General features: G+C 67.8%; 55 protein-coding genes (1 of these 55 only partly in view). 30 read left to right on the plus strand and 25 right to left on the minus strand.

What is annotated here, in order from left to right; all coding sequences use genetic code 11:
- Positions 1 to 1061, minus strand: partial view of a DUF389 domain-containing protein gene (locus TS85_RS10680; RefSeq protein ID WP_227698755.1) — the 5' portion only. 445 nt of this gene lie to the left of the window's left edge; the window shows 1061 of its 1506 coding nt (coding positions 1–1061); the start codon lies at positions 1059 to 1061; the stop codon falls past the left edge of the window.
- A 69-nt stretch (positions 1062 to 1130) separates the two neighbouring features.
- Positions 1131 to 2266, minus strand: a protein-coding gene (locus TS85_RS10685; protein WP_407082111.1) for an IS3 family transposase whose coding sequence is annotated in 2 segments (ribosomal slippage) — positions 1131 to 1999 and positions 1999 to 2266 — 1137 coding nt in all. Because the reading frame shifts where the segments join, the coding sequence is not laid out codon by codon here.
- Positions 2267 to 2554: 288 nt separating this feature from the next.
- Here TS85_RS10685 and TS85_RS10695 point away from each other — a divergent pair.
- From TS85_RS10695 to TS85_RS10705, 3 genes are read left to right on the plus strand one after another with little or no spacing between them, the layout of a single operon-like run.
- Positions 2555 to 3163 carry an SRPBCC family protein gene (locus TS85_RS10695; RefSeq protein ID WP_044332099.1) on the plus strand — a complete coding sequence of 203 codons (609 nt, stop codon included), beginning with the start codon at positions 2555 to 2557 and terminating at the stop codon, positions 3161 to 3163.
- Entirely contained in the window at positions 3163 to 4353 is a 1191-nt protein-coding gene (locus tag TS85_RS10700) for a zinc-dependent alcohol dehydrogenase (RefSeq protein WP_044332100.1), read from the plus strand. Before TS85_RS10695 ends, TS85_RS10700 begins: the two co-directional genes overlap by 1 nt.
- 4 nt (positions 4354 to 4357) lie before the next feature.
- Positions 4358 to 5143 carry an SDR family NAD(P)-dependent oxidoreductase gene (locus TS85_RS10705; RefSeq protein WP_044332102.1) on the plus strand — a complete coding sequence of 262 codons (786 nt, stop codon included), beginning with the start codon at positions 4358 to 4360 and terminating at the stop codon, positions 5141 to 5143.
- A 69-nt stretch (positions 5144 to 5212) separates the two neighbouring features.
- On the opposite strand, the gene TS85_RS10710 is transcribed toward TS85_RS10705, so the two are convergent.
- The 5 genes from TS85_RS10710 to TS85_RS10730 form a co-directional block, all read right to left on the minus strand.
- Positions 5213 to 7720, minus strand: coding sequence for an ABC transporter permease (locus tag TS85_RS10710; RefSeq protein WP_044332103.1), 2508 nt, complete (start codon positions 7718 to 7720; stop codon positions 5213 to 5215).
- A gap of 10 nt (positions 7721 to 7730) precedes the next feature.
- Positions 7731 to 10187, minus strand: a complete 2457-nt coding sequence (locus tag TS85_RS10715; protein WP_044332104.1) for an ABC transporter permease — start codon at positions 10185 to 10187, stop codon at positions 7731 to 7733.
- Positions 10188 to 10238: 51 nt separating this feature from the next.
- Positions 10239 to 10919, minus strand: coding sequence for an ABC transporter ATP-binding protein (locus tag TS85_RS10720; protein WP_044332105.1), 681 nt, complete (start codon positions 10917 to 10919; stop codon positions 10239 to 10241).
- Between the two features lie 20 nt (positions 10920 to 10939).
- Positions 10940 to 12232, minus strand: a complete 1293-nt coding sequence (locus TS85_RS10725) for an efflux RND transporter periplasmic adaptor subunit (RefSeq protein ID WP_227698756.1) — start codon at positions 12230 to 12232, stop codon at positions 10940 to 10942.
- A gap of 72 nt (positions 12233 to 12304) precedes the next feature.
- A complete protein-coding gene (locus TS85_RS10730; RefSeq protein ID WP_044332107.1) occupies positions 12305 to 12568 on the minus strand; it encodes a hypothetical protein in 264 nt (87 codons plus the stop codon).
- A gap of 78 nt (positions 12569 to 12646) precedes the next feature.
- Here TS85_RS10730 and TS85_RS10735 point away from each other — a divergent pair, with 78 nt between their 5' ends.
- Positions 12647 to 14020, plus strand: a complete 1374-nt coding sequence (locus TS85_RS10735) for a sigma-54-dependent transcriptional regulator (RefSeq protein WP_044332108.1) — start codon at positions 12647 to 12649, stop codon at positions 14018 to 14020.
- Positions 14010 to 15332: a sensor histidine kinase gene (locus TS85_RS10740; protein WP_044332109.1), complete on the plus strand. Its 1323-nt coding sequence runs from the start codon at positions 14010 to 14012 to the stop codon at positions 15330 to 15332. The genes TS85_RS10735 and TS85_RS10740 overlap by 11 nt, the downstream gene beginning before the upstream one ends.
- Here the strand turns inward: TS85_RS10740 and TS85_RS10745 are convergent, their stop codons facing one another.
- The 3 genes from TS85_RS10745 to TS85_RS10755 are packed head-to-tail and all read right to left on the minus strand — an operon-like array spanning position 15333 to position 17790.
- Positions 15333 to 16211, minus strand: a complete 879-nt coding sequence (locus TS85_RS10745) for a type II secretion system minor pseudopilin (RefSeq protein ID WP_044332110.1) — start codon at positions 16209 to 16211, stop codon at positions 15333 to 15335.
- The gene (locus TS85_RS10750; protein ID WP_227698757.1) at positions 16208 to 16753 is read right to left on the minus strand and encodes a PulJ/GspJ family protein; all 546 of its coding nucleotides are present in this window, start codon (positions 16751 to 16753) and stop codon (positions 16208 to 16210) included. The genes TS85_RS10745 and TS85_RS10750 overlap by 4 nt, the downstream gene beginning before the upstream one ends.
- Positions 16750 to 17790: an ABC transporter substrate-binding protein gene (locus TS85_RS10755; RefSeq protein WP_044332111.1), complete on the minus strand. Its 1041-nt coding sequence runs from the start codon at positions 17788 to 17790 to the stop codon at positions 16750 to 16752. The genes TS85_RS10750 and TS85_RS10755 overlap by 4 nt, the downstream gene beginning before the upstream one ends.
- Positions 17791 to 17834: 44 nt before the next feature.
- Between TS85_RS10755 and TS85_RS10760 the strand changes: the two genes are divergently transcribed.
- Complete coding sequence (locus TS85_RS10760; protein WP_227698758.1) at positions 17835 to 18512, plus strand: type II secretion system protein N; 678 nt, start codon at positions 17835 to 17837, stop codon at positions 18510 to 18512.
- A gap of 34 nt (positions 18513 to 18546) precedes the next feature.
- Here TS85_RS10760 and TS85_RS24085 read toward each other — a convergent pair whose 3' ends face one another.
- The 6 genes from TS85_RS24085 to gspL form a co-directional block, all read right to left on the minus strand.
- Positions 18547 to 19380, minus strand: a complete 834-nt coding sequence (locus TS85_RS24085; RefSeq protein ID WP_052507849.1) for a hypothetical protein — start codon at positions 19378 to 19380, stop codon at positions 18547 to 18549.
- A gap of 124 nt (positions 19381 to 19504) precedes the next feature.
- Positions 19505 to 20728, minus strand: a complete 1224-nt coding sequence (locus tag TS85_RS10770; protein WP_044332112.1) for a type II secretion system F family protein — start codon at positions 20726 to 20728, stop codon at positions 19505 to 19507.
- Between the two features lie 18 nt (positions 20729 to 20746).
- Entirely contained in the window at positions 20747 to 21097 is a 351-nt protein-coding gene (locus TS85_RS10775; protein ID WP_155006374.1) for a hypothetical protein, read from the minus strand.
- The gene (gene gspE / locus TS85_RS10780; RefSeq protein WP_044332114.1) at positions 21075 to 22547 is read right to left on the minus strand and encodes a type II secretion system ATPase GspE; all 1473 of its coding nucleotides are present in this window, start codon (positions 22545 to 22547) and stop codon (positions 21075 to 21077) included. Before gspE ends, TS85_RS10775 begins: the two co-directional genes overlap by 23 nt.
- Positions 22544 to 23008, minus strand: a complete 465-nt coding sequence (gene gspM, locus TS85_RS10785; RefSeq protein WP_044332115.1) for a type II secretion system protein GspM — start codon at positions 23006 to 23008, stop codon at positions 22544 to 22546. Before gspM ends, gspE begins: the two co-directional genes overlap by 4 nt.
- A gap of 5 nt (positions 23009 to 23013) precedes the next feature.
- Positions 23014 to 24132: a type II secretion system protein GspL gene (gene gspL, locus TS85_RS10790; RefSeq protein ID WP_227698759.1), complete on the minus strand. Its 1119-nt coding sequence runs from the start codon at positions 24130 to 24132 to the stop codon at positions 23014 to 23016.
- Between the two features lie 129 nt (positions 24133 to 24261).
- On the opposite strand from gspL, the gene gspG reads away from it, so the two are divergent.
- The 5 genes from gspG to gspD are packed head-to-tail and all read left to right on the plus strand — an operon-like array spanning position 24262 to position 28403.
- Positions 24262 to 24678, plus strand: a complete 417-nt coding sequence (gene gspG, locus TS85_RS10795; RefSeq protein WP_044332116.1) for a type II secretion system major pseudopilin GspG — start codon at positions 24262 to 24264, stop codon at positions 24676 to 24678.
- A complete protein-coding gene (locus TS85_RS10800; RefSeq protein WP_044332117.1) occupies positions 24678 to 25166 on the plus strand; it encodes a prepilin-type N-terminal cleavage/methylation domain-containing protein in 489 nt (162 codons plus the stop codon). Before gspG ends, TS85_RS10800 begins: the two co-directional genes overlap by 1 nt.
- The gene (gspI, locus tag TS85_RS10805) at positions 25163 to 25516 is read left to right on the plus strand and encodes a type II secretion system minor pseudopilin GspI (protein WP_044332119.1); all 354 of its coding nucleotides are present in this window, start codon (positions 25163 to 25165) and stop codon (positions 25514 to 25516) included. Before TS85_RS10800 ends, gspI begins: the two co-directional genes overlap by 4 nt.
- Positions 25513 to 26337 carry a type II secretion system protein N gene (locus TS85_RS10810; protein WP_052507850.1) on the plus strand — a complete coding sequence of 275 codons (825 nt, stop codon included), beginning with the start codon at positions 25513 to 25515 and terminating at the stop codon, positions 26335 to 26337. Before gspI ends, TS85_RS10810 begins: the two co-directional genes overlap by 4 nt.
- A gap of 11 nt (positions 26338 to 26348) precedes the next feature.
- Entirely contained in the window at positions 26349 to 28403 is a 2055-nt protein-coding gene (gene gspD / locus TS85_RS10815) for a type II secretion system secretin GspD (RefSeq protein ID WP_227698760.1), read from the plus strand.
- Here the strand turns inward: gspD and TS85_RS10820 are convergent.
- From TS85_RS10820 to TS85_RS10830, 3 genes are read right to left on the minus strand one after another with little or no spacing between them, the layout of a single operon-like run.
- A complete protein-coding gene (locus TS85_RS10820) occupies positions 28397 to 28831 on the minus strand; it encodes a hypothetical protein (protein ID WP_155006375.1) in 435 nt (144 codons plus the stop codon). The two genes, gspD and TS85_RS10820, sit on opposite strands and share 7 nt — an antisense overlap.
- Entirely contained in the window at positions 28822 to 29277 is a 456-nt protein-coding gene (locus tag TS85_RS10825) for a hypothetical protein (protein WP_044332120.1), read from the minus strand. The genes TS85_RS10820 and TS85_RS10825 overlap by 10 nt, the downstream gene beginning before the upstream one ends.
- Positions 29274 to 29807 (minus strand): hypothetical protein, encoded by a 534-nt coding sequence (locus TS85_RS10830; protein ID WP_044332121.1) that lies wholly within the window; start codon positions 29805 to 29807, stop codon positions 29274 to 29276. Before TS85_RS10830 ends, TS85_RS10825 begins: the two co-directional genes overlap by 4 nt.
- A 161-nt stretch (positions 29808 to 29968) precedes the next feature.
- Here TS85_RS10830 and TS85_RS10835 point away from each other — a divergent pair, with 161 nt between their 5' ends.
- Both TS85_RS10835 and TS85_RS10840 read left to right on the plus strand, forming a co-directional pair.
- Positions 29969 to 32443 carry a PhoX family protein gene (locus tag TS85_RS10835; protein WP_044332122.1) on the plus strand — a complete coding sequence of 825 codons (2475 nt, stop codon included), beginning with the start codon at positions 29969 to 29971 and terminating at the stop codon, positions 32441 to 32443.
- A gap of 101 nt (positions 32444 to 32544) precedes the next feature.
- Positions 32545 to 33162 carry a DJ-1/PfpI family protein gene (locus TS85_RS10840; RefSeq protein WP_044332123.1) on the plus strand — a complete coding sequence of 206 codons (618 nt, stop codon included), beginning with the start codon at positions 32545 to 32547 and terminating at the stop codon, positions 33160 to 33162.
- Positions 33163 to 33193: 31 nt separating this feature from the next.
- Here the strand turns inward: TS85_RS10840 and TS85_RS10845 are convergent, their stop codons facing one another.
- The 3 genes from TS85_RS10845 to TS85_RS10855 all read right to left on the minus strand — a co-directional run bounded on the left by TS85_RS10845 (position 33194) and on the right by TS85_RS10855 (position 36380).
- Positions 33194 to 33583, minus strand: coding sequence for a hypothetical protein (locus TS85_RS10845; protein WP_044332124.1), 390 nt, complete (start codon positions 33581 to 33583; stop codon positions 33194 to 33196).
- A gap of 95 nt (positions 33584 to 33678) precedes the next feature.
- On the minus strand, positions 33679 to 34986 hold the full coding sequence (locus TS85_RS10850) for an amidohydrolase family protein (RefSeq protein WP_044336161.1): 1308 nt from the start codon (positions 34984 to 34986) through the stop codon (positions 33679 to 33681).
- Complete coding sequence (locus TS85_RS10855) at positions 34986 to 36380, minus strand: amidohydrolase (RefSeq protein ID WP_044336162.1); 1395 nt, start codon at positions 36378 to 36380, stop codon at positions 34986 to 34988. Before TS85_RS10855 ends, TS85_RS10850 begins: the two co-directional genes overlap by 1 nt.
- Positions 36381 to 36674: 294 nt before the next feature.
- Here TS85_RS10855 and TS85_RS10860 point away from each other — a divergent pair, with 294 nt between their 5' ends.
- Both TS85_RS10860 and TS85_RS10865 read left to right on the plus strand, forming a co-directional pair.
- A complete protein-coding gene (locus tag TS85_RS10860; RefSeq protein WP_044332125.1) occupies positions 36675 to 39344 on the plus strand; it encodes a PAS domain-containing sensor histidine kinase in 2670 nt (889 codons plus the stop codon).
- A complete protein-coding gene (locus TS85_RS10865; protein ID WP_044332126.1) occupies positions 39341 to 39955 on the plus strand; it encodes a response regulator transcription factor in 615 nt (204 codons plus the stop codon). Before TS85_RS10860 ends, TS85_RS10865 begins: the two co-directional genes overlap by 4 nt.
- Before the next feature lie 57 nt (positions 39956 to 40012).
- On the opposite strand, the gene TS85_RS24090 is transcribed toward TS85_RS10865, so the two are convergent.
- Both TS85_RS24090 and TS85_RS10875 read right to left on the minus strand, forming a co-directional pair.
- The gene (locus tag TS85_RS24090) at positions 40013 to 40369 is read right to left on the minus strand and encodes a hypothetical protein (RefSeq protein ID WP_052507851.1); all 357 of its coding nucleotides are present in this window, start codon (positions 40367 to 40369) and stop codon (positions 40013 to 40015) included.
- A 353-nt stretch (positions 40370 to 40722) separates the two neighbouring features.
- Complete coding sequence (locus tag TS85_RS10875) at positions 40723 to 41892, minus strand: carbohydrate porin (protein WP_044332127.1); 1170 nt, start codon at positions 41890 to 41892, stop codon at positions 40723 to 40725.
- 205 nt (positions 41893 to 42097) lie between these two features.
- Between TS85_RS10875 and TS85_RS10880 the strand changes: the two genes are divergently transcribed.
- Positions 42098 to 43912, plus strand: coding sequence for a methyl-accepting chemotaxis protein (locus tag TS85_RS10880; protein WP_044332128.1), 1815 nt, complete (start codon positions 42098 to 42100; stop codon positions 43910 to 43912).
- A gap of 317 nt (positions 43913 to 44229) precedes the next feature.
- Here the strand turns inward: TS85_RS10880 and flaF are convergent, their stop codons facing one another.
- Entirely contained in the window at positions 44230 to 44589 is a 360-nt protein-coding gene (gene flaF / locus TS85_RS10885; protein WP_044332129.1) for a flagellar biosynthesis regulator FlaF, read from the minus strand.
- A 113-nt stretch (positions 44590 to 44702) separates the two neighbouring features.
- Here flaF and TS85_RS10890 point away from each other — a divergent pair, with 113 nt between their 5' ends.
- The 14 genes from TS85_RS10890 (at position 44703) to TS85_RS10955 (ending at position 56788) form a co-directional block, all read left to right on the plus strand.
- Positions 44703 to 47111, plus strand: coding sequence for an HAD family hydrolase (locus TS85_RS10890; RefSeq protein WP_044332130.1), 2409 nt, complete (start codon positions 44703 to 44705; stop codon positions 47109 to 47111).
- Positions 47108 to 47923: a class I SAM-dependent methyltransferase gene (locus tag TS85_RS10895; protein WP_044332131.1), complete on the plus strand. Its 816-nt coding sequence runs from the start codon at positions 47108 to 47110 to the stop codon at positions 47921 to 47923. The genes TS85_RS10890 and TS85_RS10895 overlap by 4 nt, the downstream gene beginning before the upstream one ends.
- Before the next feature lie 84 nt (positions 47924 to 48007).
- Positions 48008 to 48892, plus strand: coding sequence for a flagellar motor stator protein MotA (gene motA / locus TS85_RS10900; RefSeq protein ID WP_044332132.1), 885 nt, complete (start codon positions 48008 to 48010; stop codon positions 48890 to 48892).
- A gap of 16 nt (positions 48893 to 48908) precedes the next feature.
- Positions 48909 to 49187 carry an STAS domain-containing protein gene (locus tag TS85_RS10905; RefSeq protein ID WP_227698761.1) on the plus strand — a complete coding sequence of 93 codons (279 nt, stop codon included), beginning with the start codon at positions 48909 to 48911 and terminating at the stop codon, positions 49185 to 49187.
- Positions 49184 to 49549, plus strand: coding sequence for a response regulator (locus TS85_RS10910; RefSeq protein WP_044332135.1), 366 nt, complete (start codon positions 49184 to 49186; stop codon positions 49547 to 49549). The genes TS85_RS10905 and TS85_RS10910 overlap by 4 nt, the downstream gene beginning before the upstream one ends.
- A gap of 8 nt (positions 49550 to 49557) precedes the next feature.
- On the plus strand, positions 49558 to 51825 hold the full coding sequence (locus tag TS85_RS10915) for a chemotaxis protein CheA (protein ID WP_407082123.1): 2268 nt from the start codon (positions 49558 to 49560) through the stop codon (positions 51823 to 51825).
- Complete coding sequence (locus tag TS85_RS10920; RefSeq protein WP_044332137.1) at positions 51822 to 52307, plus strand: chemotaxis protein CheW; 486 nt, start codon at positions 51822 to 51824, stop codon at positions 52305 to 52307. Before TS85_RS10915 ends, TS85_RS10920 begins: the two co-directional genes overlap by 4 nt.
- Positions 52304 to 53188, plus strand: a complete 885-nt coding sequence (locus tag TS85_RS10925; protein WP_052507852.1) for a CheR family methyltransferase — start codon at positions 52304 to 52306, stop codon at positions 53186 to 53188. Before TS85_RS10920 ends, TS85_RS10925 begins: the two co-directional genes overlap by 4 nt.
- Entirely contained in the window at positions 53185 to 54231 is a 1047-nt protein-coding gene (locus TS85_RS10930; protein WP_044332139.1) for a protein-glutamate methylesterase/protein-glutamine glutaminase, read from the plus strand. Before TS85_RS10925 ends, TS85_RS10930 begins: the two co-directional genes overlap by 4 nt.
- Positions 54231 to 54620 (plus strand): response regulator, encoded by a 390-nt coding sequence (locus TS85_RS10935; RefSeq protein WP_044332140.1) that lies wholly within the window; start codon positions 54231 to 54233, stop codon positions 54618 to 54620. The genes TS85_RS10930 and TS85_RS10935 overlap by 1 nt, the downstream gene beginning before the upstream one ends.
- Positions 54620 to 55144 carry a chemotaxis protein CheD gene (locus TS85_RS10940; protein WP_044332142.1) on the plus strand — a complete coding sequence of 175 codons (525 nt, stop codon included), beginning with the start codon at positions 54620 to 54622 and terminating at the stop codon, positions 55142 to 55144. The genes TS85_RS10935 and TS85_RS10940 overlap by 1 nt, the downstream gene beginning before the upstream one ends.
- Positions 55144 to 55476, plus strand: a complete 333-nt coding sequence (locus TS85_RS10945; RefSeq protein WP_044332143.1) for a hypothetical protein — start codon at positions 55144 to 55146, stop codon at positions 55474 to 55476. The genes TS85_RS10940 and TS85_RS10945 overlap by 1 nt, the downstream gene beginning before the upstream one ends.
- A 3-nt stretch (positions 55477 to 55479) precedes the next feature.
- Positions 55480 to 56331 carry a flagellar motor protein MotB gene (locus TS85_RS10950; RefSeq protein WP_044332145.1) on the plus strand — a complete coding sequence of 284 codons (852 nt, stop codon included), beginning with the start codon at positions 55480 to 55482 and terminating at the stop codon, positions 56329 to 56331.
- Between the two features lie 13 nt (positions 56332 to 56344).
- Complete coding sequence (locus TS85_RS10955) at positions 56345 to 56788, plus strand: hypothetical protein (protein ID WP_044332147.1); 444 nt, start codon at positions 56345 to 56347, stop codon at positions 56786 to 56788.
- The last annotated feature ends 32 nt before the right edge of the window (positions 56789 to 56820 follow it).

Raw genomic sequence — 56820 nt, forward strand, 5'->3', positions numbered from 1 at the left:
CCGACGACATGCGCGATCTGTGCTCCCGTCGCGAGCGGCGTGCTCGATCCTTGCGTCTCGCGGAGCCCCGCCCGCTGCGCCCCGATCGTCGCATCGGGATCGAGCAACACCTGATCGATGTGCAGGTCGAGCGGGCGCCCCAGCCGCTTTTCCATCGCCTCGCGCAACGCCCTTTCGGGGACACCGCGCGAAAGCGGCGCGATCACGACCGATCGCACGGTCCAGGGCGCACGATCGAAATCGACGTCGAGCTGCGTCACCCGCGCATCTGCCCCGAACCGCTCGGCCAGCGCGGCGCGAATCTGGCCGACGGCGACCGCCTCCGACGCGATCCGCCCCAGCGAGAACGCCAGCGGCACCGCCATCGCGACGAAGACGAACAGGAGCAGCAGCGTCTGCGTCCAGGATTGCTGGCTCGATAGCCCGTGGCCAAAGCCATAGAAGCGCGCGAGCACCGCCGCTGCCAAGGCGATCGTCACGAAATTGGTGACGAACAGCGCGAACGAGCCGCCCAGCACCGGCATGTTCCAGGTCGCGAGGCCATAGCCGACGACCGCGAGCGGCGGCATCAGCGCTGTGGCGATTGCCACCCCGACGATCGTCTCCCCGCGCCCGCGAATGATCGCAAAGGTTCCCGCCAGCGCCGCGAAAAGCGCGACCAGCAGGTCGAACAAATTGGGCCGGGTACGCGCCAATATCTCCGCGGTGGGCGCCTTCAGGGGCGACGCCACTACGATCAGCGCAGTAAACGCCACGGCCGCAATCGACCCAAAGGCAAGCGCGGCGACCGACCGCCGCATCTCGGCGAAATCGAACATCGCGATCGAAAAGCCAAACCCCAGGATCGGCCCCATCAGCGGCGATATCAGCATCGCGCCGATCACCACCGCCGGCGACGACAGGAGCAGTCCCAGCACGGCAATCCCCGCCGACATCAGCGTCATGAAGATATAGCGCGGGGTCCAGCCGCTATCCTCTACGATGCGATCAACGGTAGCGATGTGATCGACGCTGCCCACGATCGAGCGGCGCCACCAAAGCGCCAGGGGTATCGTCCGCACGCGTGCAGAGAGATGGCTCGGTTCATTTGAACAGCTCGGCGCGATTGCTAAGTGGAGCGTTTGCCGGTTTCATGCCGCTGCGAGAAGCGGCCGGTCGAAATAAACCTGATCGGGTGTCCTGCGGTCAAGCGACGAGTGCGGGCGTCGTCCATTGTAGAATGCCAGATAACGGCCGATCGAGCCGCGGGCCTCGCTGACCGAGCCATATGCCCGCAGGTAGACCTCCTCGTATTTCACAGAACGCCATAGCCGCTCTACGAACACGTTGTCGCGCCAGGCGCCGCGACCGTCCATGCTGATCGCGATTCTCTCGCGCTGCAGGACGGCGATGAACGCCATGCTGGTAAATTGGCTGCCCTGATCGGTGTTGAAGATTTCCGGCGCCCCGAAGCGCGTAAGCGCTTCCTCCAAAGCCTCGATGCAAAAATCGGTCTCTAGCGTGATCGACAGCCTCCAGCTGAGCACCCGCCGGCTGAACCAGTCGACGATGGCGATAAGGTAGACGAAGCCGCGCGCCATCGGGATGTACGTGATGTCGGTCGCCCAGACTTGATTGGGCCGCGTTACCGCCACCTTGCGAAGCAGATACGGATAGATCTTGTGCCCCGGTGCCGGCTTCGAGGTGTTTGGCCGCCGATAGATTGCCTCGATCGCCATCTTCTTCATCAGCGTCGATACGTGCAGCCGGCCGACCTTTATGCCTTCGGCGGCAAGCAGGTCGCGCAGCATCCGGCTACCCGCGAATGGGAAATCCATGTGCAATGCGTCGATCCGCCGCATGAGGGCAAGGTCGGCAGCCGAGGTCGGCCTTGGCAGATAATAGACGCTGCCGCGGCTGATCCCCAACTCGCGCACTTGCCGCGTCACTGGCAACGCGTGCGAACGGTCGATCATCGTTTTGCGCTCGGCAACAGTCCTGCTTTGCCGAGCGCCCCGGACAAAAAATCGTTCACCAGCGTCAACTCGCCGATCTTGGCGTGAAGCGTCTTCACGTCGATCGCAGGCTCGGCCGGCTCGCTATGGCCCTCCGATCCGAAAACTCCCGCCGCCCCTTCCAGCAACTGGCCGCGCCACGTCGTGATCTGGTTCGGGTGAACGTCAAACTGCTGCGCCAACTCGGCCAGCGTCTTCTCGCCCTTCACAGCAGCCAAGGCCACCTTCGCCTTGAAGGCCGGGCTGTGGTTCCGGCGTGTTCGTTTCGTCATCTGATCTCCTGTTCGACGCCATGCTGGCCGCCTTCAGGCAGAAACTCCACTTAACAGCCTGTGCAAATTTGCCGAGCCACCTCTCAGACCCGTTTGCAATCCGATTATCCGTCAATCGCCGTCCGTCCCTGAGATCGCGCGGTTCTGCGCGTGACAGCAACGCCGCAACCGGCGGCGGGTTCATCGCGCAGCCGCTGGCCGCGCTGCCCAACCGAGCGGATCGCAGGTTCAATCGAGCGGAACGGACGGACTAGCCCTTTGTTATATCGGGGAAATCGGAGGCATATCATGGCAGACACACTCGACACGCCGCCGCTCGACGACGGCCCCCTCGCTACGTCAAAACATCGAAGCGCCGCAGTCGACGCCACGACAGAGACGCTGGTGGAGGCACCTGCGGATGGCAATGCCGATACGCTGATCGGGCGCAGTGTCACGATCAACCGCCCGCGACAGGAGCTGTTCGCCTATTGGCGCGATTTCGCCAACCTGTCGACCTTCATGGAGAATGTCGAGCAGGTCGAGAGTCTCGATGCGCGGCGCTCGCGCTGGGTGGTCAAGGCGCCGGCGGGCAAGACCGTCGAATGGATTGCGACAATCACCGAGGAAAGCGACGGCGCCTTCATCGCCTGGGCATCCGAAGCCGGCGCGGATGTGCCCAATAGCGGGCGTGTCGACTTTCGCGATGCGCAGGGTGAGCGCGGGACGATCGTCACCGCGACCATCCTCTACGATCCGCCGGGCGGCACGATCGGCAAGATCGTCGCCAAGCTGTTCCAGCGCGAACCCGCGATTCAGGCGCGTCGCGACCTGCGCCGCTTCAAACAGCTTATGGAAACCGGCGAGATCGCCACGGGCGCGCGCAGCCGCCGCCTCCAGGAAGAAGGAAAGAACTGATGCGCGCTCTGGCATGGCACGGGAAGCACGATGTCCGCGTCGACACCGTCGACGACCCCGAAATTCTCAATCCGCGCGATGCGATCATCAAGATCACGTCGACGGCGATCTGCGGCTCGGACCTGCATCTGTACGACGGTTATATCCCGTCGATGATGGCGGGCGACATCCTCGGCCATGAATTCATGGGCGAAGTGGTCGAAACCGGCCCCAAATCGACGCTTAAAAAGGGGCAGCGCGTCGTGGTGCCGTTCACCATCTCGTGCGGGTCCTGCTACCATTGCGGCAAGCACCAATATTCCGCATGCGACAACGGCCTGCCGGCCGATAATCAGGATATCGCGATGGCCGCTTATGGCCAGCCGATGTCGGGGCTGTTCGGCTATAGCCACATGACCGGCGGCTATTCGGGCGGCCAGGCGGAATATGTCCGCGTGCCCTTCAGCGACGTCGGCCCGCTCGTCGTTCCCGATGGGATTGACGACGACAAGGTGCTGTTCCTCTCGGACATCCTCCCCACCGGATGGATGGCGGCGGAGAATGCCGAGATCGAGCCCGGCGACACGGTCGCGGTATGGGGTTGCGGCCCGGTGGGGCTGTTCGCGGTGCAATCGGCCTTCCTGATGGGCGCCGAGCGCGTGATCGCGATCGATCATTTCCCGCGCCGGCTCGAACTGGCGCGCCAGTTCGGCGCGGAGACGATCAATTTCGAAGAGACCAAGACCTATGAGGCGCTGATCGAAATGACCGGCGGGATCGGTCCCGACGCCGTGATCGACGCCGTCGGACTGGAAGCGCACGGCGCGTTTGTCGACAACATCATCGATCAGATCAAGGCCTCGACCTTCCTCGGCACCGATCGCATCCACTCGATCCGCCAGGCGATCCACGCCTGTCGCAAGGGCGGGCGCGTCTCGATGCCTGCCGTCTATGGCGGCTTCGTCGACAAATTCCCGCTCGGTGCGTTCATGGAAAAGGGGCTGACGCTCAAGACCGGCCAGACGCATGTCCAGCACTACATGCCCGCGCTGCTCAACGCGATCATGGAAGGCAAGATCGATACGACCTTCCTGATCAGCCACATCCTCCCGCTCGAGCAGGCGCCCAAGGGCTATAAGATGTTCCACGACAACCAGAATGAAGTGACCAAGGTCGTGCTGAAGCCCGGCCTCTCGCTGGCAGCGGAGTAGGATCGTGGCAGACAAGCTCGCAATCGTCACCGGCGCCTCGACCGGGATCGGCTTTGAACTCGCTACCCTGGCGGCGCAGCAGGGGTACGACCTGATCGTGGTCGCCGACGAAGCGCTGATCGACGCCGCCGCGCGCGATTTCGGCCAGTTCGGGACGCAGGTCCAGTCGGTCCAGGTCGATCTGGCGACGATCGACGGCGTCGACGCGCTGCTGGCGGCGGCGGGTGGGCGGCAGATCGACTTGCTCTGCGCCAACGCCGGCACCGCGACGGGCGGGGCGTTCCTCGATATCGAAGTGGCCAAATGGCGCCATTCGGTCGACACCAACGTCACCGGCACGGTCTATCTGCTCCAGAAGGTGCTGGCGGCGATGGTCGCACGCAACGACGGCAAGATCCTCGTCACCGGATCGATCGCCGGCTATGTCCCCGGCAGCTTCAACGCGATCTACAATGCGACCAAGGCCTTCATCGACAATTTCACCGAGGCCCTGCGCAACGAAATCAAGGACGTGGACGGGGTCACGCTCACCACGCTGATGCCCGGGCCTACCGACACTGAATTCTTCGCGCGTGCCGACATGCTGGACACGTCGGTGGGCCAGGACGAGCACAAGGCCGATCCGGCCAAAGTGGCGAAGGACGGCTTCGACGCGCTGTTCGCCGGCAAGGGGCATGTCGTCTCCGGGCTGTCGAACAAGATACAGGTGCTGGGATCGGGCGTGGTGCCGCAATCAGTGCTTGCCGAGGCGCACCGCAAGATGGCCGAGCCCGGCAGCGGCGAGGAATAGCCGAACCGACGCGGGGCGGACGGGGCGACACAACCCCGCCCGCCCCGGCCATCCCCTGTGCTGACGCGCCTACTCGTAGCGCAGGGCATGGACCGGATTGGTGCGGGCGACACGGAAGGCATGCCCCCCGATCGTCACCACTGCGATCGCCAGGGCCAGCAGCCCGGCGGCGACGAAGGGCAGCGGGCCGAGTGCCATTCGCGCATCGAACTGGTTGAGCCAGTCGCGCATCACCCACCACGCGATCGGCCAGGCGATTACGTTCGCGACCACCACCGGCCGCGCGAACTGCCAGATCAACAGCCGGACGATGTTCCCCGTCCGCGCGCCCAGCACCTTGCGGATGCCGATTTCCTTGGTGCGACGCTCGGCGGTGAACGCGGCGAGGCCGAAAAGCCCCAGGCAGCCGACGATGATCGCCAGCAGCGCGAAGAGCGCGAACATCTGCCCCCGCGCCTCCATGCGACGATAGCCACGCTCGAGGATTTGGTCGGCAAAGCGCGCACCGAACGCCACGTCGGGCGCCATGCTCCGCCATATCCGCTCGATGTCTGCGCTGACCTTGGCCGGATCGCCCTTGAACCGCGCTACCAGCCAATGCGCGCTGTTGTCGTTCCAGTAGAACAGGATCGGCTCGATCGGCGTGTTGATCGGGCGGAAGCGCGAATCCGCCACCACGCCGATGATCGTGAGCAGCATCGAGCCGCCATATTCGTCCTTGGTGCCATAGCGCAGCGTCTTGCCCAGCGCCGCCTGCGGGCTCGCAAAGCCCAGGCGCTTCACCCCGGCTTCGTTGATCACGACATTGGCGCCGCGCGCCGCCAATGCCTTTTCGGCGGCGGGCACTTCGGGAAAGGGCGTCGTCATGTCGTCCGCGGGACGATTGCGATCGAAGGTCCGCCCGACGAGGGTGCGGATGCCCATGGTGGGGAAATAGCCCGGGTCGGCGGAATAGATGCCGATATCGACCGGATCGCTCCGGCCGGTGACCCGCACCGTCGTGCTGGACGTATTGTCGGTATTGACCGCGATGCCGGTGCGCCCGGCATTTTCGACACCCGGCAGCGCCTTAACTGAGCGGATCAGCGCCTCTTGCCGCCCCTCGAACGCTTCGGAACTGATGCCGCTGACCTGGACCAGCCCTTCGCGATCATAGCCCGGATCGAGATTACGGGCGTAGAGCGTCTGGCCATAGACCACCGCGGTACAGATCATCAGCCCGATCGACACCGCGAATTGCAGGATCACCAGCCCGCTGCGCAGCCGCCCGGAGCCTTCCGCCTCCGATGCCGACTTGTTTGCCTTCAGCACCCGCGCCGGCTCGAACCGCGACAGGTACAGCGCGGGATAAATCCCGCCCGCCGCGCCGACCAGCACGATGAGCGCGAGGACCGGCACCAGCATGCCGTCGCGGCCCAGATAGTGGAGTTCCAGATCGGCATCGAGGAACTGCGCGAACCAGGGTAGCGCGACCTCCGTAAAGGCGAGCGCAGCGAGCATCGACAACGCGGCAAGCAGCATCGATTCGCCCAGAAACTGCGTAACCAATTGCCGCCGCGTCGCGCCCAGCACCTTGCGCAACGCGACTTCGCGGGCGCGCTGGCTGGCGCGGGCGGTGGCGAGGTTGGTGAAATTCATGCACGCCATTGCCAGGATCAGCAGCGCCACGATCGCGAACGTGGCGATCGTCGCCGAGTCATTGCCCGTCGTCATCGCCGCGCGCTGTGCCTTGCCCAGATGGACGTCGCGGACATTGACCAGCGCATAATCGCGCTCGTCGCCGATATTCTGAGGCTTTCCTTCATCATAAGTATCTGGAATATTGCGCTTTTCCCATGCGGTCATCTGGGTATTGAGCGCCGCCACATCCACGCCGGGGCGCAGTTTCACATACACCCATCCGCCGGTCCAACCCCATTGGGTGAGGAACTCGGCATTGTGCCCCTGCGCATAGAGGCTCGGGAAATCGGCGCGGATCAGCGTATCGATCGCAAGGTGCGAGTTCTTGGGCAGATCCTTGAACACAGCGGTGATCCGGTAATCCGCCTTCACCCCCATCGCCATCGCGGTGAGCGTGCGCCCGATAATGTCGGTGGTGCCGAACAGCTTGGTCGCCTGGCTCTCGCTCAGTGCCACGGTGCCGGGCTGGACCAGTGCCTGATGATCGCCCCGCGCCATCGGGAGCGGCAGCACGTCGAAGAACGGGCTGTCGGTCAGCCCGGCATCGTCGGTGGTATAGGCGCGCCCGTCCTTCAGCAGCGTCACGCGCACCCCGCCACCGAAATAGGTGGCATGTTCGATTTGCGGGAAGTCCTTCAGCAGCGCCGCCTTGGTCACGTACGGTGCGCCCTGATTCTCGAAATGGTCCGACGTCGTCTTGCTCTGATAGGTCGACTGGAACTGATAGATCCGATCGTTGCCGGGCAGCCATTCGTCATAGCTGCGCTCGTAGCGGACATAGAGCAGGATCAGCAGGCACGCCGCCAGCCCGATCGCGAGCCCCAGAATGTTGACGACGGCATAGACCTTGTTCTTCGACAGGGCCCGCAGACCGACGGTCAGGTAATTGCGCCACATGGCTCTGCTCCTATTCGTAGCGAAGGGCGTGGATGGGGTTGGCCCGGGCGACGCGCAGCGCGTGGCCCGACACGGTGGCCAGCGCGATGCCCAGCGCCAGCAGGCCCGCCAGCGCGAACGGTGTGGGCGTCAGCGCGATGCGCACGTCGAAGGTGTTGAGCCAGTCGCGCATCGCCCACCATGCCGCGGGCCAGGCGACGAGGTTGGCGAGCACCACCGGCTTGGAGAATTGCCAGGCGAGCAACCGGACGATGTCGTGCACCTTGGCGCCCAGCACCTTGCGAATGCCGATCTCCCTGGTCCGCCGCTCGGTGCTGAACGACGCGAGGCTGTAGAGCCCGAGGCACGCGATCAGCACCGCCAGCAGCGAGAAGGATGCGAACAATGCGGTGCGCGCGCGATCGGCGGCGTAGAGCTCGCTGACGATATCGTCGGCGAAGCGCGCCTCGAACGGGATTTCGGGCTCGAACCGTCGCCAGACCTTGCCCAGCGCCGCCATCACTTCGCCCGGCCGGGCGTTCGCGTAGCGGACGAGGACCTGATTGGTGCGCGTCGCATCATAGCAATAGACGATCGGCTCGAGCGCATCGCGCGCAGTGCGAAACCGCGTATCCTCGACAACACCGACGATCGTGGCGGGCGCCAACCCAAAGCCGCCAAATCCGATCCGCACCGTGTGGCCGACCGCCGCGCGCGGATCGCGATAGCCGAACTTGGCGGCGGCGGCGCGATTGACCACGACATTGGCGCCGCGTGCCACCAGATCGGCTTCGGGCATTTCGGCTACGCGATCGGCCGCAAAGCGGTCCCCCAGCGCGCGCCCGGCAAGGAGCTTGATCTCCATCATCTGGAGGAAGTCGGCATCTACGCCGTAAAGCCCCATCGACAGGTAGTCGCTGGCCCCCGCCGCCTGCATGAGCGCGATCGACTTGTCGGTCGCGGCCAGCCCGAGCCCGGTGCGGCCGACGGCCGTGACGCCGGGGATCGCCAGGATGGCGGTGCGTCCGGCTTCGTATTCGGCGCCCTGGGTAAAGCGCCAGGCATTGGCGATCTGGACCAGGCCGTTGCGGCGATAGCCGGGATCGACCGTCTCGACATACAGCGTCTGCGACCAGATCACCCAGGTAGAGGCGATCAGCCCGATCGCGATCGCGAACTGGAAGACGACCAGCGCCATGCGGAACCGGCCGTTGCCCGGCGTCTCGACTGTCGATTTGTTGGCGCGGAGCACTTCGGCGGGACGAAAGCGGCTGAGATAGAATGCGGGGTACAGCCCGCCGAGCAATCCGGTCGCGGCGAACAGCCCCAGCGCCGGCCACAGCATGCCGCCCTCGCCCAGATAAGCGAGGTGGAGATCGGCCCCGATCCACGCCCCAAGACGGGGCGTCGCCAACTCGACGATCGCGAGCGCCAGCAGCATCGCCGCCGCCGCCATCACCAGGCTTTCGCCCAGGAACTGGACGATCAGTTGCCCGCGCGACGCGCCGAGCACTTTGCGCAGCGCCACCTCGCGCGCGCGCTGGGTGGCGCGCGCGGTCGACAGGTTGACGAAGTTCATCACCGCCATGCCGAGCGTCAACACCGCGACCACTGCGAAGGTGGCGAGCGCGCGCGAGTCTCCCGCCGGCGTCAGCGCCCCCTCCCGTGCGGTGCCCAGGTGGACGCCGGTCAACGGCATCAGCGCGAAATCGAACAGGTCGGACATCGTCGCCGGCTTGCCGTCGATCACTTCGCTCGGGATGACGCGCTTCTCCCAGGCCGGCAGCGCGGCGTCGATCGCCGCGGCGCTCACGCCGGGGCGCAGCTTGACGTAATGCTGCTGATTGAGATTGCCCCAGCCCTTATAGGGGCTCTGCACGGGGTCGCGGACGCGGATGAGGCCCAGCTTCAGGCTGGTGTTGCGCGGCAAATCGCGCAGCACGCCCGTGACGCGGAAGTCGCGCTTGCCATCCCCTGCGCCGAGAGTGAGGACCTTGCCGAGTGCGTTGGCCGTGCCGAACTGGCGGATCGCCTCGCTTTCGGTGAGCACGAGCGCATCCGCATCGCGCAGCGCGTCCGCCGCCGAACCCTGCGCGAAGGGCAGATCGAAGACCTTGAAGAAATCGCGGTCGACGCCGGCCCAGTCGATGAACATCGGCTGGCCGTCATGCTCCGTAACGGTCTTGCCCGAAGCGAGCGCGGTCACTGCCTCGAGCTGGGGAAAGTCCGCAGCGAGCCGCTCGCCGAGCGGATAGGAACTGGCCTGCGTGAACACGACCGGCTGGCTCGGCGGATGGATTGTCGCCTGAACCTGATAGACGCGACCGCTGTCCGGCAACCAGCCATCGTAGCTGCGCTCATAGCGGATATAGCCGAGGATCAGCAGGCAGCCGGCAAGGCCCAGCGCGAGCCCGCCGATGCTGATCGCCGCATAGACGCGGCTCTGCGCCAGCAGCCGCAGCGCGATCACCAGATAGTTTCGCCACATCGCCGATCCCCCCTTTTCCGCTCCCCCTCCGCTGAAGGAGGAGCGAGATTCTCAAGCCGCGCGGCGCTGTTCCTGCAGGATGCGGCCGTCGAGCATGTTGACGATGCGCCCGGCATAATCGGCATGCGCGGGCGAGTGCGTCACCATCACGATCGTCGATCCCTCGCGGTTCAGCGTCTGGAGCATCCGCATCACTTCCTCGCCATGGTGCGTGTCGAGGTTGCCGGTGGGTTCGTCGGCAAGGATCAGATGGGGACGCGCCACCAGCGCGCGGGCGACGGCGACGCGCTGTTGCTGGCCGCCCGACAGCTGGCTGGGCCGGTGCTTCGCGCGGTGGGCGATGCCGACCTTGTCCATCACTTCGTCCACTCGCGCGCGGCGCTCGCCCGCGGAAACCGAATGATAGAGCAGCGCCAGTTCGATATTGTCGCGCACGCTCAGTTCGTCGACCAGGTTGAAGCTCTGGAAAATAAAGCCGATGCTGCGCTTGCGGACGTCGGCCAGCTTGGCTTCGGACAGCCCGGCGACTTCCTGCCCGTTGAACACATAGCTGCCGCTCGACGGGCTATCGAGCATCCCGATCATGTTGAGCAGCGTCGATTTGCCGCATCCCGACGGCCCCATGATCGCCACGAACTCGCCATCGGCAATGTCGAGGTCGATTGCATCCAGCGCCGTGGTCTGCACCGTGTCGGTGCGGTACACCTTTGAAAGCGCGTGCATCGTCAGCATGGGATTCCCTTTCTTCGCAATCATTTGGAGAGGTCCAGGCGCGTCTTGTCGGTAAAGCCGGTATAGGGGGAGGTGACGACCTTCTCGCCGATATCGAGCCCTTCGAGAACCTCGACGAACTCGGCGTTGCGGCGGCCCATCCGCACGCTGCGCTTGACCGCGCTGCGCCCGTCCGGGGTCACCACGAAAATCCAGCTGCCGCCGGTATCGTTGTAAAAGGCGCCGTTGGGCACGAGCAGCGCCGGCGCCGGATCGCCCAGCGTCAGCCGCGCCGCAAGCGTCTGGCCGCGCTGGATATTGGCGGGCTCGGCACCGATGAACTGGAAGTCGATCTGGAACTGGCCGTTCTGGACCTGCGGATAGATTTTGGTGACGCGCGCCGCATAGCGCCGCCCCCCCGATTCGATCGCCGCGCGCTGCTGGAGCTGGACGCGACCGAGGTAGAATTCATCGACTCCGGCGATCAGCTTGTTGCGGCCCGGGCTGTCGATCTGCCCCACGCGCTCGCCGCGCTGGAGCGACTGGCCGACCTGTACCGAAAAGCCCGAAAGCTGCCCGGCCACCGGTGCGCGAAGCTGGAGCGCGTCCAGATTGGCGCGCGCGATCGACAGCCCCGACTGCATCGATTGCGCCGCCGCCTGTTGCTGTGCGAGCTGGCTGCCCTGGAGCCGCGCGTCGGTCGCCTGGCTGCGCTTGAGCGCTTCGTAGTTGCGCTGGCGGTACGCATAGTCGTCGCTAGTGTCCGAAAACTGCTTGGCAGTGACGAAGCCGCGCCCCGCGAGCGGCTTTTCGCGCTCGAACTGCCGCCGCGCCTTTTGCAGCGCAAGGCCGGCCTCGAGCAGCGCGCGCTCGTTCGCAAGCCGGGTCTGCGCCAGCGCCAGTTCCTGGCTGCGCATATTGTTGATCTGCTGCTCGACTTCGGTCTGCCGCGCGAGGGTGGAAAGCTGGAGTTCGGCGTTGGAGAGCAGCGCGATCGGCTGGCCCGCCGCGACGGTGGCGCCGTCCTCGACCAGCATCTTCTCGACCCGCCCGCCCTCGACCGCGTCGATATAGACCGTCAGCAGCGGCGTGACGCGCGCGCGCACCGGGATGAAATCGTCGAACGTGCCGCGCGCCACGGTGGAGATGGTGACGTGATCGGCGGTCACCGTCTGGCTCGTCCCGCTCGGCGCGAACCACCAGAAGGCCAGCGCCGCCGCCACGGCCAGCGCGCCGCCGATGGCGATTTTCCACCCCGTCGCCAGGCGGCGGACCGCGACCTGCTGGTCCATCCCGCTGCCGGTGACGGGGCCGGTTCCCTGATCTTTCTGCATCCGAACGACACCCATGCCCCTATCCTAGCAACCCGCGTGCCAAGCCCTGCGCGACGACGGCGGCGGCCCGCATCACCGCGCAGCGCCCGCGCAACCGTCCGATTCCGGGCAGTAGTGTCCGGAATCGAACGCTATCGCGATCGAGGCGAAGCCAATCCGCAGCCGGGCATCGACCGCATGCGCCTGCACGCCGATCTCGAGCGCAGCGGGCGCCACGGGCCGCGCCAGCGCCACCACGAGCAGCGCCGCCAGCACGATTCCCAACCCTGTCCGCCTGTCCCGCCACCGCACGCCCGCTTCCTCCTGATCGCTCGGGAACAGCAGGACGCGTGCCAACCGGGCCACCGCAACCCGTGTGAAATGGCACGCAAATTGATTACCGATGGCATAGTGGCGGCTGTAGGGGAGTGACGCATGGGGACTGCGCCGGAGTTCGAGTTCTGCGTCGTGATCGACGACGACGACGATATCCTGATGGCGTCGCGGCTGTTGCTGCGCCGGCTGTTCCGCGACGTCGCAATCGCTAACACCCCCGACGAGGCGCTGCCGCTGATTGCGGCCCGCACGCCCGATGTCGTGCTGCTCGACGCCAATTTCGCGCGCGGTGCGACCGACGCGACCGAGGGGCTGGCGTGGCTCGACCGGCTGCTGGCGATCGACCCCGAAATGGTGGTGGTGATGATCACCGCGCATGCCGGGGTGCAGGTTGCCGTCACTGCGATGAAGCGCGGGGCGACCGATTTCGTGTCGAAGCCCTGGTCGAACGACCGGCTGCTCGCCACCGTGCGCACCGCCGCGTCGCTCCGCCGCTCGCGCAGCGCGACCAATGCCCCCGCCCCGATCGCCGGCGGATCGCCGCTGCTCGGCGCCTCCCCCGCCATGGCCCGCGTCCATTCGCTGATCGCCCGCGCCGCGCCGACCGACGCCAATGTGCTGGTGCTGGGCGAGAACGGCACCGGCAAGGAACTGGTCGCGCGCGAACTCCACCGCCAGTCGCTGCGCGCGGACAAGGTGATGCTGACGGTCGATCTGGGCGCCGTGAGCGAGGATTTGATCGACAGCGAGCTGTTCGGCCATGTGAAGGGCGCTTTCACCGACGCGCGCACCGATCGCGTCGGGCGCATCCAGGCCGCCGATGGCGGCACGCTGTTCCTCGACGAGATCGGGAACCTGCCGCTGCGGCTCCAGCCGAAGCTGCTGACCGTGCTCGAGCAGCGCCGCGTGACTCCGGTCGGCGCGAACAAGCCCGTGCCGGTCAACATCCGCGTCGTCGCGGCGACCAATTTGCCGCCCGAGAAGCTCCGCGACGAAGCGCATTTTCGCCAGGACCTGCTGTTCCGGCTCAACACCGTCGAGATCGACTTGCCGCCGCTGCGCGAGCGGCCCGAGGACGTGCCCGAGTTGATCGACCATTATCTGGAGCATTATGCCCGGCGCTATGCCCGCCCGGTGCCCGCGCTGAGCCCGGCGGCCCGCCGCGCGCTGCTGACGCATCACTGGCCGGGCAATGTCCGCGCGCTCCGCCATGCGCTGGAGCGCGCGGTGATACTCGCGCGCGACGTGCCGCTGGAGCCCGACGATTTCGCGCTGGTCCCGGCGGCGGCGCGGGTCGTGGCGGCGGCACCGGCCCCGCCCCCCGCGCCCGACGATTTCAACCTCGAGCGCGTCGAGCGGCGGCTGGTCGAGGAGGCGTTGAAGAAGCATGGCTACAACATCTCGCTCGCCGCCGCCGAACTGGGGCTGTCGCGCGCCGCGCTGTATCGCCGGATGGAAAAGCATGGGCTTTGACACCCGCTTCACGCTCGGGCTGATCGGCTGGGTCGCGGCACTGGCGGTCGCGCTGCTCGGTTGCGTCGCGGCCATCGCCACGCCGGGGCTCGCCGCGGCGCGGATCATCGCCTTGTGCCTCGTCGTAGCGGCGCTGGCGGGGCTGTGGCAGCATGTCACGCGGACCAACCGCACCCTCGCGCGCTTTGTCGAGGGGGTGCGGTTCGGCGACACCGCGCTCCGCTTCGAAAGCGGCGGGGGCGCCAGCTTCGGGCGGCTGGGCGCCGCGATCAACGACGCGCTCGACCGGCTCCGCCAGGCGCAGGACCGCAGCGCGGGCGAGTTGCGCTATCTCGACGCGCTGGTCGACGATCTCCCGGTCGCGCTGCTGACCGTTGACGAGGCGGGACAGGTCGCGCTTGCCAATCGCGCTGCGCGGCGGCTGTTCACGGCAGCCCATGGCCGCCGTACCGAGGACTTCGCGGTCTATGGCGCCACCTTCGCGCGGCGGCTGGCGGCGGCGAGCGCGGGCGAGGAGCTGCTGATCCTCAATCTCGACGGGCGCAGCCAGCGGGTGCTGGTGCGATCGGCGCTGCTCGAACGGCTCGGGCGGCGGACCCGCGCCGTGAGCGTCCAGCCGATCCAGGGGACGCTGGACGCCGTCGAGATGGCGGCGCAGACCGATCTGGTGCGCGTCCTGACGCATGAAATCCTGAACTCGCTCACCCCGGTCACGTCGCTCGCCGACACTGCGTCGGACCTGCTCGCGGAGCCCGATCTGCCGCCCGACCCGCGGATTGCCGACGCCCGATCGGCGGTCGCGACGCTGGCGCGGCGCGCGCGCGGGCTGGGGCATTTCATCGAGGCATATCGCGCCGTCGCGCAGACGCCCGAAATCCGGCGCCAGCGCTTTGCGGCGGCGCCCTGGGCCGATGAGCTTGCCCGGCTGTTCGCCGCCGAATTCCCCGAAATCCCGCTGGCGCGCGACGTGGTGCCGGCGGGGCTGGCGCTGGACGCCGATCCGGACCTTCTGGCGCAGGTGCTGATCAACCTGCTGCGCAATGCGGCCCAGGCCGTCGCCGGGCATCCCGCGCCGCGCCTCGCGCTGCGGATCGCCGCCGAGCGCAGCGGAGCATCGATCGAAGTCGAGGACAACGGCCCCGGCATCCCGCCCGCGCTGCGGCAGGAGGTGTTCCTGCCCTTCTTCACGACACGCGCGTCCGGCACCGGCGTCGGGCTCAACCTCGCCCGCCAGATCGTCGTCGCGCATGGCGGCGCAATCGAAGTGGGCGACGCGCCCGGCGGCGGCGCGCGGTTTCGGATCCTGCTGTAGCTACGACCGCGCAGGCAGCGGTGGTACGCCCGGCGGGACCGCGGCGCCGCGCCAGCGCTCGACCGGCACCACTTCCAACACCCCCTCGGGCGAGCGCCGCCGCTGGATCAGCGTTGCGGCCTGCTGGCTGGTCTCGCCGATCGTCGCGCGGGTGCGGACCCAGAAGGTGTTCGAGCGGAACGACGCGCCCCAGGGCATCGTGACATTCTGGTCGGTCAAGTCCTTGAGCGTCAGATAGCCCTGCCGGGCGCGTACCGCCGCCAGCCGCGACGCCACCACCGGATCGCGGAACAGGATGCGCAGCATTTCCTCGTCCGCGGCATTGAGGTTGAGCGCCGTCCTGCCGGGCAGCGCCGTCACCAGCCGTTCGAGGCGGTCGGCCTTGGCCGGCTCGATGCCGGCCAGCCGCAGCGGGCGCAGGTCGGTGACGGGGCCTTGCAGCCGGACATATTCGACTGCCATGACGATCTGCTCGGGGGTCAGCCCGGCTTCGTTGCCGATCGTCTGGAACAGCACCAGCGACCCCGCCTCGCCGCTGCGCACTGCGTTGATGTTGAACCGCCCCTCGGCATCGGCGATCGCCAGGTCGAACGTCCCGCCATCGATCGGCGCGCCACTCTCCGACACCCGTGCCCAGGGCTCGCCCGCATGGTCGACATCGCCCGCGAGTTCGGCATCGCGGCGCAGCGCGGTGAGCGCCGACAATTCGCCGCCGCGCACCACCGCCAGCGCGCGCGACGACTCGCGCGTGCGCAGCCCCCGGTCGAGCGCCAGTTCCTCGCGGTTGATCATCAGCAGCACCAGCCCGCTCGCAATCGCGACGAACATCAGCACGTTGATCAGGATCATGCCCTGTTCGTCGTCGCGCACCGGCTTCATTGCGGCGGCTCCTGCGGGCGCGCGGGCAGCGCGATCACCCGGCGCAGCGATCCCGGCGCCCCGCCCGGCCCCTGGACCTGCATCTCCAGCGCGACCGCGCGCGGCCAGCGATCCTTGTCCTTGTCGCTGTCGCCAACGGGCCAGCGATCGACCCAGGCGCCGTCCCAGAAGCGCCAGCGCGCGGCGGCGACTCCCGCCAGCACCGGCTGCGGCGCCGGACCCGCGCTTCGCACCAGCGCGCCGCCCGCGACAACGTAGCGCAGCGGCACCGCCGCCCCGCCCATCCCCGGCGCGGCGCGGGTGAAAGACAGCGCGCCGCCACTCCCCTCGATCCGTCCCCCGGCAATCTGGTCGAGGTCGCTCGACACCACGAACATCGTGCGTTGGAGATCGGCCAGCCGGTCCAGCCGCTGCCCGGTGCGCCCCTGCACCTTGATGATCCCTTCGACCAGCGCGAGCCCCGCGACGGCGATCAGCGCGAACAGCCCCATCGAGATCATCAGCTCGATAAGCGTGAAGCCCTCTTCGCCCTGCGGTTTCACGACCCCGAGCTTATCGCGACGGTTTCATAGCCGCTTCCCGTTGCCGCGAGCACCGCGAAGTCGCGCGCCACCGAGCCATCGGTGCGAAACCGAACCGGACCGGTGACGCAGTGGAATCCCTTGCTGTCGAGCAGCCCCTCCGGCCCCAGCATCCCGGCGCCGCGCAGCGTGTTGGCGATTCCCGCAGCGTCATAGGCGAGCGCGGCGATCGCGCCGGGATCGCCGCCGTTGCGCGCGGCATATTCGCTGGCAAAAATACCGAACGCCGCCGGATCGGGGCTGGCGATCCACGCCCCCGCCAGCGTTTCCAGCGCCTCGGGCCGATAGTCGAGCCCCTGCATCGTGCCGAGCAACTGGATGCCGCTCGCCTTCAGGTTGCGCGCCGCCGCGAGCACGGGCTCGCCGCTGCCGGCGATCAGCACTGCGTCGGGCGCATCGCCGGCATCGGGAGTCGGCTGGCCGGGGCGCACTTCGAGCACGCGGATGCGCAGCCCCAGCTCACGCTCGGCCTGCCCCGCCGCCACAGACGCCGCCGCGCTCCAGGCCGAACCGTCGTCGATCACTGCCACCGACCGGACGCCGCGCGACCGGGCATAGCGCAGGATCGCACTCGTCACCTGCCCCGCGGTGATCCCGAAAATATAGGTGCCGGGGCTGCGCAGCACGCTGTCGTTGCTGAACGCGATGATCGGCACGCGCCCGGCGATCGTGCTGGACACCGCAGGCACCTCCGGCGCGCCCAGCGGTCCCAGGATCAGTGCGGGCCTGATCTTCAATGCCTCGGCAGCCGCGGCGGCGGCGCCCGGCGCGGTCCCCGCAGTGTCGAAAACGCGCACGAACGCACTGTTTTCCGCGAGCAACGCCGCCTGCCGCATGCTAAGGCCAAGCTGCGCTCGCGGCCCCGTGAGCGGCACCAGCAGCGCGACCGGACGCTTGTCCTTCTTGTCGGCTGCGAGCGCGAACGAGGGAAGCACGACCGATGCCGCTGACGCGACCAGTCCCGATTGCAGCAATGTCAGCAGCGACCGCCGGTCCATTGCCGACTCCGGATTTTGGGGGTGTGGCACGCCGGCCTATTATCGTGTTCGCAGCGCTCGGCATAGGGGCGTATCTGCTCGCGATGGTCGTGACGATGCCGGCCAGCGTGCTCTTCCGCAACGCCGCCTGGCGGTCGGGCGTGGCGGGCACAATATGGCGCGGCGAAGTCGGGCTGGCGGGGGGAAGCCGCTTCGAATGGCGGATGGCGCCGCTGCGCTCGCTGCTGTCGCTGGGCTTCGCTGCAGACTGGAAGGCGGTGGGTCCGAACACCGATCTGGGCGGCCGGATGCTCGCACGGCCCGGCGGTCGGATGGTGCTCGATCATGTCAGCGGACGCGCCGACGGCGCGCTGCTCGCGGCGCGCCAGCCGAACCTGCCCTTCACCTGCGACCTGACCATGCAGGTCGAGATGGAGCGCATCGTGGTGGGCGGCGGATCGGGCCGCGTGGTCGAAGGGAAAGCGATGAGCGATCCGGGAAGCTGCCGCGCCAAGACCGGCGGCGGCGCGGCGAGCGCGGTTCCGGCGCTGATCCTCACGGCCGACCATATCGGCGACAAGACGACGCTCCGCATCGCGCCTGCGACGCAGCGGCGGCGGGTGCTGGTGGACGCGGTGCTGGAGGAGGACGGGACACTCGACCTGGGCGTGACGCCGGAGGGCGCGGCTGCGCTGCCATTCCTGGGGATTCCGGGGGGGAGCCGGATCAAGGGGGCGATGTAGGGGAAAGCGGTGGGCGATCCATAGGCCCCGCGTATCAGTTTTTACCGTTCTCTTGCGGCTGCTTACCAGATGATTTCGATGAGATTTCCCCGTTTGCCGGCAGCGCCGCTGTCGTGGGAATGCCCAGTTCGTACGTGCCATCCCATTGCCGCTCGGCAGATGTGGAATAGGTGATGCCCGGCACCGCGCTGCGAAGATCGCCATTTTCCTGTGCGTGACATCCGTCGCCTTGGCAGTTCCACGCCATGCCACCGTTCCCCACCACGTTGATCGTCACGGTACGATCGGCGGGCAGTATCGCACCCGCAGGGACAATCGTGCGGGTGCCGAAGGTCAGCGGCTTACGCATGGCGTGAATGTTCCCGACCAGCGACAGGATGATGGCATTGTCCGGCGCATCTATCGCCGCCCAGCGCTGCGCCATCGCCGCATTGCGGTCTTGTCCCCTTAGGGTCGAGCGCCCGACATCAGATGCAACCACGCCGGTAATCTGTCCTGCTTGCTTCATGGCCCGCAACCGTTCGAACAGCCGCAGAAAGGCGGTGCTGCCACGGCCATCCTGCACCCCGGAGGTGAACAGAGACACCTTCAGCAGCGCGCTTCGAGCGGCAGCGCCTCCATCGGAGGCAAGGAAACTGTCGATCGCGCTCTGGTCATCGGATGGATATTCCAGAGCGACTTTCACCGGACGTCCGGTCAGGCTGGCGAGGCAGACCAGATTGGCAAAGGCGTCAGGGGTCTCGTTCGTCCCATGCATCTCGCCAACAATCACCCATCGGATGCTGGGCTGCCACAGCGCTGCGGCCCCCGGTACCGGCGAACAGACGGGTGCCATGGCCCCAAACAGCGCGGCGATTGCGGCCATCATACTGGACTCTCCCCTCGATATTGGGTCGAGTTTCGCACTGCTCGCGAACGGTCGCAATCAGGATCGCTAGGCAGGCTTCTGCGTCTCAATCCTCCCCCTGGCGGGTGAGGATAGAATGCCCCCCCTAAATCGTCACCAGATTGTTCAAATTGATGATCGGCAGCAGGATCGCCAGCACCATCATCAGCACCAGCCCGCCCATCACCAGCAGCACCAGCGGCTCGACCAGCGCCACCAGCGTCGCGACCAGCGCGTCCAGTTCGCGCTCCAGTTCGGTCGCCGCCCGACCCAACGCGGGGGCCAGCCGTCCGCTGCTTTCGCCCGAGGCGACGATCGCGACCAGCATCGTGGGGAACACCCCTGCCTCCTGCATCGCCGCGCGCAGCGAGATGCCCTCGCGCACCCGCTGCGCCACGCCGACCGCCTTTTCGCGCACCCAGCGGTTCGGCGTCACCGCCGCCGCCGCGTGGAGCGCATCGACCAGCGGCACTGCGCTCCCCACCAGCGTCGCGAGGCTCCCGGCGAAGCGCGCCGCGCTCAACTGGCGGCTGAAGCGGCGGAACGGGCGGCGTTCGCTGAACATGCGGTCCATCCGCAGCCGGTTCGCGGGCACCCGCACCCAGCGGCCCCACAGCATGAACCCCACCGCCACGCCCAGGATCAGATACAGCCCGAAATTCTGGAGGAACCAGCTCACCCCGATCAGCAGCCGGGTCAGCAGCGGCAAATCGGCCCCGCGCGACACGAACACGCGGACGATGTCGGGCACGACATAGACCATCAGCAGCGCCATCATCCCGAACGAGACGACCGCAAGCAGCGCCGGATAGAGCAACGCCAGTTGCAGCTTCTGCCCGTTCGCCTGCCGGTTCTCGACGAACTCGGCGAGGTGGTTGAGCACGTCGGGCAGCTTGCCCGAAGCCTCTCCCGCAGACACCGATGCCCGGTAAAACTCCGGGAAGGCCTTGGGATGCGCCGCCAGCGCGGTGGCAAAGCTGCGCCCGTCGAGGATCGCGCCGCGCACGTCGAGCAGCAGCGAACTGACCTTGGGTTGTTCGGATTGCGTCGCGACCAGCCGCAGCGATTCCTCGATCGCGATGTCCGATCCGACCAAAGTCGCGATCTGGCGGGTGATCGTCGCCAGCGCCTTGGGCGAGATCGTGTCGCGGTTGAGACGCGGCAGGCGGATGCCGCCCAGCACCGCCCCCGCGCCCGCCGGCTCGACCGACAGCGGCAGCAGCGCCCGTTCGCGGAGCAATGCGCGGGCGGCGGCGGGGCTCGACGCCTCGATCACGCCGCGCTTTGCCGCACCGCTGCGGTCGGCCGCGCGATAGGCATAGGCAGTCATGGGCGGCCTCCCGCCGGGTCAGAGCGCGACATGGAGCACCTTGCGTTTGCGCGCATCGACATCGGGGGCAAAGGTCACCTGCGCCCCCTCCACCGCTAGCAGCCGCATATAGCGCCGCGACCGGCTGACCACGCGCGCCGCCCGCGTCTCGGGATCGACATAGGCCAGCGCATAGCGTTGCCCCAGCCACCCGCCGCGCTTGATCGGGATCAGATAGCCGTCGCCATATTCCAGCGGCGAGGGGTCGAACCGCCCCCGGATCGCCCGCCCGCCAAGCTGGACACTGCACACCAGCGTCCCGCCCGGCCCGACCCGGTTGCAGTCATAGAAGGTCAGCGCCACCGCCTCAGGCCTCGTCGCGGACGACACGGGCGACTTCCTCGACGGTGGTCACACCGCTGCGCACCTTCTCCACGCCATCGTCGAGCAGGCTGGGATTGTCGATCCGCGCGTGCGCCTCCAACTCGGCTTCGGAGGCGCCGTCATGGATCAGCTTCTGGAACTTGTCGTCCACCGCCACGACTTCGTACAGCCCGGCACGCCCGCGATACCCCTCGCCATGGCATTCGTCGCAACCGACCGCGCGCCACAGCTTCTTGCCCGGCTTGATCGCCCCGCCCAGCAACAGCGAATCCGCCTCGGTCGCACGGTCCTCACGGCGACAAGTGGGGCACAGCCGCCGCACCAACCGCTGCGCCGCCAGCCCGACGACCATCGGCGCGAGCAGATAGCGCTCGACACCCATGTCGATCAGCCGCGTCACCGATCCCACCGCGCTGTTGGTGTGGAGCGTCGAGAGCACGAAATGCCCGGTCATCGACGATCGCACCGCGACCTGCGCGGTTTCCTGGTCGCGGATTTCGCCGACCATGATCACGTCAGGGTCCTGCCGCAGGATCGCGCGCAGCCCGCGCGCAAAGGTCAGGTCGGTGCGCGGGTTGACCTGGGTCTGGCCGATGCCGGCCAGTTCATATTCGATGGGGTCTTCCACCGTCATGATGTTGCGCTTGCGATCGTTCAGCCGGTTGAGCCCGGCATAGAGCGTCGTCGTCTTGCCCGAACCCGTCGGGCCAGTGACGAGCAGCATCCCGTGCGGGCGTTCGAGCAGCCGGTTGAACACCGCGCGATCGCGGTCGCTCATACCCAGCACTTCCATGTCGAGCCGCAGCGATCCCTTTTCGAGCAGGCGGAGCACCACGCGCTCGCCATGCTGGGTCGGGATGGTGGAGACGCGCGCGTCGACGTCGTGCCCGCCGATGCGCAGGGTGACGCGCCCGTCCTGCGGAATGCGCCGCTCGGCGATGTCGAGCTTTGCCATCACCTTGATCCGGCTGACCAGCAAAGGCGCGAGCGCGCGCGGCGGCTCGATCACGTCGCGCAGCACGCCGTCGACGCGGAAGCGCACGACGAGCCGCTTTTCCTGCGTCTCGATATGCACGTCCGACGCGCCTTCCTTGATCGCCTCCAGCAGCAGCGCGTTGATCAGGCGGATGACGGGGGCGTCGTCGCGCGTATCCAGCAGGTCGTCGATCGCGGCGGCGCTGTCGGCCAGCGCGGCGAGGTCCATGCCGCCCAGATCGATGTCCGCCGCCGCCCCCGCGCCGCTATAGGCCGTGCCCAGCGCGGCGTCGAAGGCATCGTCCGCAACGCGCACGAACCGCGCGCCGGGCACCAGCCGTTGCACCTCCAGCAGCCCGTCCAGACCCGCGCTTGCCCGGTGGACGCATTCGGTCGTGCCATCGGCACCGGGGCGCAGCAGCACGCCGTGGCGACGCGCGAAGCTGTAGGGCAGCGTCGCGACAGGGTCGGCAAGGATCATGCGCCCAACTCCACGCTGGCGGAGACGCGGCCCGTAGCGGGGCGGCGCTGGATCGTCAGGCTGCGAACGCGCAGGTCGCTGGTCGCCGCAAGGTCGGCGATCCAGGCGAGCAGCGTCTCATAGGTCGCGTCGGCGATCGCGACGCGCACCCCGCCCGGCACCGCTTCCGGCGTTACCACCAGCCCCAGCCCGGCGGCGGCATCGCCCGCGACCTTTGCGGGAGCCCCCTCGCGACGCGGCGCCTTCGTGGCGGTCAGCGTGCCCGCGGCGCGGATGCGCGCGCTCAGCGTCTCATAGGTGCGGATGTCGGCCAGCGCCTGCGCGCGCGCCGCCTGGAGCGGCTTGACCACCCCGAACACCAGCGTCGCGCCCACGAGCAAGGCGCCGAGCACCGCCACCAGCACGCGCTCGCGCTGGCTGAGCCCGCGCCACCAGTCACCGAAGCGCGCGAGGACGGGCATGTGCGTCACGATCCTTGTCCTGCGTTGCGCGCCGTGATGCGCAGCCCGCCATCGGGCGTCTGCGTCACCCGGCCCGAAATCCGCGCCGATCGCAGTGCGGCGTCGATCCGCGCCGATAGCGAGGGGTCGGTGCCATCGACGTCCATCGTCAGCGTGTTCGCCTGAAACCCGATGCTGCGCACCGCGAACCCGCCCAGCGGCGCCAGCGCGCCCGACAGCCGCGTCAGCAGCGGCAGGAACGCATCGGGTGGGGCGCTGCTGCCGCGCGGCAGCAGGTCGGCGACGCTCGCGGCCAGATCCTCGCCCAGATTGGCGCCGGGCGCGGCGATGGCGGCCAGCGCGCGGGTATCCGCGGCGCGGCTATCGGCGATGCGCCGGAGCATCAGCGTGTCCGCCCCCGCGATCACGATATGCGCCGCAGCGCCGATCGCGACGATCCATCCGAGACGCCGCCACAGCGCAGGCGTCGCCGCGCGGCGCCGGGCATAGCGCCCCTGCCGCAGGTCGAGCGCGGGGACGTGCAGCCGCGCCGCCATCGCGCCCGGACTCACAATCGCGGTATCGGCGGCCATCTCGGCGGGAAGCGGCTCGCCACAGCTATGGACCCGCGGTCGCCCGGCCGATTCCCATGCCGGCACCAACAGCGCGGCGGGAACGGCAAAGCCGATGCCGGCGCCCGATCGCACCAGCGCCCGCTCGCCCGCGCGCTCGACCGACCATTCGCCTTCGGGCGGCAGCGGCAGGGCCAGCGCGTCGGGCACGATCGCGGCATCGCCGAGCCCCGCCGACTCGGCAATCTCGACCCAGCGTGCCATCACCTCGTGCGCGACGATACCGACCAGATATCTTTTGGGGCTGGTTTCGGCGCCCAATGCCAGGTGAACCGACTCGACCGGCTCCGCCACCATGTCCTCGATCGCGAAGGGCAGCGCCTCGAGCCGTTTCGCGCGGCTGGGCAGCGGCAGGTCGACATCGATCAGCCGCACCTGCTCGGTCGGCACCAGCATGGTTGCGGGTCCGCCCGGCTCGGCTATGATCAGCCGTCCGCCCGCCAGCGTCCATATACCCGGCGTGTGCGGTTCGCCCGCGTCTGGCGCGCCGATGGCGCTGGGAGTGGTTGTCACATTAGCTTCATGGGCAGGACGCATGGGGCGGGGATGCGCATAGAATTGAAACAGTTTAGTGACATCGCACCGCGGGACGCGACAAGCAAGCATCGCGCGGCGCCGCAATCGGGCCCCGCGCCACTTTCGGTGCCCGATTCCGAAGCCGGGCTGACGCTGGTCGAAATGATCGTGGTGCTCGCGATCATCGCGCTCGTCGCGGCGCTGATCGTGCCCAATGTGATCGGGCGCCCGGATCAGGCGCGGGTGACGACGGCGACGACCGACCTGTCGACGATCGCCAGCCAGCTCACCACCTATCGCCTCGACAATGGCGCCTATCCCACCACCGAACAGGGGCTGAAGGCGCTGGTCGAAAAGACCACGACTCCGCCGCTGCCCGCGACTTTCCCCGATGGCGGCTATCTCTCGACGATGCCGCAGGACCCGTGGGGCAAGCCCTATGTCTATGAATCGACCGGCGGCAGCTATCTGATCAAATCGCTGGGCCGCGACGGCAAGCCCGGCGGCGAAGGCGTCGACGCGGATATCGAGCGAAAGCACTGATGCCCGTGGGGGGGGCCGGCATCATCAGGCGCCCGCGCGATGGCGAAACCGGCATGACGCTGGTCGAAATGCTCGTCGTTCTCGCGATCATCGGGGTGATGGCCGGGGCGGTGTCGATCGGTATCGGCAGCGTCACCCGCGCCCCCAGCGTCGAGACCGAGGCGCGCCGACTCGCCACCCGGCTCCAGGCGGCGGCCGATGACGCGATGCTGGGCGACCGGCTGATCGCCTTCACTGTCGAGAAGCATGGCTATGGCTTCGCGACGATGACCCCCGATGGCCAGATGATCGCGCGCACCGACGATGCACTCGGCTTTCACAAGCTCCCCACCGGCATGACCGTGACGCTGACCGTCAAGCCGCCGGTGATCCTGGGCGTCGACGGATCGGGCCGCCCGATGGCCGCGACGGTCGAGAGCGGCAGCCAGCGCTGGCTCGTCACCTATGACGGCATGACCGCAACCGCCGTGAAGGCGCCAGCGGCATGAAAAATGAAGACGGCTTCTCGCTGATCGAGGCGCTGGTGGCGCTGGCGGTGCTCGCCATCGCCACGGTCGGGCTGATGCGCACCGTCGAATCGCATATCGATTCGATCCGCGGCGTGGAGCGCCGCACCACCGCGATGTGGGTCGCCGAAAATCGCCTCGCCGAACTGGAGGCACGCGCGCCCGCAACCGCGGAGCAGGTCGAGATGCTGGGCCAGCAATGGCAGGTCAAAGTCCTCCGGCGCACCACCGACGATCCCGATATCGAGCGCGTCCGGATCGAAGTTACGCCTGCAAACGAAACCGCGCCCCTTGCATCGCTCGACGGGTTCGTGGACGGGCGCAAGGGATGATCGCGCTCCCCGCCCGCCCCGCCCTGTCGCCGCGCCAGACGCGCACCCTGCTGGACCTGCTGACGGGCGCCGTCATTGTGTCGGTCGCGATCGCGCTGGCGGGGCTGACTTGGCGGATCGCCGGCCATGCCGGGACCGGCGCGATTACCGTGCCACCGATGCGCAGCGGCCCCGCCGCGGCGCCCGATATCGCACCGGCGCTGGCGCTGGCGCCGTTCGGCAGGCAGGCGGCGGGCGACGCGACCCAGCGGACGGCATTGCCGCTGGAGCTGAAGGGTGTGGTCGCCGCGGTTCCGGCTTCACTGTCGACGGCGTTCATCGCGGAGGGCGGGCAGCCCGCCAAGCCCTTCCATGTCGGCGAAATCGTCGGCGGCGCGACGATCCAGTCGATCCTGCGCGACCGGGTGATCCTGGCGGTGGGCGGGCAGAACCAGTTCCTCGCCTTCCCCGATCCGACGCTGTCGCCCGAACAGCGGCAGGCGGCGGCACAGGCGCAGAGCCAGAGCCAGCCCCCGGTGCAGCCGCAGGGCGCAGTGCCCGGCCCCGGCCAGCCGCCCTCGCCCGCCGCACCTCCCGTGGCGAACAGCGCGGCGGTGCTCCAGCGGCTCGACGCCGCGCCGGTGAGCGGCGGCTATCGCATCGGCGAGAACGGCCCGCCGGGGATGGTCGCGGGCGACGTCGTCCAATCGGTCAACGGCACCCCGCTCAGCGATCCGCAAGCCGCCAATGCCGCCTTCGCCGCCGCCCAGGCGAGCGGCTCCGCCCAACTCCAGGTCATGCGCGACGGCAAACGCCTCACGCTGACCGTCCCGCTTCGCTAATGAGAGCTATTGTGCCCCAGATTCGCTCCACGCTCGCCGCCCTGGCTCTCGCCGGCATCTCGCTGGATGCGGTGGCCGCACCTGCGCAGACCATCCCCGCCGCCGAACAGGGCGCCGATGTCGTCATCAACATGCGCGGGGTCGAGATCGCCGATGTCGCCGACCAGATTTCGCGCATCACCGGGCGCACGCTGATCCTCGATCCGGCAGTGAAGGGCATCGTCACCGTCACGTCGGCCACACCGCTGACTCCGGCGGGGGTGTGGGAGCTGTTCCAGTCGGTCCTGCGCGCCAATGGCTTTTCCGCGGTGCGGTCGGGGCGGGCGTGGCGCGTGGTCCCCGCCGCCAATGCGGTGCGCGACGGCGGCGCGCCCAGCCGCGGGGTGGCCGGGCAGGAACTGGTGACGCGGATGATCCGGCTGTCGAACGTGCCCTCGGCGGATGTCGCGCGCGTGGTCCGCCCGCTGGTCGCGACGTTCGGCAGCGTCGAGCCGCTGACCGCGCCCAATGCGATCGTCGTCACCGATTACGCCGACAATGTCCGCCGCGTCGAGGCCATCGCCCGCCAGCTCGACGGCGGCAGCGGCGCGACCTTCACGACCATCGTCCTGCGCAACGGCAACGCCGCCGACGTCGCCCAGTCGATCCAGACCGTGCTCGGCGATGGCGGCGCGCGCGTCGCCGCCGATTCCCGCAGCAACACCGTGATCGTCCGCGGCACCCCCGCCGCGGTCCAGGAAGCACGCAAGATCGCAGTGTCGCTCGACAATCCCGGCGGCGCCACGCCGATCACGCGGATGTTCCGGCTCAACTATGCCGATGCGGAGACCGTCACCGACGTTCTGCGCGGTATCCTCGGCCAGGGCGAGAGTGCCGACAATGCCGTGGCCCGCAGCCTTTCGAGCACCAGCTCGAGCAACCCCTTCGCCCGCCTCGCCAGCAATTCGTCGGCATCGACCGGCGCTACGGGGTCCAGCACCGCGATCACGAGCGCCACCGGCGGCGGCACTGCGCCGAGTGCTGCGCAGATGACATCGGCCAGCGGCACCAAGGCGCAGGGTTTCAGCACCCCCGAACTGACCGTGCAGCCTGCCCCCGAACTCAACGCGGTCGTCGTTCGCGGCACGCCGCAGGCGATCGCGTCGATCGAGCCGCTGATCACCGATCTCGACGTGCGCCGGCCCCAGGTCATCATCGAAGCCGCCATCGCCGAAATCGTCGGCGACGATGCCGAGGCGCTGGCGGTCCAGCTCGGCACCAGCGCCGCCGCGCTCAGCTCGGTCGAGGGGGCCGGCACCTCGTTCAGCTCTGCTGGGACGTCGCTCGGGACGATCCTTTCTGCGCTGGGCGTATCCGCGGGGTCGCTGCTGACCGGTGGCCTGACCGGCAATGTCGCGATCGGGGACAATTTCTCGATCCTGGTCCAGGCGCTCGGCACCTCGACACGCTCGAACCTGCTCTCCACGCCGCAGATCACCGTGCTGGACAACGACGTCGGCGAACTGGTCGTGGGGCAGAATGTGCCGTTCGTCACCGGATCGATCCTGACCGATTCCAGCTCGGCCAATCCCTATACGACGATCGAGCGCAAGGATGTCGGCATCACGCTCCGTATCCTGCCGCGCGTCAATGCCGGCGACACGATCCGGCTCCAGGTAAACCAGGAAGCATCCTCGATCGCTACGACGACGGTGTCCGGCGCGTCGGATATCGTGACCAATCGCCGCGCGATCAACACCACGGTGCTCGCCGACAATGGCGCGACGATCGTCCTGGGCGGACTGATCAGCGACGATTACCAGGATGTGCGGCAACAGGTGCCGATTCTCGGCGACATTCCGATCGTCGGGGAATTGTTCAAGGGCCGCAAGGAAACGCGCCAGAAGCGCACGCTGTTCGTGTTCCTGAAGCCGACGATCCTGCGCACGCCGGAGGATGCCGCCGCCGCCGCCAAGGACAAATATGCCCGCATCCGCGCCGACGAAATCCAGAACACCAAGCGCAGCAGCCTGTTGCTGGCGCCGCCGACGCCGCGGCTGAAGGTGGAGATCGACGGGATCTACTGACCCGGATCGCCCGCGGGCAGCGGCACGCGAACGCGTTCGGCGCCGCGCGTGAAGAATGCGGCGTCGATCGCGAGGCTCGCCAATTGCCAGCCGTCGACGGCCTCGCCGATCCGCAACGTCCGCGTCCCGCCTTCGGGCGTGCGAACCAGCGCCACGGCATCGGCGCCCAGCCGACCGACCACCCCGACCAGCTGCGGCGCGTCTGCGGGAATCTCCGCCTCCTGCGCGTCCTGGGGGGCACCGAACAAACTTCGCTCATAGGCGGCGGCCAGCGGCGGCACCGCGGACGCGCCAAGCGGCGGGGGAGCCTGCGCAGCCTTCCCCGCAGTCCCGCCATCACCACCGGACAGCAGCGCCGCGGGCATCGCCAGCGCAACCGTTGCGGCGAGCCCCAGCGCTATCGCATCGCGGCGCGCAATCACTGCCATGCCGACACCGCCTCGCCGGTCAGCCGCACGCCGCCCGCAATCGGCTCGACGCGCCAGCGGCGCAGCCGGACGAGCGGGCGACCGCGCTCGAGCGCGTCGGCGAAGGCCAGCACCGCCTTTTCCGCGCCGGAGACGCGCAGCCGCAGCGCGGCGATGCGCGCGGGCGCAGCGACCGGCGCACTCTCTTCGATCAGCACGCCCCCCGCCTTGGCCAGCGTCTGGACGCGCGCCGCCATCGTCGCGCGCCCCGCCGAGGCGTCGCGCGCGCCCAGCCCGAGCCCCGTGGCCAGCAACGGCGCAATCGCTTCCGGGTTCGCGGCCTCGGCGGCCAGCCGATCGCGCTCGGCCCGCGCACGCGCCAGCGTGCCCAGCGCACCGCCGGTTGCCGGCGCGAGCACGAGCATCGCTGCAAGCCCCGCCAGCGTCCCGATCGCCAATGCCTTCATTCGCCGACGCTCCGGAACGATGCGATCATCGCGCCATCGCCCCGGCGCTGGCTGACGTCGCGCAGCCCCGCCAGTGCCGGTTCGCGGCGGAGCGCAGCGCGCAGCCGATCGGGGTCGGGCGCCGACGCGTCGATTTCGAGGGCGCCCTGTGCGGTCCGCTCGACCCGAACCAGTTGCGCGTCTGCGGGCATCCCGCGTGCAAGCACCTCGATCGTGGTGCCCAGCGTCGGACGGTCGAGCACGGGGGCAAGCGCTGCGCGGGCCTCGGCGCGCGCCTGCACTTCCGCCGCATGCGGCGCCGCGGATGCGCGCAAGCGTGTCGCCTCCGCCAGCGCATCTGCGCGCAACCACGCCGCGCCACCGATCGTGAGCGCAGGCCCCAACGCCAGCAACGCCGCCACCGCCACGCCAAGCCGCCAGTCGCCCATGGGCGCCGCGGCGATCCGCGCACGCCCGGCATGCGTCGCGCGCTGCACCAGGCTGGGCTGCGGCTGCGGCGGGATCGGGTCGTCGGGCTGGCCGGTCGTCATGCGATCCGCGCCTTACCCCGGCGGCGGAGCAACGCAAAGCGTCACATTAGCGACCCCCAACCGTCATCGCCACGCCTCCGACCTGGCATCACCGCGTAAGACGCCCTCGCCAAGGCGAAGTGCAACCGGGTCGCAAGTGACTCGGACTCTTGGGGGAATCCATGACCGACCAACTGCAGATCGGCTTCGGCTATACCGACGGCGACGTCGACACCAACCACAGCGAGACGGTGACGCTCAACGAGCTCGCCGAGCGCCGCCTGTCGCGTCGCCAGACGCTGCGCGGCGGATCGGCGATCGTCGCCGCGACGCTGGGCGGCTCCGCGCTCGCCGCCTGCGACAGCAAGGTCGAGAATGATCCGTCGCCGACCGTCAGCGCCGGCACCGCCGCGACGACTTCGTCGGGCCGCGTCGTCACGCTCACCGGCACCGCGACCGACAACGGCACCGTCGGTGCAGTGTCGTGGACGCAGACCGGCGGCACCGCCGTCACGCTCAACGGCGCGACCGGCAACACCGTCACCTTCATGGCGCCCAGCGTCTCGGCTGCGACCACGCTGACCTTCCAGTTCTCTGCCTCGGACGGCAAGAGCGTCTCCAGCGCGACGACCACCGTCACCGTCAACCCCGCCACGCTGGGCTTCACGGCAGTCGCGAAGAACAAGCTCGACGTCGTCACCGTCCCCGCCGGCTACACCGTGCAGGTCATCAATCGCCTGGGCGATCCGATTGCATCGGGCGTCGCTGCGTACAAGAACGACGGCACCGACACCAATTTCGCCCAGCGCATCGGCGACCATGGCGACGCGCTCTACTGGTACGGCCTCAGCAGCGCCGGCGCGCGCGACGACAATAGCAGCACGCGCGGCCTGCTCGTCCAGAACCATGAGAACATCAACCAGCAATATCTCCACACCGCCGGTGCCACCAGCTCGGCCGGCGTTCGTCCCGAGAGCGAGGCGCTCAAGGAAATCGAATGCCACGGCGTCAGCGTTACCGATGCGTCGGTAAACGCGACGGGCGTGTGGAGCGTCAACCAGGCGAGCAGCTTAAACCGCCGCATCACGCCGAGCACGCCGATGGTGTTCAACGGCCCGGCAAAGGGTTCGGACCTGCTCAAGACCGTGTTCTCGCCCACCGGCGTCGCGGGTCGCGGCACGATCAACAACTGTGCAAACGGCACGACCCCCTGGGGCACCGCGCTGACCTGCGAAGAGAATTGGGCGGGCTATTTCCGCCGCAGCGGCGACACCGCGGCGCGCACCGCCAAGGAAGTCACCGCGTTGGCCCGCTATGGCGTGACGAGCAGCACCGGCAGCTATGGCTGGTCGACCGTGGTTGCTTCGGACAGCGCGAACACGCTGTTCCGCCGTTGGGATGCGCGCGCGACCGCCGGTGCCGCCGCGACCACCGATTTCCGCAACGAACCCAACCAGTTCGGTTGGGTCGTCGAGATCGATCCGTACAGCCCCACCTCCACCCCGCGCAAGCGCACCGCGCTGGGCCGCATGGGACATGAAGGCTGCTGGCCCGGCCTGTTCGTCGTCGGCAAGAAGCCGGCCTGGTACATGGGCGACGATTCGCGCCGTGAGTATCTGTACAAGTTCGTGTCGAACACCGCCTGGGTCGCCGCCGATGCGACGGCCACCGATCGTCTCGCCATCGGCGACAAGTACATGGACGCCGGCACGCTCTACGTCGCCAAGTTCGCGGCGGACGGCACCGGCACCTGGCTGCCGCTGGTGTTCGGCCAGAACGGCATCACCGCTTCGGCGGCCAACTATGCCTTTGCCGATCAGGCCGACGTCCTCGTCAACGCCCGCCTCGCCGCGGACACGGTCGGGGCGACGCCGATGGATCGTCCGGAATGGACCGCGGTCAACCCGGCGAACGGCCAGGTCTATCTGACGCTGACCAACAACAACGCGGCGGGCCGTCCGCTCGCAGGCACCGACGCGGCCAACCCGCGCCACTATAACGACCCCAACGGCACCGCCCAGACCGCGAACTATGGCAATCCCAACGGCCATATCATCCGCCTGCGCGAAACCGGCGACACCACCGAAGCGACGACGTTCACCTGGGACATCTATCTGTTCGGCGCCGGCGCCGATCTGGATGCGGCGAACATCAACATCTCGGGCCTCACCGGCGACCAGGACTTCTCGTCGCCCGACGGCCTGTGGTTCAGCCGGACGACCAACGCAGCGGGTCTCGTCAAGCCGGTGCTGTGGGTCCAGACCGACGACGGCGCCTATACCGACGTCACCAACTGCATGATGCTGGCGGCACAGCCGGGCAGCGTCGCCGATGGCGGCGCGCGCACGATCACCAACACCGGCACCGGTGGCGCGACTGCCACCCAGGCGACCCGCGTGGGCGCGGCTCCGACCGCGGCGACGCTCAAGCGCTTCCTGGTCGGCCCGGTCGAGTGCGAGATCACCGGCGTGGACACGACGCCCGATGGCCGCACGCTGTTCGTCGGCATCCAGCACCCCGGCGAAGGCGGCACCCCCGCGGCGCCCAGCAGCCACTGGCCCGACAGCCAGGCCACCGGCACCGCCGGCGCCACGGTCCGCCCGCGCTCGGCGGTGGCGGTCATCACCAAGACCGATGGCGGCGTGATCGCGCTGTAAGCCAAATTTCGGCACGACTGACGGGGAGGTCCCTTGCGGGGCCTCCCCCTTTTTATGCGCGCGCGCTATAACCGTCGCGGGTCGCGACACAGGGGGCGCCGGTGCAGGTTGCAGTACTGACGTTCGAGGGGTTCAACGAACTCGATTCGTTCATTGCGGCCGCGATTCTCAACCGGATGAAGCCCCGCGGCTGGGCGGCCTATATCACTGCCCCCACCGAATGGGTGACGTCGGGCAACGGCGTCACGGTACAACGCCAGCGCCCGCTGGAATTCGCCGCGGAGGCCGACGCGGTGCTGATCGGCAGCGGCTGGCGCACCCGCGAGGTCGCCGCCGACCCGGTCATGCTGGCGCGGATCGCGCTCGACCCTGCGCGCCAGTTGATCGGCGCGCAATGCTCGGGGACGCTGCTGCTCGCCCGGCTGGGGCTGATCGGCGGCCTGCCCGCCTGCACCGATGTGACCACGAAGCCCTGGGTGATCGAGGCGGGGGTCGAGGTTATCGACGCACCCTTTGTCGCGCACGGCAATGTCGCGACGGCAGGAGGCTGCCTTGCCTCGCAATATCTGGCCGCATGGACGATCGCGCGGGGCGCGTCGGTGCAGGATGCCGCCGCCGCGCTCGACTATGTCGCACCAGTGGGAGAGAAACGCCGCACGGTCGACCACGCAATGGGCGTGATTGCACCGTTCCTCCCCGCCGAAGCGCGCGTCGCCTGAACTCGGGCGACGTGGCGATGGCGTGCGACCGCTAGCGGTCGTCCGAGCGGCTGATGATGTTCGCGGTGCCATCCGGCGTGATGCTGATCATATGGCTCTTGCCGCCATCGCAGTCGGCGCGCCACAGCGGCTGGCCATCCTGATCGGGGAGCCGCGTCGACGCCTTTACTTCCTGGCACGGCAGCCCCGCGTCGAGGATCGCGCGGATGAACACCACGTTGCGCTGGCGGTCGGACATTCCCAGCACGGTGGCCAGAACATTGCCCGTTTCCGCATCGTTACCGATCGCGTTCGCTTCGAGGTCGTCCGAATTGCCGGGCTCCACCGTGACGTTGGGCGTCGAACCCTTTTCGTCAGCCGCGGGCTGGCACGCCGCCACCGCAAGGCCGGCGACTGCAATCAGCAAAAGGCGTTTGCGCATTCGATTCTCTCCACTCATGCCGTTCGGACACGCCGCCTCCCCGCCCGCCTGCAATGCAAGCCGCTACAGGAAGGTTCCGGCGCGCCTGCCGCGTCCTATCGTTGATAGGCCTTGGGCAGGGCGCCTTCCTTGGGCTCCCAATAGCGGTCGCGCAAGCGCGTCTGGCGGCTGACCAGCGGCTGTTCGACGCCGTCGATATACACCGCCTGCGCGGTGCTGCCGATCTCCAGCGGGTCGCCGTCCCATACGACGACATCGCCGTGACGACCGGGCCGCAGCGATCCGAACGCATCGCCCATGCCCAGGGCTTCGGCGGGGCGCGAACTGATCGTCGCGAACGCCTCGCCCCAGCTTAGCCCGGATGCGCCGGGCACGCTGGCGATCGCGACCAGATTGCCGGCATATTGCTTTTCCCAGCGCGCCTGCCGCGCCTCGTCCTGGTTGATCGTGCCCATGCCGACCAGCACCCCCGCCGCCTTCATCCGCCCGATATTCGATTGCGTCGCGGCCAGCGCCTCGAAGCTCTCGGGCAGGTCGGCGACCGGCGATGCGATCACCGCGACCCCCGCCGCCGCAATCTCCCGTGCCACCGTCCAACCCTCGGTCGCGCCCACCAGCACGAGGTGCAGCGAAGGCACGTCCTTCTTGAGCTGGAGCACGACGAGAATGTCCGACGCGCGCTCGACATGGACGAGCAACGGCATCTTGCCCTGCACCACCGGCACCAGCGCCACGGCGTCGGCGCGGGTCAGCATCGCGTCCTTGCTGTTGCTCTCGAACGCCGCCGGGCTGCGCACATAGTCGCGCACGAGCAGCAGCGCATTACGCAGCATCGCATAGGCGGCAGGGCGGCTGCCCCCGGCGGCGCGTGCGCCCGCCTCGCCATATTCCATGAACTGGAACGCGCGGGGGCGCGAAACCGCGTCCATGTCCGCGCCCAGATCGATCACCGCGCCCTGCCCGGCAAAGATCGATCCGCGGCTATTGTCGGGCGCGACCACCGCGCGGGTGACGCCCTCGACGCGGTTGATCGCGATCGGGCTGCTCTTGGGATTTACCGCAGGCGCCACGTCGAGCGCGGCGTTGAACGGCGATCCGCTCGCGGCGGTGTCGTTGGTGCCCTCGACGGCATCTACTTCGACGATCCCCATCCGGGTGAAGCCGGCGAAGATCCCCGGCGAGACCCAGCGCCCGCCGGCGTCGACGACACGAACCCCCGCAGGGACCGCGACGCCCGCGCCCGCCGCAACGACCTTGCCGTCGCGGATGACAACCGTACCGCCGTCCACCGGACCGGCGCCGTCGCCGATGACGAGCTTTGCATTGGTAATGGCGACGGTCTGTGCCGCAGCGGGGCTGGCGAACGCTGCGGCGGCGGCGGCGCCGAGAAGCAGAGACTTCATCACTTCACGTCCCCCTCGCCGGGCTGGCCCAGCTCGAAATCGGATACCGGGCGCAGCTTCGGATTGGCGGCATCGTAGAGCAGCGCGCCGTCGACCCACACCATCTGGGGCCGGGTATAGACGCTGAACGGATTGCCGTTCCACAGCACGACATCCGCCATCTTGCCGGGCTTCAGGCTGCCGGTCCTGTCGGCGATGCCCAGCGCCTTGGCCGGGTTGATCGCCAGCCATTTCCACGCCGTCGCCTCCGAAATGTCGAAGCCCGATTTGATCCCCGACGCCCGCGCCTTGGCGACTTCCTGGTTCAGCCGCTGGATGCCGTTGGCGTCGTCCGAATGGATCAACCCGCACGCGCCTTCCTTTTCCAGGATGGCGAGATTCTCGTTCACCGCGTCATAGGCTTCCATCTTGAAGCCGTACCAATCGGCCCACACCGCGGCGCAGGTGCTGTTGGCCTTGAGCAGGTCGGCAATCTTGTACGCCTCTACGGCGTGGTGGAACGCGGTGACCTTGTACCCGAACTCCTTCGCCATATCCATGACGATGGCCATTTCGTCGGCGCGGTAGCAATGGTTCTGGACGAGGATCTCGCCGTCCAGCACGCCGCGCAGCGTGTCCATCGCGATGTCGCGCGCGGGCGGTTCGCCGCCCTTTTCCTCATATTTGTCCCAACGGCGCTTATACTCGGCGGCGCGCGCCCAGGTCTGGCGGTCATAGGCGACATTGCCCATCCGCGTGGCGGGCGCCCGGCCCTTGCCGCCATAGACGCGCTTGGGATTCTCGCCGCACGCCATCTTCAGGCCATAGGGCGCGCCTGGGAACTTCATGCCCTGCACGGTGCGGGCATAGACATTCTTGAGCACCACCGATCGCCCGCCGAACAGATTGGCCGATCCGGGCAGGATCTGGAGCGTGGTGACGCCGCCATTGGTCAGCGCACGCGCAAAGCCGGGGTCCTGCGGCCATACGCTGTGCTCGGCCCATACCTCGGGCGTGGCGGGCGAGGTCGCCTCGTTGCCGTCGGACAGCGCCTCGACGCCCGGCGACGGATAATCGCCGAGGTGGCTGTGGATGTCGATCACGCCCGGGGTGACATATTTGCCCCGCCCGTCGATCACCGTCGTCCCGGCATCGGCGGTCAGCCCCTGCCCCACCGCGACGATCTTGCCCTCGCGGAACAGCACCGAACCGCCATCGATCCGCCCGCCTTCGCCATCCAGCACGGTGACGTTGGTCACCAGTGTCGGCGCGCCTGGATAGACGCGATAGGTGGAGGGATAGGGATCATGGGAATAGCCCTTGCCCTTGCCCGGGCCGGCGCCTGTCGACGCCGCGGGTGTGCCCGCGCCTGCGCTCCGTGCGCCACCGCCATTGGTGGCACAGGCCGCAAGCATGCTTGCGGCGCCCAGAATCAGAATGGATCGGATCAACCCCCAGCCCCTTTGACGATGCGGTGCGCGCCGGCCGCGCTTGACGGGGTGATCGCCGGGTTCGGCGCGCTTTGCAAGGGCGGCGCGCGCGTGAAGTCGCCGCAAATCATCGGTAGAATAATTGCGCGCCCCCGTGGATGTACGTAGCTGTTCGTAATAGAGTAGGTAGTGGTACCGAGTGTGGGGCCCTCGCGATCCTGTGCAGGGGCAGGTGATTTGCGTTTGAGTAGATTTCTCTACGGACCGAGTAATGGCGATATGCCCAAAACCACGTTGATCGCGGCGGGTTTTGTCGCGATCGCAAGCGTGTCGAGCATGTCTGCTCTGCTCGGCTGGATATTCGACGTCCCCAGCCTGCGCGAATACGGCTTCGACGGTCGCCCGATCTGGCCCTGGACCGCGATCGGCTACTCCACGCTTGCCCTCGCCTTCCTCGCCGCGATCCTGCGGCGCCAGATCCTGGCCACCATGCTCTGGTCGATCCCGCTGTCGTTGGGAATTCTCTCGGCGATCCAGACGCTGGGCGGGATCGATCTGGGGATCGACCAATGGCTGTTCGGGGATATGGTACGCGCCTATCCAGTGCCGCATCCGGGGCGACCGGGCACGAACCCCACGACGATCCTGCTGCTCCTGTCGCTGGCGGGATTCGCCGCGATGACGCGCCAGCCCCGCGATTCGGACGTGCGCGGGCTGGTCGCCACGGCCACGTTGGGACTGGCGGGGACGGTCGCGCTGTTGCTGCTGTTCTCGCTTCGCACCTATGGCGCCGCCGAACATCATCCGCCGGCCCCCTCCTCGTTCGTCACGATCTTTGCGCTGGCGAGCGCGTTTATCGTGATCAACAGCGATTTCAGCTGGGTCGGGTTGCTCTCGCTCGGGCACAAGGACCGGCGCATGCTGCGCATCATGCTGCCCGCAGTACTGCTGATGCCGGTCGTCCCGTCGCTGATCGAGGCGCTGCTGATGCGCGCGGAGTTGATGGACGAGGTCTCCCGCGAACTGGTGGTGGCGGTGCTGAACGTCCTGATCGTGGGCATGGTACTGTATTGGGCGGTAACGCGGATCGCCAAGGGGCAGTCGGCGCTGATCGAGCTGAGCGAGGCGATGGAACATGCCACCGTCGCGATGACCACCACCGATGGCCGGATCACCCATTGGTCGCGCGGCTGCGAGGCGCTCTACGGCTGGTCGAGCGAAGAAGCGCTGGGCCGAAACAAATATGCGCTGCTCAACGCCCGGTGCGAGGACGTTCAGCACGGACTCCCGAAACGGCCCATCGCCGGGCCGCTCCAGCTCGTCGAGCGGCGCCGCGACGGGCGCGAAATCTGGGTCATCGAGCACTCCCATGTCGTGAGCACCCCCGATCGCGCGCCCGCGATCGTGCTCAGCATCAATGACGTCACGCAACGCGTCGCCGCGGTCCGCGCGCTGTCGGAGAGCGAGGAACGGCTGGCGATGGCGGTCGCCGCGCACCAGCTCGGCATTTTCGAATGGGAAGTCACCAGCGGCCGGCTGGAATGGTCGCCGGGAACCGAACAGCGTCTGGGGCTCGAGCCCGGATCGATCAACAGCTTCGAGACATGGCGCGCGCAGGTCGAGCCCGAGGATGTCCAGAGCCTGCTCGAGACCGTGGCGCGCGCCGTCCAGAACCGCGCCGACAGCTTCAGCTGGCGCTATCGCTTCACCCAGTCGCGCACCGGGGTGCGCACCGTCGAGGGCTCGTCGCGCGCCTTCTACGACATCGACGGCAATCTGATCCGCACCGTCGGCATCATCCTCGACGTGACCGAGCAGCACGAACGCGAAGCGGCGCTCCGGCGGCGCGAGGCGCAGTTGCGCTCGATCCTCCAGACGGTGCCCGACGCGATGATCGTGGTCGACGAACAGGCGACGATCCTGCAATTCAGCACTGCGGCCGAGGCGGTCTGGGGCTATCGCGCGCCCGACGTGCTCGGCCAGCGCGCGACGATGCTGATCCCGGCCGAAGAGCGCGAGACGCGCCTCGTCGAGTTCAACACGTTCCTGGCACGCGGCGATTCGACGGTCGGCGACCTGATCACCGCCACCGCCGAAGCGGCGAACGGGCACCGGTTCCCGGTCGAGATGCGCACCGGCGTGGCCCGCGTCGACGGCAAGCTGCTCATCACGATCTTTGTCCGCGACCTCTCGCAACAGCTCGCCACCGAAGAGCGGCTGAGCGAACTCAGCGCCGAAATCGCGCATGTCTCGCGCCAGAGCGCGATGAGCGAGCTTGCCGCCGATCTCGCGCACGAACTCAACCAGCCGCTCAGCGCGACGTCGAACTTCCTCGCCGCGGCCCGCATCCTGCTGGAGCGCGGCGAAGCGGTCGAGCGCGTCACCGACTTGTTGCGGATGGGGTCCGAACAGACCCAGCGCGCTGGCGAGATCATCCGCCGCATGCGCGCGTTCATGGCGCGCGGCGAAGTCGAGATCCGCGCCGAATCGCTCGAACGCACCGTCCGCGACGCCGTCGAGCTGGTCATGGTCGGGACGGGCCAGCTCCAGATCCGCGTCGCCTATACGTTCGATCCCGACATCCGCCACGTCTTTGCCGATCGCATCCAGGTCCAGCAGGTGCTGGTCAACCTGATGCGCAATTCGATGGAGGCGCTGCGCCACGCCCCCCGCGCCGAACGCCTCATCACGATCGCCACCCGAAAACTCGACGACGCGCTGGCCGAGGTCGAAGTGTCGGACAACGGACCCGGAATTCCCGCAAAAGTCCTGGACCAGCTTTTCTCAAGGTTTACGACGACTAAAGGACCTTCTGGCGGAATGGGTATTGGGCTTTCGATCAGTAAGCGTATCATCGAGGCCCATGGTGGCACATTGAGTGCCGAAAACCGGCCCGAGGGTGGCGCTAGTTTCCGCTTCACCTTGCCGCTTGTTGAGGAGGACGAATGACGAGGACGATCTATATCGTGGACGACGACGACGCGGTGCGTGCGTCGCTGCATAGTCTGTTGTCGGTTCGCCCGGACCTGGTCGTGCGCGGCTATCGTTCCGGCGACGCGTTCCTGCAGGAAGTGGGCGAGCTCGATCCCGGCGTCCTGTTGCTCGACTTCCACATGCCCGGCGCGACCGGGCTCGACGTACTGGTCGCGCTGGACAATAGCGGCCGGTTCGTGCCGATCGTGCTCACCGGCCAGGGCAATGTCACGCTCGCGGTGCAGGCGATGAAGGCGGGTGCGCTCGATTTCATCGAGAAGCCCTATGAAGCAGAGGTGCTGATGCAGGTCATCGACACCGCCTTCTCGCGGCTGGAGGAGGATAGCGAGGCGGCCTCGCGGGTCGGCGCCGCCGAAGCGAAAATCGCCAGGCTGTCACCGCGCGAGACCGATGTGCTGAAGGGGCTGATCGAGGGCCGGTCGAACAAGATCATCGCCTATGAGCTCGACATCAGCCCGCGCACGGTGGAAATCTATCGCGCCAACCTGATGGAAAAGCTGGAAGTGCGCAGCCTGTCCGAAGCGTTGCGCATCGCCTTCGCCGCGGGACTGTTCCCGAAGAACTGACACCGGGCCGGAGCCTGTCTGGAAATGTGCTGCCCCCCGCGCATTTCCGGACGGGCCTCAGGCCTCGGCCTGCCATTGGCCGACCAGCGCCGCGAGTCCGGCCGCAGCGGTGGCGCGCTCCAGATAGAACAGGCGCGGATCGTCGCTGACCGGGGTGGCGTCCGGCGTCAGCACCACCACGCGTCGCCAGCGCCGATCGGCGCTGAGCGCCGATGCGCCGCCCTCGCGACTCATCGCGGCGCCGGCATCGGTGATCAGGATGGTCGGTCGCTCGGCGTTGCGGGTCAGCTGGGGATCGTCGAAATTCTTCGCGGTGACGAGGTCGGCGCCCCCCATGGACAGTCGCGCCGCGAGCGAGCTGCGCAGCGCAACTTCGCTTACGATCATCACGAGCAGCAACATATCCTGGTTCATGCTGCCCTCCACGCCGCGATCACGGAACCGCGCCGACGCCGGGCTATCCCCAGGGGCGCCTCGCGACGATTCAGGGCTTGTACCTATTCTGCGGGGCAGCGCGGACTCGGACGATACGGTCACGGACTCATTCCATAGCAAGGGCGTCCCGCGGCGATGCGTGGACAGCATGAGGGACACGATGGGCCACCGCTTGCGCCGCCGGGGGCAACGCGGCCGCGCCCTGCGATGCCTATCCGATTTATAGCAGGAAGCCCCACCGGACCGGGCCAACAGACGCTCCGGTCTTCACCCGAAGCTAAGAAGTATAATGCGTTAATCACGCGCTCCGCCGCGCCCCCACGCCGCAGGGCTCAGCCGCCAATCTCGGCGATCAGCCGCAACCCGAACACGATCGTAGCGCGCGATCCGCCGGTGCGGTCGGCGCGCCGGATATATTGAATGTCGGGCTGGATCGACAGGAAGCGCGTCAGCCGGTCCTGATAGGTGATTTCCAAGCCCATCTCGCCATCGTCTGTCGCGACGCCCGCATCGAGCATCGCCGCGCGGTAGCAATCGGTGAGCAGGCCGTGCTGGAGCCCGATCGAGAATTGCCCGTCGGGCCGCCCCGGCAGCACGCCCTGCATCAGCAACCCGGCCTGGAACCCGCCCCGGAACGGCGTGGTGCGCCCCTCCGAGAGCCCGGCGCGCAGGAACAGGTGGGTGCTACGGTCCTCGCCCCCCGCAATCTTCTGGTCGACCAGCAGATAGCCGCCCGCCGCCACGCGCTTGACCGGCTCGCCGAGCGGCGTCGTCGCCCGGTAATCATCCTGCCGGCGGGTGTAGCGCCAAACGCCGAGCGCAAGCTTGCCGCCCATCATGGTGCCCCCCTCGGCGATCAGCAGCGCACCGTCGCGCATCGAGAAATCGACGCCATTGGGGTCCCCGAGCACGCCCGCATGTGCATTCACCGCCGCGACGCGGAAATAGCCGCGCTTGCCGAGTTGCACGTTCACGCGCGCAGTGAGCGCCGTCGACGGAAAGATCGAGGGGCCGTTGGGGCCCGTCGCCGCGAGTTCGGAGCCGATGCCGAACGCAGGCGCGATCAGCAGCCCGGCGGCATCATTCTGGTAGAATTCGGCGTTCAGGTCGCTCAGCCCGAGCCGGAGCGAGACGCGCCCCCCGGCCAGCGACTGTTCCAGCCATGCCTCGTACAATTTGGCCCGGTGCTCGGCGACTTCGATGTTGTTGATACCCTGGAGCGTGCCCGCAGCGTTGTTCGCGGCGCCGCCTGCGGTGGCGAGCAGATGCACTCCGCCGGTCAGCCCGCTGGCGCCGATCAGCCTGTCGAAATCGAACCCGGCTTCGGCCTCGACGTCGTGGAGCACATAGCTGCGCGCGCCGCCTGCGCCCTTGGCCACGGTCACGGCATCGACCGTATAGGTCGCGCTCAGCGTGACGGGGGCCGGTGCGTCGGACTGTGCATGCGCGGGGCTGGCGCAGCATAGCGCACCGGCAAACAGCGTCGGGCAAATCTTGTCCATCTGAGCTTGTCTCGCATCGTGGCGATCCCCACGGACATTATAGGATCGTCCGCCCGCTTTCGGCTGCGGACCGGCTTTTTACCGGCGCCGTACCTGCGGGGCCGCGCCCGCCTATAATTAATCATCCCATGGCCCCGATGGCCGCCGCCCCCTATTCGGATGGACAAGTATGCGCACACTCCAGAGTCCAACATCGGATCGAGAAATGTCGCTAGGCGCGGCAACCCGGCTTGGCCGCAATCTGTTGCTGGCGCTGGTCCTCGTCTCGGGCACGATCGGCATCGCCGCCGCCTGGATGCAGGGCCACAGCCTGTCCAAGCTGCGCGAAGCGTCGTCGCTGCTGCAGAACCATTCGCTGGCCGACATGATGCACGACGCGGTCCGATCCGACGTGCTCGCCGCAATCGCCGCCAACAACCCGGCCAGCGGGCTGACGCGCGACGAAGTGCAGGCGGACTTTGCCGAACATCTGGACACGCTCGAAAAGGCGATCGGTGAAGACGCGGCATTTACCGGTGATGCAGAGGTCGCCGCCGTGACATCGCAGCTTGCAGCGCCGATGAAGGCCTATACCGATTCCGCACGCTCCACCTTCGACCTCGCGGCGAAGGACCCCGACGCCGCCAGCCGGCAGCTCCCGGCATTCTTCAAGCAGTTCCGCGTGCTCGAGACATCGATGGCGTCGGCCTCCGACGTGATCGAAAAGCATCAGCACGAAACCGAGGCCGCTGGAACGCGAACCGGAACGATCGCGGAGATCGTTCTCACGGTCACTCTGCTCGCGGGGATTGCCGCGGCGATCCGGCTCGCGCGCGCCGTCCATTCGCGCATCGTCGGGCCGATCGTCTCGCTCTCGCAAACGATGCGGCGGCTGGGCGAGGGCGATCTGTCCGCGCATCCCGAGGGCACCGAACGCGGCGATGAACTGGGCGAAATGGCCAATGCGATGCTCGCCTTCCGCGACCAGGTCGCCGAGGCCCAGCGCGGCACACGGGCCCAGGCCGAACTGATCGTCGACAGCCTGGGCACCGGGCTGGTCGCGCTCGCCGCCGGTGACCTCACTGCCCGGATACACGCCGATCTGGCGCCGCCGTTCACCCAGCTCAAGACCGACTTCAACGAAGCGCTGGACAGCCTGCGCACGCTGATCGGGTCGGTGTCGGAGACGACCTCAGCGATCCAGACCGGTTCGAACGAGATCGCCCAGGCGTCCGAGGATCTGGCGCGCCGCACCGAAGCCAACGCAGCGAGCCTCGAACAAACCGCCGCCGCCATCACCCAGATGGACCAGCGGCTGCGCGCGATCGCGACATCGGCAACGCGCACCGTCGACCGCGCCGATGGCGCGATCTCGACCGTGTCGGGGGGCCGCGCCGTGGCGGACGAGGCGGTGCAGGCAATGACGCGCGTGTCGGACAGCGCCAAGGGCATCGACAGCGTGATCGAGGGTCTCGACAAGATCGCGTTCCAGACGCGCGTCCTCGCGATGAACGCCGCGGTCGAGGCCGGGCGTGCGGGCGAAGCGGGCCGTGGTTTCGCGGTGGTCGCCGATCTGGTGTCGGCGCTTGCGATGCGCGCCGAGGAAGAGGCGGCGCGCGCACGCGACCAGCTGACTGCGACGCAGACCGACATCGTCACGGCAGTGCAGATGGTCGAGAAGGTCGACGACGCGCTTGCGAACATCTCCAGCGACGTCAGCGAAGTCCATGATCTGCTCCGCACGATCGCGACCGACAACCAGGCGCAATCCGCCGCGATCACGCAGGTCAGCAACGTCATCGGCGCGATGGACCAGTCGACCCAGCAAAACGCCGCGATGGTCGAACAAACCTCCGCCGCAGCGCGCAACCTGTCGACCGAGGTACAGTCGCTCACCAACCAGGCGGCCCGCTTCCAGATCGGCAACCGCCCGGCCCCGTCACGCTACGCGCCGCGGGCGCCCGCGAGGCCCAGCCACGCCAGCATCCCCGTCGCGGCGATGCCGGCACCGGCGGGCGATGGCGACTGGGCCTCGTTCTGACGATCGCCTGATCCCGGTTCGTCGGGGGGCTATCGCATATGGCCTCGGGCAAACATAAACGCCGTCATCCCAGCGAAGGCTGGGATCCATTCAGCCACTCCGCTCGACCCAAAAGCCGCTACCGAGCACCGAATGGATCCTGACTTTCGTCAGGATGACTCGGTTTTTGTCCTATGCGATTGCCCTAGGTTCGTCGGGGGGCGCTGCGGCACGGGTCGCGGCGCCCCCTTTCTTTTGCCCGTCCGCGATCGGCGCATGGAAAAGGGCGCCGCAGCATGTTGCCGCGGCGCCCGTTGCGTCCTGGTCTGGAAAGCGGATCAGGCGGCCATGCGCTCGGCGCGCAGCCCCTCCATGATCGTGCGGTTGATCGCGATCAGTTCGCCGATCGGCTCGCGGCCCGACATCACTTCGCTGGTGAAGCGTTCGACCCACAGCCCGAGCGAGATGATCTGGGCGCGCAGCGCGATCGGCAGGCCGTTGCCGCGGGCGCCGCAATCGGTGGCGAAGGCGGACCACATTTCGCGGTTGCGATGGAGCGGCTGCATCAGCAGCGCGCCTTTCAGCCCCGCGGCTTCGGCCTCCATCATCTCGCCGGTAATCTCGCTCATCAGCCGATACTCGGTCGAGCGTGGCGTCTCGGCCCGGCTGACGGCCGAGCGATAGGCGTTGAGAGTCATCTTGGCTCCTTTGCAGTTGCTCTCATTCTAGGAAGAAATTGCCGCCTTGGGTCGCGCCCTTCCTATAAGATTCGTGCGCCCACCGATGCGGGCGCGTTTCCAGGGAAACTGCATTGGCCGATTCCATTCTTCCGCACGCCCTGCCGGAGGCGCTCGACGGGCGCCCGGGCATCACGCTGCTGTCGCTCGACTGTTTCGACACGCTGTTGTGGCGCGACACCCATGCCCCGCGCGACCTGTTCGGTGCGTTGCCCGGCGTCACCGTCGCGCAGCGCCAATGGGCGGAATCGCGCGCGCGCAGCGCCGCGATGACGCGCCGCCGCCGCAACGAAGTGTCGATCACCGAAATCTATGCCGAGCTGTTTCCCAACGCGGACGATGCCGCGCGCGAAGCCGCGATCGCGCAGGAACTCGCCGCCGAGGCCCGCCACTGTTTCGGCTTCCGCCCGACGGTCGAGCTGATGCGGGAGGCGAAGCGCCGCGGGCTCCAGATCGCGATCGTGTCCGACACCTATCTCGACGAAGCGCAACTGCGCACGCTGATCGCCACCGCGGCGGGCGCCGACGTCGCCGCGCTGATCGAGCATGTTTTCTGCTCCTCCACCTATGGCGCGTCCAAGGGCGAGGGGCTGTACAAGCATGTGCTGAAGGCGCTGGGCATTGCGCCGAACGCGATCCTGCACATCGGCGACAATTATAAGGCCGACGTCGTGGGCGTGGCGCCGTTCGGCCCCCAGACGCTCCACCTCGAACAATTCCTGCCCCCGACCGAACAACGGCTTCGGCTCGAAGCTGCGGTCAGCGCGATGCTCCACGCCGTCGAACCCGGCGTGCCGACCACCGACCAGCCGCACCGTGCGACGCTGGCGGCGGGCGAGCCGGGGATCGCCGATCCCGCCGAAGCGCTGGGCTTTTCGGTGCTCGGCCCGGTGCTCCACGGCTTCAACCGCTGGATCGCCGACGAGGCCGCCGATCTGGGCGCGCGCCGGGGCGGCACCGTCCACCCGCTGTTCCTGATGCGCGACGGCCATCTGCCGCTGCTGATGCACCGTGCCGGTGGCAGCGACGTGCCGGGGCATGCGATCGAGATCAGCCGTTTTACGGCAACCGCCGCCGCCTTCACCGACGAGGCCGCGATCCATCGCTATCTCCAGCACGAAGCGGGCACCGATCCCAAGGCGATGGCGAAGCAGCTTCTGCTCCCGCCCGCCGAAATCGCGATGGTGATGAAGCAGCTTCCGGCGAAGGACGCGCACGCGGCATTTGTTCGCGCGATCGTCACCCCCTCGCGGATGCGGCGGATCATCGCCGCCTCGCGCGCCTTTGCCGATCGCCTGATCGCGCATGTCCGCGCGACCGTCGACCCGGCGCCGGGCGACACGCTGATGCTGGTCGATCTCGGCTATAACGGCTCGGTCCAGAACGAAATCGAGCCGGTGCTGCGCCGCTTGCTCGATATCGAGGTTGCCGGCCGCTATCTGCTGCTGCGCGAGCAGTTCCAGAGCGGCTTCGACAAAAGGGGCTTTCTCGACGCGCGCCATTATGACGCCCACACGCTCGAGGCGATGTGCGGCAATGTCGCAGTCGTCGAGCAGATCTGCACCGCGGCGCAGGGCTCGGTCATCGACTATACGCCGGAGGGCAAACCGCTCCGTCGCGAAAACAGCATCAAGGGCCGCCAGAGCGCCGTGCGCGAACGCGTCCAGCAGGGTTGTGTCCGGTTCGAGCGCGAACAGCGCGACGCGATCGTGCGCCCCTCCACTCCCGACGACGGCGCGATGTGGCGGCGGGGTGCGGCGGCGGCGCTGGCCCGGCTGATGTTCCTGCCGATGCCCGGCGAACTCGCGGTCGTCTCCGAATTCGAGCACGACGTGAACCTGGGCGGCGACAATGTCGTCCCGCTGTTCGACACCGCAGTCGCGCAGCGTGGCCTGCGCCAGCGCGGGCTGTTCTACATGAAGGGGTCGGAGCGCATGTACCTGCCCGCCGAGCTTCAGGGTGAGGGGCTGGCGCTCAAGATGACGCTGCTCGCGCACAAGCGGTTCGGGCTCGCGCTCAAATATGCCGATTTCATCGACCAGACGATCGCCCTGCCGGTGATCATCGCCGATGTGCAGGACGTCACGACCTGCACGATCACCGCGACGCCCACGCATGACGGCTATTATGTCGCGCCGATCCCGATCGGCGACTGCCGCTATTCGGTCGGGCTTCAGTTCGGCCAGCTTTACGACTGGCTCCAGGTCGACAGCGCGGTGTTCATGCCGACGCGCGACTTCCTCGCCGAACAGCCGCGGCCCGATGTCGAAGTCGCGGCGCGCCCGTCGCTGGAGGGCATGGCGCAGGCCGCGCCGCACCTGTTCCGCTGCGACGATGCCTTCGCGTTCATGATGGTTCCGCCCCCGCCGAAACGCAGCGGCGAGCAGATGATGCTGGCCGTCACCTTCCGCCCACTCGTCGAGCGGGGCCCGACGGCGGCACGCGCGCCGGCTCCCGCCACCATTGCGGGAGTCCGCGCATGACCGACCTCCTCATCCATTCGATGACCGAGTTCGCCGAGATCATCGGCGGCACGCTGACGCTCGCCGAGGCGCGCAACCTGGCCGAGATCGGCGCGGAGTTCGGCGGCATGTCCCAGCTTCTCGCGCACCATGCCGAGGCTGCAGGCGGCACGCTGACCAGCATCGACCCCGCACCCAAGCCCGACTTCGTCGAATGGGCGGCGCATTCGGCGACGGTCACGCACCTCGCCGCGCCCAGCCTGGAGGCAATGCCCGGACTGGCGGACATCGATGCCTGGATCATCGATGGCGACCATAATTACTATACCGTGCTGCACGAGTTGCGGATCGCCGATGCGCTGTCGCAACGCGACGGCAAGCCGCTGCTGGCACTGCTCCACGATGTCAGCTGGCCGTGCGCCCGGCGCGATTTCTACTACGCACCCGATCGCATCCCGCCCGAATGGCGCCACCCGCACAGTTTCGACCATGGCGTGATCCTGGGCGATCCCGGCGCACACCTCCGTCGCGGGCTCCGCGGCGAAGGGCATTTCGCCGTGGCTATGCACGAGGGGGGGCCGCGCAACGGCGTGCTCACCGCCGTGGAGGATTTCCTCGCCGACGCGCGTATGCCCGAACGGCCGCTGGGCTGGGCGTTCATTCCCGCGGTGCTGGGGCTGGGCATCGTTTTCGATGCCTCCGCGCCCTGGGCCGAGCCGCTCGCCGCCGCGCTGTTTCCCTATCACGACAATGCCTTGATCGCCTCGATCGAGCGCAACCGGCTGCGCAATTATCTCGCGGTGATCGAGTGGCAGGATCGTCACGCGGCCTGACGCGATTTCTGCGAAGGGCGTCCGCCCTCGGCAAATCCTTCCTATAATTCTTGGAAGCACCCAAAGAAAGTATTCGGCACCGTCATGCTCAACGGCATCGGCTTCATCATTATCCTGGTCTGCGTGTTCGGCAGTTTCGTGATTTCGGGCGGCAAGTTCGAAATCATCATCCATGCCCTGCCGCATGAGCTGATGGCGATCGGCGGTGCCGCGATCGGTTCGTTCATCGTGTCCAATTCGATGGCGACGGTGAAGAAGGCCGGCGGCGGCATTGTCCGCTCGTTCAAGGGGGCGCGCTGGAAGGCTACCGACTATAAGGACCTGCTGACGCTGCTGTTCGGACTGCTGACCACCTTCAAGAAGGGCGGCGCCACCGGGCTCGAGCCCCATCTCGACAAGCCCGAGGAAAGCACGCTGTTCCAGCCCTATCCGCGGCTGCTGAAGGATCATCACCTCATCGAGTTCATCTGCGATTACCTGCGCATGATGACGGTCAATTTCGAAGACCCGAACCAGCTCGACGCGGCGATGGACGCCGATATCGAAAAGCATCACCACGAAGAGGCGGGTCCGCAGCACGCGCTGCAGACCATGGCCGACGCGCTTCCCGCAATCGGCATCGTCGCGGCGGTGCTGGGCGTCATCAAGACGATGGGATCGATCGACCAGCCCACCGAAATCCTGGGCGCGATGATCGGCGGCGCGCTGGTCGGCACGTTCCTGGGCATTCTGCTCAGCTACTGCCTGGTCGCGCCGCTGGCCGGAAAGCTGCTCGAAATCATCGATGCGGACTCCAAGCCGTTCATGGTCGCGAAGACCGCGATCGTCGCATACGCCCAGAACCAGCCTGTGCAGGTCGCGATCGAGATCGCGCGCCGCATGACCCCCTCGGCGTACGCGCCGAGTTTCCAGCAACTCGAAACTGCTCTCGACGAGGCGAAAAATGGACTCAACCCAGCCGCTGCCTGACGTGGACGAGGAGCGCATGCTCCGGCTTCCGCCCCATGGCACCACCGTCACTGCGAACGACCTGCGCGCGCGCATCGTCGAGGCCGCCGATATCGAGGACGCGATCGAGATCGATGCGTCCCAGGTCGAAAGCGTCGGCCAGGCGGTGCTCCAGCTGCTCGTCGCCGCACGCGCCGATGCCGAGGCCTCGGGCCAACCCTTCACCATTCTCAACCCCAGCCACGCCTTTGTCGATCGCGTGACCCGCTGCCAGTTGGCAGGCGCAATCGGACTTGAAACCGGAGATGCACAGTGACCAAGCTGATCCTGACCGTCGATGACTCGGCCAGCATGCGAATGCTCTTAAAGGCATCGCTGACTGCCCAGGGCTATAAGATCGAAAGCGCCAATGACGGCCAGCACGGGCTGGAGCGGATGCGCGAGGTCAAGCCCGACCTGCTGATCACCGACATCAACATGCCCAAGATGGACGGCTTCGAGCTGATCGAAGCGGTGCGCGCCGAGGGTGAGTTCCGCGGCACGCCTATCCTGGTGCTGTCGACCGAATTCTCCGACGAGAAAAAGGCGCGCGCCCGTTCGGCAGGCGCCACCGGCTGGATCACCAAGCCCTTCGAGGCCGAGAAGCTGGGGGCGGCGATCCGCCGCGTGTGCCCGTGAACGACGATATGGACGAGATCCAGGCAATCTTCTTTGAAGAATGCACGGAGGGTCTGACCGCTGCCGAGGAAGGCCTGTCGGCCATGCAGGCTGGCGATGTCTCCGCCGAGACGATCGCGTCCGTGTTCCGCGCGGTCCATTCGATCAAGGGCGGCGCCGGCGCGTTCGGCCATGGCGACCTGACCGCGTTCGCGCACAAGTTCGAGAATGTGCTCGACGAAGTGCGCGCGGGCAAGATCGCCCCCACCCCCGGCGTCATCAAGGTGATGCTCAGTTCGTTCGACATCCTCGCCGACCATGTCGCGACGGCAAAGGGCCTCGCCCCGCGCCCGAACGACACCGCCGCGCTGGCCGTGCTCGAACAGGTGCTCGCGGACAAGGGCGTTCCCGAGGGCGATGGCGCGAGCGCAGCTCCGGCTCCGGCTCCGGCTGCGGCCGCTCCGGCCCCCGCACCTGCACCTGCACCTGCACCTGCACCTGCCCCTGCAGCCGCCGGCGATGAAGACGAATTCGGCTTCAGCCCGGTGCTCGTGTCGCTCGACGAGTTCGAGGCCCCGGCGCCTGAGCCCGTCGCCGCCCCCGGCTGGACCGTGCGGTTCAAGCCGTCGCGCGCCGCGCTCGCCAATGCCGGCGAACCGCTGCTGACGATCCGCGAACTCGAAGGGTTGGGTGCGACGGTCGAGGCCGTCGAATCTGCCGACCTGCCGCCGCTGCGCGAACTCGATCCCGAGGACAGCTATTTCACCTGGGTGCTCAGCCTTCCGGGCGACGTCGCCGAGCGTGACATCACCGATTGTTTCGATTTCGTCGCGCCGGATTCCGTCGTCGAGGTGCGCCGCACCGACGCCGCGCCTGCAGCGAATGCGAACGCACCGGCGGACGATGGCGATGCAATCCCGTTCGAACCCGTGACCGCGTCGGTCGAGGAACTCGCCACGCAGTTTGAGCAGGTGGTGGCAGCGATTGCCGCCCCCCCTGCGCCCGTCGCGACGCTCGCGGCGGCGGCCACGCCGCCCGGCGGCGGCGCCGGCGGCGGCAATAGCGGCAGCGGCGGCGGCAACACCGGCGGCGGCGCCCCCAAGCCCGCCGAAGCGGCGCAGACGATCCGCGTCGATCTGGTCAAGCTGGACCTGCTGCTCAACCTTGTCGGCGAGCTGGTGATCCGCAACTCGATCCTGGCCGACCGGCTGTCGCCCGCCGATCGCGTGCGCGTCGAACTGCCCGAACTGGCGCGGCTGACGCGCCAGATCCAGGACAATGTGATGTCGCTGCGCGCGCAGCCCATCCGCCAGGCGTTCAGCCGCGTCCCCCGGATGCTGCGCGACCTGTCGGTCGAGACCGGCAAGACGATCAACCTCGAAACCTATGGCGAGACGACCGAAGTCGACAAGGGCGTGATCGAGAAGATCGGCGATCCGCTGACGCACATGATCCGCAACGCCGCCGATCACGGGCTGGAAGGCCCCGAGGAGCGCATCGCCGCGGGCAAGGACCCGGCGGGGACGATCAAGCTGTCCGCCGAGCAGCGCGGCGCGCGCATCTTCGTGCGCGTCCAGGACGACGGTCGCGGCATCAACCGCGAGCGCGTGCGCGCCAAGGCGATCGAAAAGGGAATCATCGCCGGCGATGCGGTGCTGACCAACGAAGAGATCGACCAGCTGATCTGCGCCCCGGGCTTCTCGACGGCGGAGACCATCTCGAACATCTCGGGCCGCGGCGTGGGGATGGACGTCGTCCGCTCCAACGTCGAGGCGCTGGGCGGGCGCGTGGAAATCCACTCGGTCCCCGGCGAAGGCACGACCTTCACGATGATCCTGCCGCTGACGCTCGCCATCCTTGACGGGATGATCGTCCGCCTCGCCGGCCAGCGCTTCGTGCTGCCGCTCAGCCATGTGCTCGAGACGGTCCAGCCCGAACCCGGCCAGGTCAAGCGGACCTCGCCCGACAGCGAAGTGATCGACATGCGCGGCCAATATGTGCCGGTGAAGCGTGCGACCGAAATCTTCGGCCTCAACGACGATCGCAACGTCGAGGACTCGCTCGTGGTGATCGTGGAAAGCGAAGTATCCGGCAAGGTCGGCCTGGTCGTCGACACGATCGACGATCGCCGCGAAGTGGTGATCAAGAGCCTCGACCAGAACCTGCACCCGATCCGCGGGCTGGGTGGCGCCACCATCCTGGGTGACGGCTCGATCGCACTGATCCTCGACATCGAGGCGCTCGTCACGGCGCCCCCCTCCTCCACTCGTTACGTTCCGAAAGGACTGGCAGCATGACCAACGATACTTCCGACCGCAAGATCGTCACCTTCTCGCTTGGCAAGCAGACCTTCGGGATCGACATGCGGGCGCTGATCGAAATCCGCGAATGGGATGAGCCAACCCCGCTCCCCAACGTGCCGAGCTTCGTCAAGGGCGTGACCAATTTGCGCGGCAACGTGATCCCGGTGGTCGGCCTTGCCGAGCGGCTGGGCTGGGAAGCCAGCGCGATCCATTCGCGCTCGTGCATCCTGGTGGTGAACATCGCGGGCAAGCAGGCCGGTTTCCTGGTCGACGAAGTCAACGACATCGTCGCGATCGGCGAGACCGAGATCCAGCCCGCCCCCGAAGTGGAGACGATCGAGGCCAGCGTCATTGCCGGGCTGGTCCGCATCGCCACCCGCGCCAAGGACGGCACGCGGGACGAGAACGGCACGATGGTGCTCCTGCTCGATCTCGACGCGCTGAGCCTGACCAAGCATCTGGATCTGGCAGCGTGACCGCCGCGGGGGGCGCCTCGGCGCTCGCCGGGGGAAACGCGTCGATGTCGACGAGCCACAATGCGGAACTGTCTCCGCGTGATTTCGCTGCGATCGCCGCGATCATGCACGAAGAGGCACGGATCGCGCTGACCGAGGCGAAGACCACGTTGGTCCAGTCGCGGCTGGCACGGCGGTTGCGCGAACATGGGCTGAACAAGTTCAGCGACTATGTGGCGCTGGTCGAACGCGATGCGGATGAGCGGCAGACGATGGTGGTCGCGCTGACTACCAATCACACGCACTTCTTCCGCGAGCCGCATCATTTCGATCATTTCCGCAGCACCGTGTTGCCGGAACTGAAGCGGCGCGACGGGCCGATCCGCATCTGGTCCGCCGGATGTTCCTCGGGCGAGGAAGTGTTCACGATCGCGATGTGCCTGCTGGGCGAGGACCGCACCTCGGCTTCGTGGCTGCGCCATGCCGATGTCCGGCTGCTCGCGACCGACATCGCGCCGCATGTGGTGGAATCGGTGCAACGCGGCTTCTACGCCGAGAATACCGTCGCCGGTATTCCCGAGCCGTATCGCAGCACCTGGCTTCGCCCCGCTCCGGGCGGGTTCGTGATGGCGGAGGAAGCGCGCCAGCTGGTGACCGCGCGCGTGCTCAACCTGTTCGCCGCCTGGCCGCTCAAGGCTGCATATGATGTGATCTTCTGCCGCAACGTGATGATCTACTTCGCCGATCCCGCGAAGCGCGAACTCGAACAGCGCTTCGTCAACCAGCTGGCACCGGGCGGCCATCTGTACATCGGCCATTCCGAACGCCTGATCGGTGCCGCGGCAGAGAATATGATCTCGTGCGGGCACACCATGTATAAAAAGCCGGAGGCTAGAGGATGAAGCCCGTTCGAACCCTCATCGTCGACGACAGCGCATCGATGCGCGCGACGTTGAAACGCATGCTGTCGGCCGATCCCGAGATCGAAGTCGTCGGCATGGCGCCCGAACCCTATGCGGCGCGCGACATGATCAAGGCGCTCAATCCCGACGTGCTGACGCTCGACGTGGAAATGCCGGGGATGGACGGCCTGTCCTTCCTCGAACGGATCATGCGGCTGCGCCCGATGCCGGTGGTCATGTGCTCGACGCTGACCGCGCGCGGCGCCCAGGTGACGATCGAGGCGCTGCGTCTCGGCGCGGTCGATTATGTGACCAAGCCCAGCGGTACGCCCGAGGATATCGAGCGCGACGCCGAGCTGCTGTGCGAAAAGGTGAAGGCGGCGGCCCGTTCAGTGGCACGCGCCGGCCCGCAGCGGCTGCCGATGCAGCCCAAGGGGTCCGCAGGCGCGCGCGGCGACACGCTGATCGCGATCGGTTCGTCGACCGGCGGCGTCGAGGCGCTGTTCTCGATCCTGCCTTCGATGCCCGAGGACAGCCCGCCGATCCTGGTCGTCCAGCACATGCCGGCGACCTTCACGCGGAGCTTCGCCGAACGGCTCAACAGCGAATGTCGCGTCCAGGTCGTAGAAGCGACGAACGGCGCCGCCGTGCAGCCGGGAACCGTCTATATTGCTCCTGGAGGGTTGATGCACATGGAACTGTCCGGCGGCGCGAGGGGGCATATCAAATTGCGCCCGGGCGATCCGGTCGGGGGGCATCGCCCCGCAGTCGACGTATTGTTCCGTTCGGTCGCGCCGCTGGGCCCGTCGGTCGTCGGCGTCATCCTGACCGGGATGGGAGCGGACGGCGCAACCGGGCTCCTGGCGATGCGCCAGGCCGGTGCCCGCACGCTGGCGCAATCGCGCGAGACCTGCGTGGTCTGGGGAATGCCGCGTGCCGCGAAGGAAGCGGGCGCGGTGGAGAAAGAAGTTGGCCTGTCGGCCATGCCCGAGGCGATCCTCAAGGCATGCCGGGCCGAAACGAGCAAAGTTGGGAGCGTTTGATGCCCGCTGCAGCACAGATCAAGGTGATGGTCGTCGACGACCAGACCAGTATGCGCGCGATGATCCGTCGCGCGCTGCAGGATCTGGGGTTCAAGGACGTGCGCGACAAGCCGAGTGCGACCGAGGCGCTGTCGTCGATCAAGAGCGATCGCGTCCACCTGGTGATTTCCGATTATAACATGCCCGACATGGACGGCCTCCAGTTCCTGGAAGCGGTCCGCGGCGATCCCGTGATCGGCAAGACCGTGTTCATCATGCTGACCGGCTCCGCCGACCGCGAAGTGGTCCAGAAGGCGGCCGCGCTGGGAGTGAACAATTACGTCGTGAAGCCCTTCGCGCCGGCGGCGCTGAAGGAGAAGATCGAGCGCGTTTTCGGCGAGCTCACCTGATGCGCCGGGTCTCGATTGTCCAGGGCGAGAACGCCATATTGGGCGAGCCGAACGTCGTGATCTCCACGCTGCTCGGCAGTTGCGTCGCGGCATGCCTGTACGATCCGGTCGCAAAGGTCGGGGGCATGAACCATTTCCTGCTGGGCGAGCCCGGCGCAGACCAGACCGTCGCGAAGAGCGACATGTCGCGATACGGCATCCACGCGATGGAATTGCTGATCAACGGCATGATGGCAAAGGGCGCGGTCCGCAACCGGCTCCAGGCGCACCTCTATGGCGGTGCCACCATCGTCCAGGGGCTCGGCGCGATCGGGGCATCCAATGCCGCGTTCGCCAAGCGCTTCATGGAGGCAGAAGGCATTTCGGTGGGGCATTGCGACCTGGGCGGGCGCAGCGCCCGCAAGATCGAGTTCATGCCCTATGACGGGCGCAGCCGCTGCACCCATGTCGCCGAACGCGTGCCCGAGCCCGTCCCCGTTTCGATACCCCGTCCGGTCGACGGCGGAGATTTGGAGTTGTTCTGATGTCGTGCCTTCCCCTCCAGCCGCATGCCAAAGGCGCCGAGGCGCTTCCGGGTTTCGATCCCTTTTCCGCGGTGCTCCATACCGTCATCGCGCGTGAAATCCGCGAAATCCGCGAAAAGCTGGAGGGGCTGGCCGAAGTGCTGGTCTGCGACGAGCATTTCGTGAACTCCTATCTGGAGCAGCTCCAGGCCTTCGACTATCTGATCCAGCATTCCGACGAATGCGTGAACCTGCTGGAACGGATCGCCGGTGGCGAGGATTCGCTGACTGCGATCAACCATGTCCGCCTGGGCGCGGTGCAGCAGCGGCTTCGCCAGGCGCTGGAGGGCTAGTCCGTGGCATCGCCGAATGCCGACCGGCCGATCATCATCAAGAAGGTCAAGAAGGTCGCCGGCGGACATCACGGCGGCGCCTGGAAGGTTGCCTATGCCGATTTCGTCACGGCGATGATGGCGTTCTTCATGCTGCTCTGGCTGATCTCGAACCCCGACAAGGCACGGCTGAAGGGTCTTGCCCAATATTTCACGCCGAGCGTGGGCGACAGCGCACCGGCGACGCCCGTGATGGGCGCCTCGACCGGCGCCGGCGGCCAGGCGCGCAAATCGGCGACCGAGCCGACCAAGGCGAAGGGCACCCCGACCAGCGACGCGGCGACCGCGGGCGCCGCGCGCGGCGGCACCGCCAATGTGCCCGACGCATCGATGCGCGTCATCGCGACCGAGCTGCGGATCGCGCTGGATTCGGTGCCGCAGGACCGCGGCGAGAAACAGTCGGTCGACATCCAGCCGGACCGCGACGGGCTGCGCATCTCGCTGATGGATACCGATCGCCAGTCGATGTTCCGCGGCGGCACCGCCGATCTCAATCCCTATGCCCGCGCGATGCTGGCAAAGATCGCGGCGCGGCTTGCCAATTCGGGTTCGCAGATCGCGATCGAAGGGCATACCGACGGCAGCGGCGGCCAGAGCGACGCCAACTGGCGGCTCTCGGGCGAGCGCGCGCTCGCGGCACGCTCGGCGCTGATCGCAGCGGGCGTCACCCCGGATCGCTTTGCCGAAATCGTCGCGATGGGCGCGACCAAGCCGGTCTATCCCGACCAGCCCGATCGCCCCGAAAACCGCCGCATCACGATCGTGCTGAAGGGCGAGGCGTCGGCACTGCCGAGCGACTCCAGCTTCCGATTCTAAGAAGGACAGCCCGATGAAGAAGCTGGTATTCCTGCTGGTCATCCTCCTCGCCGGCCTCGGCGTCGGCGGTGGGGCCGCCTATGGCACCGCGCTGCTGCTGGGGCACAAGGCCGGGGGCGCCCAGGCGGCACCCCCACCCGAACCCGATCCGAGCTTTGTCGACGCCGGCCAGGTCCTGGCGCCGCTCGTCTTTCCCGACGGGCGCCTCGCGGGTTATGTCCAGGTGCAGATGCAGCTGATGGTGCCGCCCGACAAGGTCGGCTTCGTGACCGCGCGGCTGCCGCTGCTGCTCCACGGCATCAACCTGCGCACCTATCGCACCCCGATGGCTGCCGGCCCGGACGGGATGATCGTCAATATCGAGGCGTTCCGCAAGGTCGTGCTGACCGCCGCGCCCGAGGCGTTCGGCGCCGGCGTGGTGCGCAAGGTCGCAGTGACTGCGGCGACCCCGGCGTAACCCGGACCCGGATCATCACGGGGGCGCGGCGC

The sequence above is a fragment of the Sphingomonas hengshuiensis genome, from assembly GCF_000935025.1.
Classification (GTDB): Bacteria; Pseudomonadota; Alphaproteobacteria; order Sphingomonadales; family Sphingomonadaceae; genus Sphingomonas; species Sphingomonas hengshuiensis.

Coding starts and splice junctions, on each gene's coding strand:
- TS85_RS10735 (WP_044332108.1), top strand. CDS start 12,647: ATGGGGACTGCGCCGGAGTTCGAGTTCTGCGTCGTGATCGACGACGAC.
- TS85_RS24090 (WP_052507851.1), bottom strand. CDS start 40,369: ATGAACCAGGATATGTTGCTGCTCGTGATGATCGTAAGCGAAGTTGCG.
- TS85_RS10825 (WP_044332120.1), bottom strand. CDS start 29,277: ATGAAGGCATTGGCGATCGGGACGCTGGCGGGGCTTGCAGCGATGCTC.
- TS85_RS10875 (WP_044332127.1), bottom strand. CDS start 41,892: ATGGACAAGATTTGCCCGACGCTGTTTGCCGGTGCGCTATGCTGCGCC.
- TS85_RS10945 (WP_044332143.1), top strand. CDS start 55,144: ATGTCGTGCCTTCCCCTCCAGCCGCATGCCAAAGGCGCCGAGGCGCTT.
- TS85_RS10905 (WP_227698761.1), top strand. CDS start 48,909: ATGCTCCGGCTTCCGCCCCATGGCACCACCGTCACTGCGAACGACCTG.
- TS85_RS10695 (WP_044332099.1), top strand. CDS start 2,555: ATGGCAGACACACTCGACACGCCGCCGCTCGACGACGGCCCCCTCGCT.
- TS85_RS10880 (WP_044332128.1), top strand. CDS start 42,098: ATGTCGCTAGGCGCGGCAACCCGGCTTGGCCGCAATCTGTTGCTGGCG.
- TS85_RS10930 (WP_044332139.1), top strand. CDS start 53,185: ATGAAGCCCGTTCGAACCCTCATCGTCGACGACAGCGCATCGATGCGC.
- TS85_RS10850 (WP_044336161.1), bottom strand. CDS start 34,986: ATGAAGTCTCTGCTTCTCGGCGCCGCCGCCGCCGCAGCGTTCGCCAGC.
- TS85_RS10935 (WP_044332140.1), top strand. CDS start 54,231: ATGCCCGCTGCAGCACAGATCAAGGTGATGGTCGTCGACGACCAGACC.
- TS85_RS10725 (WP_227698756.1), bottom strand. CDS start 12,232: ATGCAGAAAGATCAGGGAACCGGCCCCGTCACCGGCAGCGGGATGGAC.
- TS85_RS10895 (WP_044332131.1), top strand. CDS start 47,108: ATGACCGACCTCCTCATCCATTCGATGACCGAGTTCGCCGAGATCATC.
- TS85_RS10720 (WP_044332105.1), bottom strand. CDS start 10,919: ATGCTGACGATGCACGCGCTTTCAAAGGTGTACCGCACCGACACGGTG.
- TS85_RS10810 (WP_052507850.1), top strand. CDS start 25,513: ATGATCGCGCTCCCCGCCCGCCCCGCCCTGTCGCCGCGCCAGACGCGC.
- TS85_RS10940 (WP_044332142.1), top strand. CDS start 54,620: ATGCGCCGGGTCTCGATTGTCCAGGGCGAGAACGCCATATTGGGCGAG.
- TS85_RS10830 (WP_044332121.1), bottom strand. CDS start 29,807: ATGACGACCGGCCAGCCCGACGACCCGATCCCGCCGCAGCCGCAGCCC.
- TS85_RS10855 (WP_044336162.1), bottom strand. CDS start 36,380: ATGCTTGCGGCCTGTGCCACCAATGGCGGTGGCGCACGGAGCGCAGGC.
- TS85_RS10920 (WP_044332137.1), top strand. CDS start 51,822: ATGACCAACGATACTTCCGACCGCAAGATCGTCACCTTCTCGCTTGGC.
- gspE (WP_044332114.1), bottom strand. CDS start 22,547: ATGATCCTTGCCGACCCTGTCGCGACGCTGCCCTACAGCTTCGCGCGT.
- TS85_RS10770 (WP_044332112.1), bottom strand. CDS start 20,728: ATGACTGCCTATGCCTATCGCGCGGCCGACCGCAGCGGTGCGGCAAAG.
- flaF (WP_044332129.1), bottom strand. CDS start 44,589: ATGACTCTCAACGCCTATCGCTCGGCCGTCAGCCGGGCCGAGACGCCA.
- TS85_RS24085 (WP_052507849.1), bottom strand. CDS start 19,380: ATGATGGCCGCAATCGCCGCGCTGTTTGGGGCCATGGCACCCGTCTGT.
- TS85_RS10860 (WP_044332125.1), top strand. CDS start 36,675: ATGCCCAAAACCACGTTGATCGCGGCGGGTTTTGTCGCGATCGCAAGC.
- TS85_RS10865 (WP_044332126.1), top strand. CDS start 39,341: ATGACGAGGACGATCTATATCGTGGACGACGACGACGCGGTGCGTGCG.
- TS85_RS10710 (WP_044332103.1), bottom strand. CDS start 7,720: ATGTGGCGCAATTACCTGACCGTCGGTCTGCGGGCCCTGTCGAAGAAC.
- TS85_RS10955 (WP_044332147.1), top strand. CDS start 56,345: ATGAAGAAGCTGGTATTCCTGCTGGTCATCCTCCTCGCCGGCCTCGGC.
- TS85_RS10715 (WP_044332104.1), bottom strand. CDS start 10,187: ATGTGGCGAAACTATCTGGTGATCGCGCTGCGGCTGCTGGCGCAGAGC.
- gspM (WP_044332115.1), bottom strand. CDS start 23,008: ATGCCCGTCCTCGCGCGCTTCGGTGACTGGTGGCGCGGGCTCAGCCAG.
- TS85_RS10745 (WP_044332110.1), bottom strand. CDS start 16,211: ATGAAGCCGGTGCGCGACGACGAACAGGGCATGATCCTGATCAACGTG.
- TS85_RS10845 (WP_044332124.1), bottom strand. CDS start 33,583: ATGCGCAAACGCCTTTTGCTGATTGCAGTCGCCGGCCTTGCGGTGGCG.
- TS85_RS10915 (WP_407082123.1), top strand. CDS start 49,558: ATGGACGAGATCCAGGCAATCTTCTTTGAAGAATGCACGGAGGGTCTG.
- gspI (WP_044332119.1), top strand. CDS start 25,163: ATGAAAAATGAAGACGGCTTCTCGCTGATCGAGGCGCTGGTGGCGCTG.
- motA (WP_044332132.1), top strand. CDS start 48,008: ATGCTCAACGGCATCGGCTTCATCATTATCCTGGTCTGCGTGTTCGGC.
- TS85_RS10755 (WP_044332111.1), bottom strand. CDS start 17,790: ATGGACCGGCGGTCGCTGCTGACATTGCTGCAATCGGGACTGGTCGCG.
- TS85_RS10740 (WP_044332109.1), top strand. CDS start 14,010: ATGGGCTTTGACACCCGCTTCACGCTCGGGCTGATCGGCTGGGTCGCG.
- TS85_RS10820 (WP_155006375.1), bottom strand. CDS start 28,831: ATGGCAGTGATTGCGCGCCGCGATGCGATAGCGCTGGGGCTCGCCGCA.
- TS85_RS10700 (WP_044332100.1), top strand. CDS start 3,163: ATGCGCGCTCTGGCATGGCACGGGAAGCACGATGTCCGCGTCGACACC.
- TS85_RS10835 (WP_044332122.1), top strand. CDS start 29,969: ATGACCGACCAACTGCAGATCGGCTTCGGCTATACCGACGGCGACGTC.
- TS85_RS10800 (WP_044332117.1), top strand. CDS start 24,678: ATGCCCGTGGGGGGGGCCGGCATCATCAGGCGCCCGCGCGATGGCGAA.